General features: G+C 62.9%; 54 protein-coding genes, 2 pseudogenes and 2 riboswitches (2 of these 58 running past the window's edge). Of the genes and pseudogenes, 28 read left to right on the forward strand and 28 right to left on the reverse strand.

Going from position 1 to position 56,490, the window contains the following annotated elements:
* The 9 genes from BO1_RS59115 to BO1_RS14395 all read right to left on the reverse strand — a co-directional run.
* Positions 1–325, reverse strand: the start of a protein-coding gene (locus tag BO1_RS59115; RefSeq protein ID WP_156992256.1) for a hypothetical protein. 434 nt of this gene lie to the left of the window's left edge; the window shows 325 of its 759 coding nt (coding positions 1–325); it begins with the start codon at positions 323–325; the stop codon falls past the left edge of the window.
* Positions 252–626: an N-acetylmuramidase domain-containing protein gene (locus tag BO1_RS61135; protein WP_245643795.1), complete on the reverse strand. Its 375-nt coding sequence runs from the start codon at positions 624–626 to the stop codon at positions 252–254. The genes BO1_RS59115 and BO1_RS61135 overlap by 74 nt, the downstream gene beginning before the upstream one ends.
* On the reverse strand, positions 530–1,675 hold the full coding sequence (locus BO1_RS51115; protein ID WP_245643796.1) for an N-acetylmuramidase domain-containing protein: 1,146 nt from the start codon (positions 1,673–1,675) through the stop codon (positions 530–532). Before BO1_RS51115 ends, BO1_RS61135 begins: the two co-directional genes overlap by 97 nt.
* A gap of 46 nt (positions 1,676–1,721) precedes the next feature.
* Entirely contained in the window at positions 1,722–4,559 is a 2,838-nt protein-coding gene (locus tag BO1_RS51120; protein WP_167338348.1) for a type VI secretion system Vgr family protein, read from the reverse strand.
* A gap of 650 nt (positions 4,560–5,209) precedes the next feature.
* Positions 5,210–6,541, reverse strand: coding sequence for a leucine-rich repeat-containing protein kinase family protein (locus BO1_RS14375; protein ID WP_043284868.1), 1,332 nt, complete (start codon positions 6,539–6,541; stop codon positions 5,210–5,212).
* Between the two features lie 102 nt (positions 6,542–6,643).
* Positions 6,644–7,768, reverse strand: a complete 1,125-nt coding sequence (locus BO1_RS14380) for a dihydrolipoamide acetyltransferase family protein (protein WP_028218140.1) — start codon at positions 7,766–7,768, stop codon at positions 6,644–6,646.
* Positions 7,769–7,772: 4 nt separating this feature from the next.
* Entirely contained in the window at positions 7,773–8,753 is a 981-nt protein-coding gene (locus BO1_RS14385; protein ID WP_028218141.1) for an alpha-ketoacid dehydrogenase subunit beta, read from the reverse strand.
* A complete protein-coding gene (gene pdhA / locus BO1_RS14390) occupies positions 8,746–9,843 on the reverse strand; it encodes a pyruvate dehydrogenase (acetyl-transferring) E1 component subunit alpha (protein ID WP_028218142.1) in 1,098 nt (365 codons plus the stop codon). The genes BO1_RS14385 and pdhA overlap by 8 nt, the downstream gene beginning before the upstream one ends.
* Positions 9,844–9,911: 68 nt before the next feature.
* Complete coding sequence (locus tag BO1_RS14395) at positions 9,912–10,241, reverse strand: hypothetical protein (RefSeq protein ID WP_028218143.1); 330 nt, start codon at positions 10,239–10,241, stop codon at positions 9,912–9,914.
* Positions 10,242–10,448: 207 nt separating this feature from the next.
* Between BO1_RS14395 and BO1_RS14400 the strand changes: the two genes are divergently transcribed.
* The gene (locus BO1_RS14400) at positions 10,449–10,958 is read left to right on the forward strand and encodes a hypothetical protein (RefSeq protein WP_028218144.1); all 510 of its coding nucleotides are present in this window, start codon (positions 10,449–10,451) and stop codon (positions 10,956–10,958) included.
* A gap of 103 nt (positions 10,959–11,061) precedes the next feature.
* On the opposite strand, the gene glnA is transcribed toward BO1_RS14400, so the two are convergent.
* Positions 11,062–12,561 (reverse strand): type I glutamate--ammonia ligase, encoded by a 1,500-nt coding sequence (glnA, locus tag BO1_RS14405; RefSeq protein ID WP_028218145.1) that lies wholly within the window; start codon positions 12,559–12,561, stop codon positions 11,062–11,064.
* An 18-nt stretch (positions 12,562–12,579) separates the two neighbouring features.
* Positions 12,580–12,783: a hypothetical protein gene (locus BO1_RS14410; RefSeq protein WP_028218146.1), complete on the reverse strand. Its 204-nt coding sequence runs from the start codon at positions 12,781–12,783 to the stop codon at positions 12,580–12,582.
* Positions 12,784–13,027: 244 nt separating this feature from the next.
* Between BO1_RS14410 and BO1_RS14415 the strand changes: the two genes are divergently transcribed.
* The 3 genes from BO1_RS14415 (at position 13,028) to BO1_RS14425 (ending at position 15,658) form a co-directional block, all read left to right on the forward strand.
* The gene (locus tag BO1_RS14415; protein WP_028218147.1) at positions 13,028–13,432 is read left to right on the forward strand and encodes a hypothetical protein; all 405 of its coding nucleotides are present in this window, start codon (positions 13,028–13,030) and stop codon (positions 13,430–13,432) included.
* 488 nt (positions 13,433–13,920) lie between these two features.
* On the forward strand, positions 13,921–15,315 hold the full coding sequence (locus BO1_RS14420; RefSeq protein ID WP_028218148.1) for an FAD-binding oxidoreductase: 1,395 nt from the start codon (positions 13,921–13,923) through the stop codon (positions 15,313–15,315).
* A gap of 49 nt (positions 15,316–15,364) precedes the next feature.
* Complete coding sequence (locus BO1_RS14425) at positions 15,365–15,658, forward strand: GYD domain-containing protein (protein ID WP_028218149.1); 294 nt, start codon at positions 15,365–15,367, stop codon at positions 15,656–15,658.
* Positions 15,659–15,666: 8 nt separating this feature from the next.
* On the opposite strand, the gene BO1_RS14430 is transcribed toward BO1_RS14425, so the two are convergent.
* From BO1_RS14430 to BO1_RS14460, 6 genes are all read right to left on the reverse strand, one after another.
* Positions 15,667–16,044 carry a hypothetical protein gene (locus tag BO1_RS14430; RefSeq protein ID WP_028218150.1) on the reverse strand — a complete coding sequence of 126 codons (378 nt, stop codon included), beginning with the start codon at positions 16,042–16,044 and terminating at the stop codon, positions 15,667–15,669.
* A 129-nt stretch (positions 16,045–16,173) separates the two neighbouring features.
* Positions 16,174–16,920, reverse strand: a complete 747-nt coding sequence (locus BO1_RS14435) for a carbonic anhydrase family protein (protein WP_028218151.1) — start codon at positions 16,918–16,920, stop codon at positions 16,174–16,176.
* A gap of 127 nt (positions 16,921–17,047) precedes the next feature.
* Complete coding sequence (locus BO1_RS14440; protein WP_043284870.1) at positions 17,048–17,662, reverse strand: J domain-containing protein; 615 nt, start codon at positions 17,660–17,662, stop codon at positions 17,048–17,050.
* Between the two features lie 90 nt (positions 17,663–17,752).
* Positions 17,753–18,016 (reverse strand): hypothetical protein, encoded by a 264-nt coding sequence (locus BO1_RS14445; RefSeq protein WP_028218153.1) that lies wholly within the window; start codon positions 18,014–18,016, stop codon positions 17,753–17,755.
* Between the two features lie 305 nt (positions 18,017–18,321).
* Positions 18,322–18,939, reverse strand: coding sequence for a glutathione S-transferase family protein (locus tag BO1_RS14455; protein WP_028218154.1), 618 nt, complete (start codon positions 18,937–18,939; stop codon positions 18,322–18,324).
* A 91-nt stretch (positions 18,940–19,030) separates the two neighbouring features.
* Positions 19,031–19,396 carry a YciI family protein gene (locus tag BO1_RS14460; RefSeq protein WP_028218155.1) on the reverse strand — a complete coding sequence of 122 codons (366 nt, stop codon included), beginning with the start codon at positions 19,394–19,396 and terminating at the stop codon, positions 19,031–19,033.
* A gap of 83 nt (positions 19,397–19,479) precedes the next feature.
* On the opposite strand from BO1_RS14460, the gene BO1_RS14465 reads away from it, so the two are divergent.
* Both BO1_RS14465 and BO1_RS14470 read left to right on the forward strand, forming a co-directional pair.
* Positions 19,480–19,926, forward strand: coding sequence for a MarR family winged helix-turn-helix transcriptional regulator (locus BO1_RS14465; protein ID WP_028218156.1), 447 nt, complete (start codon positions 19,480–19,482; stop codon positions 19,924–19,926).
* 187 nt (positions 19,927–20,113) lie between these two features.
* Complete coding sequence (locus BO1_RS14470; protein ID WP_028218157.1) at positions 20,114–20,728, forward strand: LysE family translocator; 615 nt, start codon at positions 20,114–20,116, stop codon at positions 20,726–20,728.
* 27 nt (positions 20,729–20,755) lie between these two features.
* On the opposite strand, the gene BO1_RS57525 is transcribed toward BO1_RS14470, so the two are convergent.
* On the reverse strand, positions 20,756–20,947 hold the full coding sequence (locus BO1_RS57525) for an FmdB family zinc ribbon protein (protein ID WP_407669948.1): 192 nt from the start codon (positions 20,945–20,947) through the stop codon (positions 20,756–20,758).
* A gap of 86 nt (positions 20,948–21,033) precedes the next feature.
* Positions 21,034–21,097, forward strand: a riboswitch (Fluoride riboswitch).
* A gap of 64 nt (positions 21,098–21,161) precedes the next feature.
* Between BO1_RS57525 and crcB the strand changes: the two genes are divergently transcribed.
* Complete coding sequence (gene crcB / locus BO1_RS14480; protein WP_028218159.1) at positions 21,162–21,560, forward strand: fluoride efflux transporter CrcB; 399 nt, start codon at positions 21,162–21,164, stop codon at positions 21,558–21,560.
* 49 nt (positions 21,561–21,609) lie between these two features.
* Here the strand turns inward: crcB and BO1_RS14485 are convergent, their stop codons facing one another.
* Positions 21,610–21,978, reverse strand: a complete 369-nt coding sequence (locus tag BO1_RS14485) for a DUF190 domain-containing protein (protein WP_028218160.1) — start codon at positions 21,976–21,978, stop codon at positions 21,610–21,612.
* A complete protein-coding gene (locus tag BO1_RS51125; RefSeq protein ID WP_043284873.1) occupies positions 21,975–22,349 on the reverse strand; it encodes a DUF190 domain-containing protein in 375 nt (124 codons plus the stop codon). Before BO1_RS51125 ends, BO1_RS14485 begins: the two co-directional genes overlap by 4 nt.
* A gap of 305 nt (positions 22,350–22,654) precedes the next feature.
* Between BO1_RS51125 and BO1_RS14495 the strand changes: the two genes are divergently transcribed.
* The 3 genes and pseudogenes from BO1_RS14495 to BO1_RS59120 form a co-directional block, all read left to right on the forward strand.
* The gene (locus tag BO1_RS14495) at positions 22,655–23,749 is read left to right on the forward strand and encodes an SDR family oxidoreductase (protein ID WP_028218161.1); all 1,095 of its coding nucleotides are present in this window, start codon (positions 22,655–22,657) and stop codon (positions 23,747–23,749) included.
* A 338-nt stretch (positions 23,750–24,087) separates the two neighbouring features.
* Positions 24,088–25,269 (forward strand): GGDEF domain-containing protein, encoded by a 1,182-nt coding sequence (locus BO1_RS14500; protein WP_028218162.1) that lies wholly within the window; start codon positions 24,088–24,090, stop codon positions 25,267–25,269.
* A gap of 260 nt (positions 25,270–25,529) precedes the next feature.
* A pseudogene (locus tag BO1_RS59120) lies at positions 25,530–25,691 on the forward strand (discoidin domain-containing protein); the annotation flags it as partial.
* A 55-nt stretch (positions 25,692–25,746) separates the two neighbouring features.
* On the opposite strand, the pseudogene BO1_RS51130 reads toward BO1_RS59120, so the two are convergent.
* A pseudogene (locus tag BO1_RS51130) lies at positions 25,747–25,896 on the reverse strand (MFS transporter); the annotation flags it as partial.
* Positions 25,897–26,108: 212 nt separating this feature from the next.
* Here BO1_RS51130 and BO1_RS14520 point away from each other — a divergent pair.
* The 4 genes from BO1_RS14520 to BO1_RS14535 all read left to right on the forward strand — a co-directional run bounded on the left by BO1_RS14520 (position 26,109) and on the right by BO1_RS14535 (position 28,981).
* A complete protein-coding gene (locus BO1_RS14520) occupies positions 26,109–26,609 on the forward strand; it encodes a PRC-barrel domain-containing protein (protein WP_028218164.1) in 501 nt (166 codons plus the stop codon).
* Positions 26,610–26,664: 55 nt separating this feature from the next.
* A complete protein-coding gene (locus BO1_RS51135; RefSeq protein WP_043284877.1) occupies positions 26,665–27,060 on the forward strand; it encodes a hypothetical protein in 396 nt (131 codons plus the stop codon).
* Between the two features lie 33 nt (positions 27,061–27,093).
* A complete protein-coding gene (locus BO1_RS14530) occupies positions 27,094–27,462 on the forward strand; it encodes a DUF2784 domain-containing protein (RefSeq protein WP_028218165.1) in 369 nt (122 codons plus the stop codon).
* A 181-nt stretch (positions 27,463–27,643) separates the two neighbouring features.
* Positions 27,644–27,839: riboswitch (cobalamin riboswitch) on the forward strand.
* Between the two features lie 89 nt (positions 27,840–27,928).
* The gene (locus tag BO1_RS14535) at positions 27,929–28,981 is read left to right on the forward strand and encodes a HoxN/HupN/NixA family nickel/cobalt transporter (protein ID WP_028218166.1); all 1,053 of its coding nucleotides are present in this window, start codon (positions 27,929–27,931) and stop codon (positions 28,979–28,981) included.
* 11 nt (positions 28,982–28,992) lie between these two features.
* Here the strand turns inward: BO1_RS14535 and BO1_RS14540 are convergent, their stop codons facing one another.
* Positions 28,993–29,397 (reverse strand): MarR family winged helix-turn-helix transcriptional regulator, encoded by a 405-nt coding sequence (locus BO1_RS14540; protein WP_322788529.1) that lies wholly within the window; start codon positions 29,395–29,397, stop codon positions 28,993–28,995.
* 128 nt (positions 29,398–29,525) lie between these two features.
* On the opposite strand from BO1_RS14540, the gene BO1_RS14545 reads away from it, so the two are divergent.
* Entirely contained in the window at positions 29,526–31,013 is a 1,488-nt protein-coding gene (locus BO1_RS14545; RefSeq protein WP_245643797.1) for an FAD-dependent oxidoreductase, read from the forward strand.
* Between the two features lie 14 nt (positions 31,014–31,027).
* On the opposite strand, the gene BO1_RS14550 is transcribed toward BO1_RS14545, so the two are convergent.
* Positions 31,028–32,329: an aspartate aminotransferase family protein gene (locus BO1_RS14550; protein WP_028218169.1), complete on the reverse strand. Its 1,302-nt coding sequence runs from the start codon at positions 32,327–32,329 to the stop codon at positions 31,028–31,030.
* A gap of 162 nt (positions 32,330–32,491) precedes the next feature.
* Between BO1_RS14550 and BO1_RS14555 the strand changes: the two genes are divergently transcribed.
* Positions 32,492–33,367 carry a LysR family transcriptional regulator gene (locus BO1_RS14555; RefSeq protein ID WP_028218170.1) on the forward strand — a complete coding sequence of 292 codons (876 nt, stop codon included), beginning with the start codon at positions 32,492–32,494 and terminating at the stop codon, positions 33,365–33,367.
* Between the two features lie 27 nt (positions 33,368–33,394).
* Here BO1_RS14555 and pyk read toward each other — a convergent pair whose 3' ends face one another.
* Both pyk and BO1_RS61765 read right to left on the reverse strand, forming a co-directional pair.
* The gene (pyk, locus tag BO1_RS14560; protein ID WP_028218171.1) at positions 33,395–34,813 is read right to left on the reverse strand and encodes a pyruvate kinase; all 1,419 of its coding nucleotides are present in this window, start codon (positions 34,811–34,813) and stop codon (positions 33,395–33,397) included.
* A gap of 608 nt (positions 34,814–35,421) precedes the next feature.
* The gene (locus BO1_RS61765; protein WP_281179185.1) at positions 35,422–35,547 is read right to left on the reverse strand and encodes a hypothetical protein; all 126 of its coding nucleotides are present in this window, start codon (positions 35,545–35,547) and stop codon (positions 35,422–35,424) included.
* Between the two features lie 145 nt (positions 35,548–35,692).
* Here BO1_RS61765 and BO1_RS14570 point away from each other — a divergent pair, with 145 nt between their 5' ends.
* The 5 genes from BO1_RS14570 to BO1_RS14595 all read left to right on the forward strand — a co-directional run bounded on the left by BO1_RS14570 (position 35,693) and on the right by BO1_RS14595 (position 42,871).
* Positions 35,693–37,444 carry an ABC transporter permease gene (locus BO1_RS14570; protein ID WP_028218172.1) on the forward strand — a complete coding sequence of 584 codons (1,752 nt, stop codon included), beginning with the start codon at positions 35,693–35,695 and terminating at the stop codon, positions 37,442–37,444.
* Between the two features lie 11 nt (positions 37,445–37,455).
* Complete coding sequence (locus BO1_RS14575; protein ID WP_043284879.1) at positions 37,456–38,790, forward strand: ABC transporter ATP-binding protein; 1,335 nt, start codon at positions 37,456–37,458, stop codon at positions 38,788–38,790.
* A 187-nt stretch (positions 38,791–38,977) separates the two neighbouring features.
* The gene (locus BO1_RS14580; protein WP_028218174.1) at positions 38,978–39,382 is read left to right on the forward strand and encodes an OsmC family protein; all 405 of its coding nucleotides are present in this window, start codon (positions 38,978–38,980) and stop codon (positions 39,380–39,382) included.
* A gap of 466 nt (positions 39,383–39,848) precedes the next feature.
* On the forward strand, positions 39,849–41,054 hold the full coding sequence (locus tag BO1_RS14590) for a lytic transglycosylase domain-containing protein (protein ID WP_028218175.1): 1,206 nt from the start codon (positions 39,849–39,851) through the stop codon (positions 41,052–41,054).
* A gap of 413 nt (positions 41,055–41,467) precedes the next feature.
* Positions 41,468–42,871 carry a uracil-xanthine permease family protein gene (locus BO1_RS14595; protein ID WP_028218176.1) on the forward strand — a complete coding sequence of 468 codons (1,404 nt, stop codon included), beginning with the start codon at positions 41,468–41,470 and terminating at the stop codon, positions 42,869–42,871.
* A gap of 38 nt (positions 42,872–42,909) precedes the next feature.
* Here the strand turns inward: BO1_RS14595 and BO1_RS14600 are convergent, their stop codons facing one another.
* Positions 42,910–43,317 carry an SRPBCC family protein gene (locus BO1_RS14600; protein ID WP_028218177.1) on the reverse strand — a complete coding sequence of 136 codons (408 nt, stop codon included), beginning with the start codon at positions 43,315–43,317 and terminating at the stop codon, positions 42,910–42,912.
* Positions 43,318–43,575: 258 nt separating this feature from the next.
* Here BO1_RS14600 and BO1_RS51140 point away from each other — a divergent pair, with 258 nt between their 5' ends.
* The 6 genes from BO1_RS51140 (at position 43,576) to BO1_RS14625 (ending at position 52,040) form a co-directional block, all read left to right on the forward strand.
* On the forward strand, positions 43,576–44,976 hold the full coding sequence (locus BO1_RS51140) for an NAD(P)-binding protein (protein WP_043284883.1): 1,401 nt from the start codon (positions 43,576–43,578) through the stop codon (positions 44,974–44,976).
* Between the two features lie 39 nt (positions 44,977–45,015).
* Positions 45,016–47,778 (forward strand): UPF0182 family membrane protein, encoded by a 2,763-nt coding sequence (locus BO1_RS14610; RefSeq protein WP_028218178.1) that lies wholly within the window; start codon positions 45,016–45,018, stop codon positions 47,776–47,778.
* Positions 47,779–48,115: 337 nt separating this feature from the next.
* Positions 48,116–48,352, forward strand: coding sequence for a hypothetical protein (locus tag BO1_RS59125; protein ID WP_156992258.1), 237 nt, complete (start codon positions 48,116–48,118; stop codon positions 48,350–48,352).
* A gap of 8 nt (positions 48,353–48,360) precedes the next feature.
* Positions 48,361–48,744, forward strand: a complete 384-nt coding sequence (locus BO1_RS14615) for a GNAT family N-acetyltransferase (RefSeq protein ID WP_245643798.1) — start codon at positions 48,361–48,363, stop codon at positions 48,742–48,744.
* 37 nt (positions 48,745–48,781) lie between these two features.
* Positions 48,782–49,438: an iron-containing redox enzyme family protein gene (locus BO1_RS14620; protein WP_043284885.1), complete on the forward strand. Its 657-nt coding sequence runs from the start codon at positions 48,782–48,784 to the stop codon at positions 49,436–49,438.
* Positions 49,439–49,538: 100 nt separating this feature from the next.
* On the forward strand, positions 49,539–52,040 hold the full coding sequence (locus tag BO1_RS14625) for an ATP-binding response regulator (RefSeq protein ID WP_028218181.1): 2,502 nt from the start codon (positions 49,539–49,541) through the stop codon (positions 52,038–52,040).
* A 107-nt stretch (positions 52,041–52,147) separates the two neighbouring features.
* On the opposite strand, the gene BO1_RS14630 is transcribed toward BO1_RS14625, so the two are convergent.
* On the reverse strand, positions 52,148–54,304 hold the full coding sequence (locus BO1_RS14630) for a xanthine dehydrogenase family protein molybdopterin-binding subunit (RefSeq protein WP_245643801.1): 2,157 nt from the start codon (positions 54,302–54,304) through the stop codon (positions 52,148–52,150).
* A gap of 109 nt (positions 54,305–54,413) precedes the next feature.
* Positions 54,414–54,878, reverse strand: coding sequence for a (2Fe-2S)-binding protein (locus BO1_RS14635; RefSeq protein WP_028218183.1), 465 nt, complete (start codon positions 54,876–54,878; stop codon positions 54,414–54,416).
* Positions 54,879–55,328: 450 nt separating this feature from the next.
* On the opposite strand from BO1_RS14635, the gene BO1_RS14640 reads away from it, so the two are divergent.
* Positions 55,329–56,490, forward strand: partial view of an APC family permease gene (locus tag BO1_RS14640; protein ID WP_028218184.1) — the 5' portion only. Its footprint extends 440 nt past the window's final position; the window shows 1,162 of its 1,602 coding nt (coding positions 1–1,162); the start codon lies at positions 55,329–55,331; its stop codon lies off the right edge, out of view.

Below are 56,490 nucleotides of genomic sequence, written 5' to 3' on the forward strand. Positions count from 1 at the left end.
GGGACCTGTCTCCCGGAATAAAGGTTAAAAGAGCTGTATCGGTATAACCTCCGATATTTGGTCGAGGTCTTGCTCCTCCATCCTGAGAAAACAGAAAATAGCATGAAAATTTCTCATTTTCGGCGTCATAAAGTCCGGATATCGATTCGCCATCACGGTATCCAATCAAACCGGGATCGTCAAATAGAATAGCCTCTCCTGCAAATCCGGATGCAATTTTTCCAAACATAATTGCCGCAACAAAAATGCGCTTACTTAAACTGATCATAATATTTCGCCAAATTATTTGCATAATCAGGGTTGTGTTCCCTCCAGCCTTTTCCATTATACGCGTCGGCTACGTTCACCCAATTTCGCTCTCTCAGCCCCCGAACTCCTGCGGGCTTCACGTTTTTCATAAATAAAATAAAGATATCTACTTGCCCATCCGTACCAGATATGAACTTGTTAGCGAATTCAAACACTGTCGCACAGCCACAACTGGCGTAGTATTCCCCTAGAATCTGAAATCCGCCCCACGAACATGCCTTTATTGAAATCTCAAAATCAAGTGAAGCAGCACGAATAAGTTTCTCATACTGATGCAAACCGCCGGCACCATAATCATCTTTACCCTTGAAGCACAAATCTGGATAGCCAGGATATGGGTTTGGCGGGGTTTTCTTCTTTTTCCCATTTTTCTTTGATTTATCACTTTTCCCATTTTTTCAACTGCTAAATCAAAAAAATGACGCCGCTCATAGAGAATAGGCGGCAGTCCATTTTGCAAAAATGGACGCCCTTGAGACTCTTGTTGAATAATAGCCTTGATTGCGGCGATTTCAACGTTTAATTCAAGTGCAATCTTTTTGTACTGCTCTTCAGTGAAAATGCTCGGAGATGGGTAGTTTAGCCGGGACCCGAGAACATTAAGCACCGTCGTTAGTGGTGCGCCTGTATCCACGATTTTGTAATGATGTTCAATTAAAATCTTTGTTTTCTTTTTATGAGTCTTCTCATCTTCCGTTACTTCCTTCTTTTTTGTCGGGAAGTCTTTTTTTACGCGACCTTGTTCAGTCACCTTCTGTGACCAACCGATGTACGGGCCAAATTCGTTGACCAGGCGCTCGATGGTCATGACCTCGCCGTCCTTCAAAACGGGTATATCGAGATTCTGCTCAAACGCTTCCTTCGAACTCAGCTTTGTTGTCGCCTCAAGATGGTATTCGGGACTGACAACTGTGAAAGCACTGATGTCTTTCTTGGGAGTGACCGTCGTTTTCAACACATATTCTCCACGCCGATTTTTCACCAAAACGTCGATCGGTTGATTCCGCGCTGCATTCTGGATCGTTAAGGCGTAACCGTCCTTGTCCGTCGTTATCGGGGCGGTTTCGTTGTCGACCATCTGGGTTGGAGAATCAACTGGTGGAATCACTGCGGTGTTGTCGGCCGACGTGGTTTCATTGGGAGTCGCCGATCCCGGTACAGGCGCCGGATCGCCGGACACGTCCTCATCACTTGCCCCGATTTTCCACGCTGGTGCCGCTGATGCCCCTGTGCCTGCCTTTATCTGTACAGATAGACCCTCGATCGGTTTCCGCAAAGTATCTTTGAATACGAAGGTTACCTCCACGTATGGTGACGGCGGGACTTTCGGGACCGCCGGCTTCTTCGAATGATGTGGATGTCCCATCTGTTATCCTTGTCTTGAACGAATTGGATGATCTGATGACCTCGCTTCAGGCCTGCTCTTCATCGTCGCCGAACTCGTGGTGATCGACCGCATCCTCGACAACTTGCCAATCTCCGGCTCCGATTTCACATTTGACGTTGGTGGCCTCAGCGGTACTGACGGTCAGTGTTTGCCCATCCGTTAGCATGCCCTGTTGCTTGAGCGTTCCGTCCGGCAGATAAATTCGATACGGCTGGTTCGCAACGCTTAGCCCGTCACCGAAGTTTTCCGCGACTGTGCTCACATCAAACTGCTGCGTGAAGAGTTCGGCGGGATCCTGCGCTAGCGGCGTGACGGGCATCACTGGCAGGGGCATTTTCATCGATGAGGCTTCTGGTTTGCTCCACTTGGGGGTCTTTTCCAAAATCGGCCCAGGCGAGCCATTGATAATGCCGCTCGCGTTGATCTGGACATACGACCCACCTGCTCCAATCCAGACTTCTTTTGCAGCGCTGATGATGACCTTGCCGTCAACACTGCGTACATGAAGGTCCTTGAAAGCGTCCAGGTCCATCTGGTCGCTTTGCGCCTGGATCACGACCTTGCCTTGGGCCGCGACGAGCTTCACGCCAAGTTGGTAGGCAAACATCGAGATCGCGCCGCGCACTGACGCGAAGAACGATCGGCCAGCGGAGACGCTTGCGTCACGTCCAGCGGTGACGGCGTGATCGTTCTGACTAGCCATGTGCGTGCTGTCGCTCGCCGAGATGGCGATCCCCGCGGCGCTCGCGAGAACGATGTCCGGGCGAGAGAGTTCAGGGAACTTGTTCTCTGCGCCTTGTGCATCGCCCTTGATCGCGTCGTTCTGTGTCTTGATGGTCGCCGTCACATCGCTCTGACTGATCTCAGGCGTTTGCGCCTGGTGTTTGGTCGCGAGCTGTGACAGGTCCTCATGCTGCTGGCGCGCCTGCGTGAGCCGCGCCACGGTCTCACGCATCTCCTTGACCATGCCGCTCGCGGCGGCCTGCACGAAGGTCGAAATGTACATGCCAAGCGAGCGCAGCACGCCTGGCTTGATGCTTTTAAGCTCGAATCCCTCACCTCTTGCTTCCTGCCGGCCGGCGTTGCCCTCGATGTGTGTGATATAGCCCAGGCTCAGGCTCGACTTCGCATGGTCGCTCGCGAGCTGCACCTGCTGCTGACCTTGGGTGTCGTCGAACGCGAGATGGTTGGTCGCTGTGCCGCGTCCGAGGCTGCGCGTGACGATGCCCGTGAGCGCGCGATTCTCGGGCAGCTTCCACGCCGGCATGTTGTTCGCATCCGGCACGAAGCCCGTCACGACGGGCCTGTCCGGGTCGCCATTGACGTAGCCCACGAACACCTGCTGTCCGCAGCGGCCGTGCATGACCGTGCCCATCTGGTTGCCCTGCCAGGGCTGCGCGACACGCACCCAGATCGATGTGCCGCCGTCGTAATTGCCTTGACGGTCCCAGGCGTACTGAATCAGCACACGGTTGTATTCATCGATCGCGATCTCTGCATCGTTCGGCCCGACGATGATCGCGTACTCCGTGTCTTCCAGACGCGGGCGCTCCGTCACCTGTGGCATGCGGTACGGCTCATCCTTCGGGTGCAGTTCGAATGTGGCCTCGAACGAGTATTCGAGAAACATATCGGAAGCGCCCTGTGCGCCCTTGATATCCAGCTCGCACCCGAGCACCAGATATTCGCCATTCACCTCCGCGTGCGGATGATCGGTGAGCTTGAACGTCTTGCCGGTCTCGATGCCGCGCAACGCACCGCGGCCCTGTGCGCGTATGCGCTGGCCTCGCCTTGACTCGAGCTTGACGCGCGCCAGATGCTGCGCATCCTGTCGCCAGGTGTCCCCGTCCCGACCGGCGCCGCTGCGCGTATCGGGCTGGGCGTATTCAGCGGGCTCGTAGGACTGGAGACGTCCGTGGTATTCCGCCTGCGGATCGTCCTCCTCGCGCGCTTCATACGACTCACGATACGACAGGGTGTTTGGGGCTAGCCTGGGCGATACATAACTGTGGTCATTGACGGTGACCTTCCCGAGCGCAACCGACGTGCGCCAGGACAGTTGTGTGATTCGCTTCCGGTCGAAGTGCCCGCCCTCTGGGTGATACGGCAACGTGTCGTAGGGCGCGCTCTGCTTCTGGCACGCGCGGATATGATCGGCGATGACGAGGACATGCTTCTCGTCGTGGTGTTCAAACCAGACCACGTAGCCGAACTCTTCGCACAGGCGCATGCAGAAGTCCCAATCCGATTCCCACGCCTGACGGATGAAGTCACGCTGGCTTGCCCTGTGGTCGCCAGGATGATCACGGTTCAGACGAAACTCGATATCCTGGCTATACGGCGAGAGGACTTTCCAGAGTATTTTGGTAATCTCCGTATCCCAGCCGGTAAAGATGCGCGAGTTGCAGCACTGCGTCGCGCGCCACCACCAGGGACGAATCACGAACTCATAAAGGAGAGTGCCGTCCTCCGCATTCTTGATACAGGCAGACTCCACCATCCCGCTGACTTCGCGCTCCCCCGTCCTGTCGCGCTTGTTATCCCAATTGCGTTCGTTTTTTGTATAGGCGCTCTGGAAGATGAGCGTCGCGCGACTTCCCCTGATCGATGTCAGATCGACCTCTTCTTCTGCGTTCCCGAAATATTTCGTTTCGCGAACCGAGTGGACTGCCTCGACACGATATTCGAAAAGCTTGCCGATGCCCTCGGTGCCTTGAATGCGCCGGGGTAGCAGTACATCCTGAACGAAATCTTGTCTCTGTTTGTGCCACTCCAGGGTGATGGCGCGGTCTGGAAACTCTGGGCCGCAGATGCGCACCGGGCTGAATTCATTCCTCAGGGTACAGACGTAAGAAGGCCACATGTTCAGCACGCCTCCTGCAGCGTGGCGCCGCATGCGGAGTTCTCGCCAGGTCGTTCGATTTTCCGTCGTGTTACTGTGGCCTTCATGTGCGTTACCTGCACGAACAAGGGTGATACGATGAAGAGCGGGGGTGTTGCATGTGGTGTCACGCGAGGCGACTCCACTCCCTGTTAATGATTTTTCGTGTGTCAATCAGAAAAATCTGAAAACAGATTTGCAATCCTTATCAATCAATCGACCAAACACTTCCCGCGCGGCGCCTGATATCGATCAGTCATTGACAGATCGAGTCATGGGGAATGAGGGTGAGCGGGCACAAGACAAACCGCACACCCGTACGGGTGTGCGGGACACAGCTACCAGACCACGACGCCTGGGCCATTTATCGCTACCGCGTTAAATGGCATCTTGATTCTAGGACTACAGGTGCAGTGCGTGATTTGACAAGTGTCAACCGCCCACAATACGGGCTGCAAGATTCTCCATTGCTGTCAGGCACGTCTGAAAATTCGCGCCGCAGGATTTTTGACTGACTGCCATCAGATGCCTGCAAGCGGAACGCCCCGGACACCCTCAACGGACCTCGTGAATAGAACGCGCCAAGTGCCTGCACAAGCGGCGTAATGCAAGCCCAGTCCGCCAGACTCCGCTCAGTCGCCCAACGCATCCAGCCGCTCGACGATCTCATCGAACAATGGCCGCATCTCGACATGCTCGCCGAGACAGTCCGCAATCAGCGCGTCGAACTCAACGGAGCGGTCACCCACTTGCCCGGCCAGGCGTTGCACGAGCTCTTCGAGCAGGCAACCGAACGCGCGCACTTCGATCCGCTCGAGCGCCTGCGCCTGTGCACCATCGGCTGCATCATGAAACGACGCCGCGCCAAAATCGCCGAGCAACACGTGCCCCGCACCGTCATGCAGGATGTTGTGCGCATACAGATCGCCGTGCATGATCCCGCGCCGGTGCAGATGCCGCGCCGCCGACGCCATCCCTCGCGCGATCCGCAAGGCAATCGGCCGATCGAACCGCACGTCGTCCGCATACACGTCGCGCGTGCACGAGTCGAGGCTCGGCGGCCCCGCGAGATTGCGGAACGCCGGATCGATCAACGCCATCACGAGGCCATGCTCGTCGAGCGGATGCCCGGTGATCTTGCCGAGCACAGGAATGAGATTCGGGTGCGCGCCGGCTTGCAGACAGGCGGCCATTTCGAGGTCCGGCAAACCATCGCTCGTCACGGCCCCCTTGAACAGCTTGACGGCAACGGCCTCGGCCGGATGCCCGTCGCGCAGCAGACGCGTCGCGCGGTGAATCACGCCCGATGCGCCCTCGCCCAACGCTTGCCCGAGCGCGAGCGTATGCCAGTCGATATCGGGCACCGGCGCATTCGCCAATGCCGCCCGCTCGCGCGCGGCGTTCAGCGGATTGCCGGCGCAGGCGAGCCACGCAAGCCGCGGCAGGCGCAGCAGCCACTCGGGCAACGCGTCGAGATGGTTCGCGGAAATGCGCAGCAGTTCCAGGCGGTTCAATGCCGCCATGGTCTCGGGCAGCGCGCGCAGCCGGTTGCCCGCCAGCATCAGCTTCTGCAGATTCGGCCGCTCGCCGATCTCCGCCGGCAGCGTTTCGATGGCGTTGTCGGTCAGGATCAGCCAGCGCAATGGCAACGGCAGCGCGCGCGCCGGAACGTGCTGGATCCGGTTCGCCTTGAAGCCCACCATGCTCAGCGATTCGCAGTCGCCGAGCACGGCCGGCAACTCGGTGAACGAGTTATTCGAGGCGAACAGAATGCGCAGCTTGCGCAACTTCGGCAAATCGTCCGGCAGCGCGGTGAGCGCATTGCCGGAGAGGTCGAGCACTTCGAGCGTGTCGGCGAGGTCGAAGATCTCGCGCGGAAATTCGCTCAACCCGCAAGCGAGCTTGAGCTGTCGTGCGCCGGCGAGTTGCCCGTCGCGCAGTTGTTCGAGGGTAGAGGTCTTCACGCGTGGATCGATGAGGCTATGGCAAAAAAATTCGGCAAGCGCCGGTGCGCAACGCGGCGCCGGCGATGGCCATTCTAGCGGCAGACGCCTCGCGTGCCATCGCTATTGCGGCAACTCGAGGTCCTTGATGACGGCGCGCAGAAAACGCGCGGCCTCCCCGCCCGTGACCACCCGATGATCGAATGTGAGGCTCAGCGGCAAGATCCGGTGCACGGCGGGCGCGCCCTCGTGCGCCACGACCTGATCGTGGATGCGTCCCGCGCCAAGGATCGCAACCGTGGGCGGCACCACCACGGGCGCCGCATATTTACCGGCGATCATGCCGAAGTTCGACAACGTGATCGTATTGCCGCGCATTTCCTCGGGCGGAATCTTGCGCGCGCGAATATCGGCGCGCATGCGGTCGAGCCCGGCGCGCAGGCCGGCCGAATCGCGATGCGCAACATCGCGCAGCACCGGCACGAACAAGCCGTCCGGTAGATCGACGGCAATGCCAAGATCGATTTTCGCGACCACGTGGCGGCGCTCCATCTTCGCGTCGAACCATGCGTTCAGCCCCGGCTCCACATGGCACCCGGCCACCAGCGCGCGGACCAGACGGATCGTCACGTCGGTATGGGGCGGCCACGCGTAAATGTCGGCATCGTCGATGACGGTTGCGGCCGCCACTTCGTTCTGGGCGCGCGCCATGTTGTGCGCCATCGCACGGCGCACGCCGCGCAGCACTTCGGGCGGACCGAGCTCGGCGAGCAGCTTGGCCGCGCGCTGCACGTCGGCCGCCGTGATGACGCCCTCGGGTCCCGAAGGCGTCACCATCGCGAGATCGATGTCGAGCTTGCGCGCAAGCGCCCGCACCGCGGGCATCGCCTTGATGGCGCCATGCCCTGCCCCCGTGCCGCCGCCGAGCGCAGCCGGCGCCTCCTGCACCAGTTGCCGGCCCACTTCCATGTGGCCGACCACCGTGCCGGCATCGGCGTCCTCGGCGCCCGCGCTATCGCCTTCGAACGCAACCAGCGGCGCTCCCAGATGCACGATGTCGCCGGGCTTGCCGAACAGCTTCGCAACGCGGCCCGATTGCGGCGATGGAATCTCGACGATCGCCTTGGCCGTCTCGACCGAAACGAGCGGCTGGTCCGCGCGAATCTCGTCCCCGCTCTTGACGTGCCATTCGACGATTTCCGCTTCCTGGAGGCCCTCGCCCAGATCGGGCAGCTTGAAGATCTTCATGGTTTCACTGCGCCTCCAGCGCTTGCCTGACCGCCGCGACGATGCGCGTGGTGCCCGGCATGTAGTGACTTTCGAGTCTGTAGAGCGGAACCACCACGTCATAACCCGTCACGCGCTGCACCGGCGCGAGCAGCGAATACAGGCCGCGCTCCGCGATACCGGCGGCAATCTCCGCGCCCACGCCGCCTGTGCGTGAGCCTTCGTGCACGATCACGCAGCGCCCCGTTTTGGCCACCGAGGCAAGAATTGTCTCCATGTCGAGCGGCTTGAGCGTGGCCACGTCGATCACTTCCGCGCTCACGCCCTCCTGCGCGAGCAGATCGGCGGCCGCAAGCGCTTCCTGAAGCGCGCCGCCCCAGCTCACGAGCGTCACGTCCGTGCCGTCGCGCAGCACATAACAGCAGTCGAGCGGCAGCGCCTCGCCGTTGTCCTCCACGGACTGCCTGAAGAGACGGTAGAGGCGCGTGGGCTCGAAGAACATCACCGGGTCCGGGTCGCGGATGGCCGCCAGCAGCAGCCCATAGGCACGCGCGGGCGACGACGGCGTCACGACGCGCAAGCCCGGAATGTGCGCAAACAAGGCTTCGGGGCTTTCGGAGTGGTGCTCGGGCGCGTGGATGCCCGCGCCGCATGGCGACCGGATCACGAGCGGACAGCTGAGCCTGCCGCGCGTCCTGTGCCGCAAACGCGACGCATGGTTCAGCACGTGATCGATGGCCGGATAAATGAAGCCGCTGAACTGAATCTCGGCAACCGGCTTCAGCCCCATGGCAGCCATGCCGACCGCCGTGCCGCCGATCGCCGTTTCCGCGAGCGGTGTATCGATCACGCGCTGCGCGCCAAAGCGCGCCTGCAAGCCCGCCGTGGTGCGAAACACGCCGCCGTTCACGCCGATGTCCTCGCCGAGCAGCACGACCTCGGGGTCGTGCTCGAGCGCCCAGGCGAGCGCGAGATTGATCGCCTCGACCATGTTCAAGTCAGCCATGGCCGTTCTCCGCAACGGACGCAGCCTGAGCGAAGCGCTGGGCCATCGCCAGTTGCTCGCGCATCGCGAGCGGCAAGACCTCGAAGAGATGATCGAACATCGACGCCACGTCCGGCGGCGCGACCGCGAGATACGCCTCGACCGCCTGCTCGACCTGGGCATGACACGCCTTGCCGAGCTGCTCGTCCTGCGCCTTGTCCAGCACCTTCATGCGCATCAGGTACGACCGCAAGCGGCGCAGCGGCTCGAATTCCCACTGCTGGCTGAGCACCTCGGCGTCGCGATAGCGGGTGGCGTCGTCGGCCGTCGTGTGGTCACCCAGCCGATAGCTGAGCGCTTCGATCAGCGTGGGACCGTCGCCGCGCCGCGCCTTCGCGAGCGCCGCCGCCACCACGTGATGCACGGCAATCACGTCGTTGCCGTCGACCTGCACGCCGTCGATGCCCGCCGCGACCGCCTTTTGTGCGAGCGTACGCGCCGCGCTCTGCTGGCTGCGCGGCAGCGAAATCGCCCACTGGTTGTTGTTGATGACGAGCACGAGCGGCGCCTGCCACGCGCCCGCAAAGTTCATCGCCTCGTAGAAGTCGCCCTTGGAGGTGGCGCCATCGCCGAAAATCGCCACCGCGACGCGCGGCTCCTTGCGCAGCTGGAACGCATAGGCGGCGCCGGCCGCATGGCAAACCTGCGTGCCGATCGGCACGCAGTTCGGAAAGTCCAGACGCGGCACGCTGAAGTCGCTGCCACGCTCGTCGCCGCCCCAGTAGAGCAGGCTTTCGGTCATCGTGACGCCGCGCAGCAATTGGGCCGCGTGGTCGCGATAGGAAGGAAACAGCACGTCTTCGGGCCGCATCGCGCTGGCCACGCCCACGCCGATCGCCTCCTGGCCCACCGACGAAGCAAAGGTGCCAAGCTGGCCCGTACGTTGCAGGGCCACCGCCTTGGTGTCGAACGCCCTCGTCAACAGCATGGCGCGATAGAGCGGCAGGAGCGCCAGGGGATCGCTCGCGAAGGACGGCAGCGGATGAACGGGCTCGCCGTCGGGGCCGAGATACTGCGTGTAGCCGATTTGAAAACTGGCAGCCGTGGTCATGACGGCCTCCTTGGTGTTTTCAAATATCGTAGGTCTTCTCGCGGGGGTGTGCTTGCGCGATGCGATCGCTATGCAGCGCTAAAAACCACGGCGCCCTGGTTGGCGACTTGCGTGAACGCCCGCACGAAGCGGTAAGTTTGCCCGCCGATGGTGAGCTCGTTAAAGCCGGACTGGGTGACGCCCAGCACGGCGCTCGCCATCGCGTTTCGAATCGCGCCGTGGCGAGTCCAGCCCTCCTCGGGCTCGCTCGCGTCGCCGAGGAAGATGTCGCTGCTCTCCGCGTGGCTGCGAACCAGAATCAGGCTCTGCCCCCGGTCCAGCAGCAGCTCGAGATATTCAGCGAGGGTAGCCAGCGCCTCGGCATCGGCATTGTGAGACTCACGAGAGTTTGAGGTCATGGGGCACCTGTGCTGATTGGCACGACGCTTTCTATCCTACACGTCCGTGATGCAGTTGCGCGCGGAGTTGTACCGTAGCGATGCCGCCTGGCCAGGTAAATTCAACCGCTGCGCCCCGCGCAAGGTACGACGCGCCACTTCGCTGCAGCAGGCGTAACATGAAATATTGCCGCGTGGCGCACACTCGCTCGAGCGTAGGGAGCCAACATGAGACGTCTTTATTTCCTGGCACCTGATATCCCCACGGCCAGGGCCGTCGTGGACGACCTGCTGCTGGCACGCATCACCTGGCGGCATCTGCACGTGCTCGCGAACCACACAGTCCAGCTCGATGAATTGCCCGGCGCCTCGTTGCTGCAAAGCAGCGACGTCGTGCACGCGCTCGAACGCGGCGTGGCGTTGGGCGGCGCGGCCGGCGCCATTATGGGCCTCGCGGCGCTGGTCTTTCCGCCCGCGGAGCTCGTGATCGGCGGCGGCGCGGTCGTGGCCTTGACGTTGGCGGGCGCGGGCTTCGGCGCGTGGACGGCCGCCATGATCGGCGTGGACGAGCCGAACGCGCGGCTCGAACGCTTTCGCGAGGCCATCCGCAACGGGCAATTCCTGATCATGGCCGACGTGCCCGCCTCGCGCGAGGAAGAAATCGCGCAAACGGTCGCGAAGCATGTTCCAAGGGCGGATCCGGAAGGCGCCGAGCCCACGACGCCGATTTTCCCGTAAGCGCGCTTGTACGCGTGGACGGTGGGCTGCACCGGGGTGTGTTCGTATCGACGCGGCGGCCGTACGCGCCGCCGCCGCTAAACCTCCCCGTTCTGGCGCAGCATCAAACGTCGAAGTACAGATAGAACTCCCATGGATGCGGCCGGATTCTGACCGCGTCGATCTCGCGCTTGCGCTTGTACTCGAGCCAGGTATCGATCACGTCTTCGGTGAAGACGTCGCCTCTGCGCAGGAACTCGTTGTCGGCCTCGAGCGCCTTGAGCGCTTCGTCGAGAGAACCCGGCACCTGGCGCACGTTCTTTGCTTTCTCGGGCGGCAGATCGTAAATGTTGACGTCGAGTGGATCGCCGGGGTCCGTCTTGTTTTCGATGCCGTCGAGCCCCGCCATCAGCATCGCCGCGAATGCGAGGTAAGCATTGGCCGAGGGATCGGGACAGCGGAACTCGACCCGCCGCGCATTGGGCGAATCGGAGTACGCAGGAATGCGCGCGGCCGCCGAGCGGTTGCGTTGTGACATCGCCAGATTCACGGGCGCCTCGTAGCCGGGCACGAGGCGCTTATAGGAATTCGTGGTGGGTGCGCACAAGGCCATCAGCGCCGGCGCATGCTTGAGCAGGCCGCCGATGTACCAGCGGCACAGCGCCGAGGTGAGCGCCCAGCCGTGGGCGTCGTAGAACAGATTTTCGCTATCGTTCCAGAGGCTCTGGTGGCAGTGCATGCCGCTCGCGTTGTCGGCAAAGAGCGGCTTGGGCATGAAGGTCGCCACCTTGCCGTGCTGGCGCGCCACGTTCTTGCAAATGTACTTGTAGATCATCACGTTGTCGGCCATGCGCGTGAGCGTGGAAAAGCGCATGTCGATTTCGTTCTGCCCCGCCGTCGCCACCTCGTGGTGATGCACTTCCACCTGCACGCCGGCCTGCAGCAGCAAGAGCACGATCTCCGAGCGAATGTCCTGCAGCGTGTCATGCGGCGGCACCGGGAAGTAGCCCTCCTTGTAGCGCGATTTGTAGCCGAGATTGCCGCCGCCGAATGCGCCTTCGTCGCTGCCGGTATTCCAGTCCCCTTCCGCGGAGTCGACATAGTAGTAGCCGCTGTGCGCGTCCTGGCCAAAACGGATCGAATCGAAGATGAAGAACTCGAGCTCGGGCCCGAAGTAGCACGTCCTGGCAATGCCGGTCTGCCGCAGATACGCTTCGGCCTTCTTCGCGATGTAGCGCGGATCGCGCGAATACGGCCCATGCAGCACGGGATCGACCACGTCGCAGATCAGCGAGAGCGTGGGCGTGTCGCTAACGGGGTCGACGAAAGCGGTTGTGGGATCGGGCTTCAGCAACATATCGGATTCCTGAATTTCCTGGAAGCCGCGAATCGACGACCCGTCGAAGCCTATGCCGTCGGCAAAGAGACCTTCGTGCACCTCGGGCAACGTGATGGAGAAGTGCTGCCAGAGACCGGGCAGATCGGTGAATTTGAGGTCGACGATCTCGATCTTGTGCTTGCGCAACAGATCGATGACCTGTTGAGGGTTTTCGGGCCGCGTCACGCGATAACTGCCGGCGTCGATGGCCACCTCGGGTGCCGAGGGTCCTGTGGGACTGGACATGGGGTTCTCCCGGCGCGACTACTGGTCATGCGCGAGCGCTTCGAGGCGGGCATCGCCCGCGTCTTTCGCCGCACGCTGATTGGTGTAGGTCTCGTCGGATACGAAGATGCGCCGCACGTCTCGCGCGGCAAAGTCGACCAGCGAGATGACCCAGACCCAGCCGCCCGTCCGCTCGGCCGTATGCACGAATGCGCTCACGTCGCCCTTGTTGCTTGCGTTCATGTGACCTCCGTTAAAGAATTGCATGGGGAGCATGGCGCGTGCCGGCCTGGCCGGCCATGACGGCTCCCCTGTGCGAGTCAACGTTTCCGGACATGCGCGCGAGGTAAGGCGTCGTCCCGGTCCGGCCCCGCGCGCCATTTCATTTTAGGCAATGGGATTGGACATACCACGGGTCCATTTTGGTGCAGCCGGGCGCAAGGTAGAATCTCGCCAGAACCTCATGCCGCCCATCGGGGAGTGCGTTATGACAAGCGAATGGCAGAGCCGCCGCATCAAGCTGTTTGTCCAGCGTTTCTGGCAGCCGACCAGCGCATGCATGACCTGCATGCCAGGGAGCTGGGCCAATATCCTGAGCGTCGTCCACTGGGCCATCGCATTCAGGACGGGGGTCATCACCGGCGCGCTGGCCGTGCTGCTCACCTTCACGCCGGCGGCGAAGTTGTACGAGAATCGATACGGCAATGCTCTCGTGATCGGCTGCCTGACTGCGTTAGGCGACGCCTTGTCTCACACGAGCCACTATCACAATCACGTTCTCGAACACCTCCTCACGGGCGCCATGTCGGGATTGTTCGCGCTCGCGGCGTCCTTCCTGCTCGAGGACCGCGCGCGCCGGATTCGCGTGGTATGGGTGCGTTTTTTTGGATGATTCAGCCCCGATCCATGGCCAGGGCCTGTTCACGCGAATAACAGGCCCTGAACTCCTCGTTAGTCAGTTACATGCATGTCCGCAAAATTACCGAAGCATGCGAACAAATTTTAGATTCCCTGCATTCGGCTTGCTAAAATATCGAGGAGACGACGCCGGCCCAGCATCCGCAACACGCGCCGCGCCCGCTTCAGCCGGACATTCTTCATAACAATTATGGATTGCTAATCAATCAGGGTTGTCCGGCAACCTGATACAGCCCCGCCCCCTTTCGAAACATGCGTCGGCCGGGTTGCGCAGCAACGCCCGCCCCGGCTGGCAGGCTGCCTTCACGAAAGCCTGATTCTTCCCGCTTTCCCTGCGAGATTTGCGTCTCGTGTCCCGCATCGATTGCCCGGCGCATGACTCCGGACAGGTCTGTTGCGCTGCCCCGCGCCACTGGACCACGCCATGCGGTATTCGCGAACGGCCTGAATGAGAGGTGTGCGATGTCCAGCCTGTCGAGCGATTCCATCGAAACATTGAGAGGCGCGCTGCGCGGTCAAGTGCTGCTGCCGGCGGACGCGGGCTACGACGAAGCCCGCCAGATCTGGAACGCCATGATCGACCGCCGTCCCGCGGTGATCGTACGTTGCCAGGGCTGTGCCGACGTGCGCCATGCCGTGACGTTCGCCCGCGACGCGGGTCTGAAGATCGCCGTGCGCGGCGGCGGCCACAATATTGCCGGCAGCGCGATCTGCGACGGCGGGCTCGTAATCGACTTGTCGCAGATGAAATCGGTGCGGGTCGAGCCGACCACGCAGCGCGCCTATGTCGAACCCGGCGCGAAGCTGGGCGACTTCGATCACGAAGCGCAGGCGCTCGGTCTCGCCACGCCGCTGGGCATCAATTCGACCACGGGCGTTGCCGGGCTCACGCTCGGCGGCGGATTCGGCTGGCTCAGCCGGCGCTTTGGCATGACCGTCGATAATCTGCTGGCGGCCGACGTCGTGAGCGCCGACGGCACCTTGTTGCGCGCCAGCGCCAATGAGCACGACGATCTCTTCTGGGCCATCCGAGGCGGCGGCGGCAACTTCGGCGTGGTGACGATGTTCGAGTTCGCGGTCCACCCGCTCGGCCCCGAAGTCTACGGCGGGCTGGTCGTGCTGCCCCTCTCGGCTGCAAAAGACGCCTTGGTGAGATACCGCGAGGCCGCGGCCAGCATGCCCGACGAACTGACCGTGTGGAGCGTGCTGCGTCTCGCGCCGCCGCTGCCCTTCCTGCCCGCCAGCGTGCACGGCACGCCCGTCATCGTCTTCGCGATCTGCTACAACGGGCCGCTGGAAAACGGGCCGGCCGCCGTCGAACCGGTGCGTAACTTTGGCCCAACCTGCGGCGAGCATCTCGGTCCGATGCCCTATGCGGCATGGCAAAAGGCCTTCGATCCGCTGCTCACGCCGGGCGAGCGCAATTACTGGAAGTCGCACAATCTCGCCGAGATACCGGACGGCCTGATCGACGCCCTGACTGCAGCAATCGGCACCTTGCCTTCACCACAGTGCGAAATCTTCTTCGGCATGATCGGCGGCGCAACCATGCGTGTGGCGCCGGACGCCACGGCCTATCCGAATCGCGACGCCCTGTACGTGATGAACGTGCATGGCCGCTGGACCGAGCCCGCCGACGACGAGCGCTGCATTGGCTGGGCGCGCGACTTCTTCGAGGCATCGGCGCCTTATGCGCTGGGCAGTGTGTATGTGAACTTCCTGACCGAAGAAGAGCACGCGCGCGTGGCCGCCGCTTATGGTCCGAACATGGAACGCCTCATTGCGGTCAAGACCCGCTATGACCCGCACAATCTCTTCAACTGCAACCAGAACATCCGGCCGGCCGCCGGTGCGTAGCGGCCATGGAGCATGAGCCGCTTGGGTAACTTTGGTAAGGAGAATCGCTATGGCGACATACGTGGTGCTCGCAGAATTCACGGATCAAGGTATTCGCACGGTCAAAAACAGCGCGCAGCGCGCCGGCCAAGCCGCGGAACTAGCCAAGGCCTATGGCTGCGAGATGAAGCAGATTTACTGGACGCTGGGTCAATATGACATTGTCACGATTATCGAAGCCGCCGATGAAGCGGCATTCATGGCATTCGGCCTCGCACTCGGCTCCGCAGGCAATATCCGCACACACACTCTGCGCGCCTTCAACAAGGACGAATTCAGCGCGATGCTTGGCAAGCTCCCTTGACACGCGCTTCAGGTCGAGCGACGCGTGGACGGCGCGCGGCTTTCTTTTGGCCGCCGCCCACGCTTGCCCTTTCGCCAGCTCAGGAGGTTGGCCACGACAGCCGCAATGAACGCGACGAGCGTGGAAGTGGACGAGGTGATGAGTATTCTTTCCTCGGGTTTCAGCGATGGCATTGCGGGGCGCAATTTGGCGACGGGTGCGAGTGGTTTTGACGGTGCGCCGCCCGCCACGGTTTGCGTCGCGCTTTTCAACTGCACGGCGGGGATTTGCACAAGCGGACTCGCCACCTTGTAACGCACGAAAAGCGCGGCGGTGACGCAAAAGAAACCCACGAAGAGCCCGAGGAATAGCCGGCAAAACAACTCCAGCCTGGTGAAGTTTTCCATGTCCGCCTCCCCGTTGCCTTGCGCGCTTGCCGCACGTCTATATTGCGCCGGAAACGCGCAAACCGTGCAAGGCGGACATGCGATGCCTTGAACGACGCGAGGCCGAACGAGGCTCCGATACCGGCATCGTCAACCGAAGAACTCCACGGCGCCGGTTCCGAGGTTGTACATCGCGCCAACGATCTTGATCGTCCCCTGGGTCTCCAGTTCGGCGAGCACAGGACTGTTCTGACGAATATTGGCGAGGGTCATCTCGACATTCTTGCGCGCCACGGCGTTGACGAATGTGTAGTTCGACGCGGAGCGATCGCCTTCATAGGTCGTTGCCTGCACGGCAGGCTTGATCCGCTCCAGCAATCCGGTGAGATTGCCGAGTTCGACGTTGGCAATGGCGCCCTTGATGGCGCCGCAGGCCGTATGCCCCATCACGACGATGACCTTTGCACCGGCGAGCTTGCACGCGAACTCCATGCTGCCCAGAATGTCGTTGTTCTCGACATTGCCGGCCACACGGCAATTGAAGATATCGCCAATGCCGAGATCCATGATGACTTCCGCAGGCGCTCGCGAGTCGATGCAACTGAGCAAAACCGCCGCGGGATACTGACCACTCGCACTCGCCCTTTGCTCTCGCAAGTAATTGCGCGCCGTGCGTTCGCCGTGCTGGAAGCGCGCGTTGCCCTGCTTCATCACGTCGATGATCTGTTCGGGCGTCATCTTCTCGCGTTGCGCCTTGGTCAGCGCATCGGCGCGCGCGGGTGGCGTGGCGAGCGGCCCCGTAGCCAGGCCAACTACCGCGGCCGTACCTGCCAGCTTGAGAAACTGCCTGCGCCCCGAACCCCGGTATTGATTCGGATACCCCAATATATTGCACATGGCCTGGTCCCCCCGCATTCGAGTGTCGACGTTCAATATAGGCCATCGCAACGGGGGTTCAAGACTGCGCGCGCTGGCTGTGCCTGGGGCTCCAGATCCCCGCATTCGCGCGGCCATTCATGCGGGCTCAAGGGTGCAAGCCGAACATCCCGTGCCAGAGTGTGCTGAAGAAGTTCGCCTGAGCGCGCTCGGTGCTCGCATGAGGCTCCTCACTGCGCGCGCGCTCCGGGGCGGCTTGCGGATTTTCCTCTTGCGCCTCCACGGCATCGTCCGGCGTGGCACCCGCCCCATGCTCGTTCGATGCGGTCTTCGCCTGGCGCGACAGATGCAGTTCGAGCGCACCATCGGCGATGCGCGCGGCGAGTTGCGCTTCACAATCGCGCCCGAGCAGCACGCCGAACACGACGTCGCGATTGTGCCCCTGCTCGGCAAAGCGCATCGCGACGGACACGTGCCGCGCATACTCGGCCTCGCGCGCCGCCTGCGCACGCGCGGCTTCCTCGTGCTCGCGGGAAAGACGCCCCATTTCCTCGGCATACACCGCGTCGTAGACGCGGCGCTGCACGGGGTCGGAAAGGATCGCGTACGCCTCCTTGATCGCCTGAAACTGCGCGTGCGCCGACGCTTCGCGCCCCACATTGCGGTCAGGGTGCGCTTTCATTGCGGAGCGCCGGTAAGCGCGCTTGAGTTCCTCGTCGTTCGCGTCGTCGCGTACGCCCAGCAAGTCGTACAACGTCGCCATGGCTCGCCCGGATAGAAGTGGATTCGAGCCGATCGTAGCATGGCAGGCACGCGCCCACAGCGCGCGCCGGCGATTGTGAACGTTGCAATCTCAGTCGTCGAATTTCCCCGCCAGCAGCGCCTCATCGAAATCGGTGATCCACGGGGCAAAGTGGTCGGTGTCGTAGACTTCGGTCTTGCCATTGGTAAGCCGTGTCACGGAAATCTGCCGGATGGCCCCTTTTCCCCCATCGGCCGGCCCCTCGTCCTTGTCCGTGATCCTGAACTCGCCGAGCGCGAAGCCCCGGCTTGTCAGTACCGCCTTGACGTCTGCCTGTTCGTCCCAGGAAAACTCGGCAAAGTCGTGGGCCGTCATGTTCATCTCCTCGGCGCGGCGAGCGCAAATATCCTTGCACGGTGACATGTTGAAACGGATCAAACGACACGGATCCCGACCGCTCTGCCGACACATTGCCATTGTTCGGCCAAAGTTGCCATCGCGCGAGACACCGCCCGACTGTTTTCAAATATATAACTCCATGCTGACGAATAACATTCACGTGCGCAGCGGCGCGGGCCTCCACGACTGGGACGAGGCGCACCTCGCCGACGTGAAGGCAGCGCGCTGCAAGCTGATCGCGGGTGGTTGAGCGGCGAAACGCATGCCGCACGCAGCCGATATCACGCCGCCTTGCGCGCGTCGGCGATACGCTGCGGCGCTTCCGGGCGTGCGTAGAGACGTTCGAGATAGGCCTGCAAACGCGGGAATGTATCGATCAGCCGCACTTCGTTGGCCCAGTCCATCAGATAGGCCGTCACGCAGTCGGCCACCGTGAGCCTGTCGCCGACAATGAACTCGCGCCCTTCGAGATGCTTGTCGAGTATCGCTGCCATCGTTAGAAAATCGGCGCGCGCGAGTTCGATATCGCCGGGCAGGCGCTTGTCCGGCGGGTAGAGGAAGCTGTGCCGCGTGATGCGCCAAAGCGGTTGTTCGAGCTCCGTCACCGCGAACAGGGTCCAGCGATACACCTGCGCCCGCTCTTCGAGATCGGTGGGCAGCAGCCCTTTCTCCGGATATTTGTCCGCGAGGTACAGCACGATTGCCGCCGATTCGGGGATGACCTGGTCGCCGTCGACCAGCACGGGAACCTTGCCCGCCGGGTTCAGCCGCAGGAATTCCGGCCTTTTGTGCTCGCCCTCGAGCAGGTTGACCGATATGAACTCGAAATCGGCGTCGACTTCCTTCAGCCCCCAGAGCGCGCGTTGCGAACGGGTTCCAGAAAATCCGTAAAGCTTCATCACGATCCTCCAAACTGTCGAAAAACATCTCCGCTGCGGGCAGCGGCAAGTTCCCGGCGCGCGGCGCCCGCTATCCGGCAGGCCGCTCCACTCAGCCGCCCGGGATCGGCAGAACGGGCATCACTTCGATCGAATCGCCAGGGAAGATCGTGAAATGCGGATGGCGTTCGAACAATTTGGCCGCCTCTTCATGTGAAGCGGCGCGCACGACCGTAAAGCCCGTGAGCGCATTGGCCGTATCCTCGATGCCCTCCTCGCCGATGCTCTTGGTCTTGCCGAGCGGCCCGCCGAGATCGACGATATCGGCCTTGTGGTCTTCCACCCATGCCTTCCACGCGGCGATGCCCTCCCGCGCGCGCTCGGCCCGCGTTTCTTCGGGAAGCGCCCACCACGCCTGCGAGCGCGGGTTGTCCTTGCTACCGAGGAAAACGGCGAGAAACAGTTTCTGATCGCTCATGCAACCTCCGCCTGATGAGGGGAGCAACGGGATGCTGCTCGCCCGGCCTTGACAATATAGGTTGATATCAACATAATTGCAACATGTCATCCGCAAAGAAACTGCCCTTCGATACCACGCTCATGGTGCGTGACTGCTGCCTGTGTCTGCATATGCAGCGGGCGGCGCGCAACCTTGCGCGGATTTTCGACGAAGCCTTGCGTCCGCTCGATCTCACGAACGGCCAGTTCTCGCTGCTGATGTCGCTCAATCGGCCGCAGCCGCCGGCGATGAAAGACGTGTCGGCGCTGCTGGCGATGGACCGCACCACCCTGACGGCCGCGCTCAAGCCGCTCGAGCGCCGGGGCCTCGTGCGCATCGAGCTGGATCCGGAGGACAAGCGCAGCCGCCTGCTGAGCCTGACGCCCGATGGCCACCGGCTGCTCGCCCAGGCATTTCCTGTGTGGGAACAGACGCATGCCGAAATCGAGGAGCCATTCGCCCCCGGCGAAGTCGACCGGCTGCGCCAGCAGTTGCGCGCGCTTTCGTAGCTTCGCGCGGTGCAGCGGTTACACACGCCGCAATTGCGGGACAACCCGATTCGTTGCGCGCACAACTTTGTCTTATCGCCGGGGCATGCGATAGCGCTGCGCCGAAGCACGTCCAGAACTCGCGGGTATGATAGAAGCCGCAACGTCCCGTCAACTCACGTCCCGCCCAGCGCACCACGGAAACGACATGCCCCAGTCCGCCAATATTTTGCTTGCGCTCGCAGGCGTCCTCTTCCTGAGCGTCGCAAGCCCCGGCCCCAACTTTTTGATCGTCACGTCCACTGCGGTAGCGTCGAGATACGCGGGCGTCATGACCGGCCTGGGCCTTGCGGCGGCGTCCGGCACCTGGGCGCTGATCGCGATCGCGGGGCTCAGCCTGATCGTCACGCATGTCGCATGGGTCAATGCCGCAATCCGGCTGGCCGGCGCCCTCTATCTGATCTGGCTGGGCATCAAAATGATCCGCACCGCGCGGCAACCGTTGCCCGTTGCGGACATCACCGAGACTTCGGGCTGGGCCGCCGCGAAGAAAGGCTATCTCGTCAGCATGACGAATCCGAAAGCCATCGCCTTCTATGGGAGCATTTTCGCGGTGATGGTGCCCGCGCACGCGAGCGCCTGGCTCGACATCGCCGTGATCGGTCTCTCGATCGGCATCTCGGGCGCGTGGTACTGCGCGATGGCGCTGCTCGCGTCTCACCCCACCGTTCGTCAGACGCTCTATCGACGCAAGGCGGCGCTCGAAACCGCCGCCGGTTTGCTATTGATCGCGCTCGGGGGCCGCATGCTGGCCGCCCGCTGACCGGAAATCGCCGCCAGGGCGGCGAGGTCAGCTTTTTCTCGAAGTCTTGGGCACGAATGTTGTAGGCACATGCTGAACCTGCTCGCTTCCGCAGTGCGGGCAGCGTGGATGCGCCCCTTGATGCTCGGCTAGATGCTCGACACTCTCGAACGTTTCTCCGCACTTTTCGCAGCGGTACTGATAGGTCGGCATGGCAGTCCTCCGGTTTTGGCTCTGCATGTGGATACCAGTATGGCTCTTGAATAGCGGAACTCAATACACGCGCGGAAGAAATTCGCGCGGCATGGCGCCCTCGCCTGATACACTGCGTGCCTGGAGATGGCATTCTCCTTTAACCGCTCATACCGAGCTGATGATGCCTGTGACCAACCCGAGCGCATGCGCAGCGAAGCTGCCCGTCTCGCTACGGGTATGCACACACAGGGGCGTCAACATGGTTCAGCCGGTACTTGCCGTCATTGCCGTTGCCATTGGCGGCGCACTGGGTTCACTGTTGCGCTGGTTCCTCGGCCTGCGCCTGAACGGTGTCTTTCCCGAACTTCCCCTTGGAACGTTTGCAGCCAATGTGATCGCCGGCTACGTGATTGGCGTGGCCGTGGCCTTTTTCGCGCGGCTCCCCGAAATCCCCGGCGAATGGCGCTTGTTCGTGATCACGGGCCTCATGGGCGGGCTGTCGACGTTCTCCACGTTCTCCGCCGAAGTCGTCGCCCACATTCAGGAGGGGCGCGCCGGCTGGGCCGCCGCGGAGATCGCAATTCACGTGTGCGCGTCGCTGCTCATGACGGTGCTCGGCATTGCGACCGTGAGCGCCGCCATGCCCGTTTCTTCATGAAACGCCGGCAAAGGTCGGCAAGCCGCAGTGCGCGCCTCGCCTTATCGGCTCACTGCGGCTTGTGCCTGAATAGCGAAAAATGCTTGTGCTCGCTGGGCGGGGTGTCGCCGCCCAGCACGCCGAATTCAATCGGCGAACGCGTATAGAACACGTGCACCTGCGCGGCCTTGACGACATCGAGCATGCGCTGTGCCTCGTCTTCCGTGGCGGCGAGGATGATCTGCACGGGCTGATCGGCAAGCTTGAGCATATGGGCCGCGTGATGCGCGCCCGCATGACCCGTGCCTTGCGCACAGTTGATCACGGTGGCGCCGTGGATACCCAGTTGCTTCGCTTCGTGCAGGAGCCATTCGCAAACCGTGCGATGGCCGTGGTGGCGGTTCTGCTCGGTATAGAACGTGAGCTGGTAACCGTTCATATTGCCCTCCGCCGTTCATGCGATTGATCCGCTTCACCCGCATCGTGCGCCTGATCCGCGCCAAGCGCGTCGTATTCGATCGGTGCGCGCGTATAAAAGAGCCGAATGCCGCCCTCGTGAAGTTTGGCGAGCAACGGTTCGATCGCGTCGTCGCCGCCGACGACCGAGACGGCCACCGATTGCTCGGCAAGCTCGAAAAAGCGCGCCGCGTGGTATTTGCCGTTCACGTCCACGCCTTCGGCGATGTCGACCACCGTCGCGCCCTGGATGCCGGCATGCCTCGCCTCGTCGAGAATCCACTCGACGACCGGCATGTGTCGCACGCGATGACGCTGGTTCGCCACGTAGACGGTGAGTTGACTGCCTTGCATGATCGCCTCCGGCGCTGGTCGGGCAGACCACGCCATGTCCTCATCCGACTCTACGCTGCGCACGGCGGGCTTACAAGCCGCCGCCGCGCGCCTCGTCATTCCCGCTGGCGCCTCGAGGCGCCATCGTCCATGCCTGCGTGGAATAAGCGTGATTCCGGGTCCGCTACTACCGGGCAAGCACCGCCAAAACTACATTTCTGGTGACCGGCATCCAGTCGGCAAGGATTGCTCAGGCAAACGCCGATATTTTCGAATCGCGTAGACAGGCCTGAGCCGCAATGAATTCACGGATATGGAGAACAGCAATGAGCACGGGAAACAAGGTTCTGGTGGCGGGAGCCAGCGGACTCATCGGCGTGGCCGCAATTGAATCCTTTCTCTCTTCGGGTTGGGACGTCGTGGGCATTTCCAGGCGCAAGCCGGAACTGCCGAGCGGCCGCGACTTCGAGTTCATCCCGGTCGATCTGCGCAACGAAAGCGCCGCCCGCGAAGCACTCGCGGCACTTGACGGCATTACGCACGTGGCGTATGCGGCCATCTACGAGAATGCGGGCGACCTGGTGAGCGGCTGGTCGAACGCCGAGCAGATCGAAATCAACAATGCGATGCTGCGCAACGTGATCGAGCCGCTCGTTGCGGGCAAGTCCACGCTCAAGCACGTGTCCATTTTGCAGGGGACGAAAGCGTATGGCGTCCACCTCCACCCCATCGCCATCCCCGCACGCGAGAGCGACCCGCGTGATGACCACGCAAACTTCTTCTTCGATCAGCAAGACTACGTGAGCGCCACGGCTGCGCAGCACGGCTTCACCTATACCGTGCTGCGCCCCCAACTCGTCACCGGCAAGACGCCCGGCGCGCTCAACGTGCTCCCGGCCATTGGCGTCTATGCCGCTATCCGCCGCGAGAAAGGCGAGCCGTTCAGCTTCCCCGGCGGCCCGTCGTTCGTCTGGGAAATGGCCGATGCCGATCTCGTCGCGCAGGTCATGGTGTGGGCGGCGCAAGCGCCACAAGCGGCCAACGAGATCTTCAACGTCACCAACGGCGATGTCTTCGAATGGCGCAGCGTGTGGCCCGCCATGGCCAGGACGCTGGGTGTGCAAACGGGTAGCGACGAACCAGTCAGCGTGACGCAGTACATTCGCGAGAACGCCGACGTATGGGCGAAAATCGTCGCCAGGTACGGTCTTGCAAGCGGCGATCTGCGCGCATTCGTCGGACAGGGCGATCAACATGCCGACTTTGCGTTTGCCTACGGCGCACCGGCGGGACCGGTGGCATTCGTTAGCACTGTCAAGCTTCGCAAGGCCGGATTCAACGCCGCAGTCGATACCCGCGATGCGTTCTGCGAAGCGCTGCAGTCGTTCATCGACCGCAAGCTCCTGCCACCTTCGCTATAATTCCGGCTGCGGCGGCAGACAAATCAGACGAATCGGATTACTCTTCCGACCCGCATACCCGCGCACGATTATCGATGCCGCCTGGCGTCATCCGTGCCCTTTATCGCGCCGACCTTCGTGCGAATTCCCGGCCGCCATGAACCGGGAATCGCCAACGTCGGCGCCCGCACAGCCCTCGCCACGCCGCCTGTAGCGGCAATATCTACCGCCCGCGGTCAAACAGGCGAGATGCCCGCATGTTTTACCTCTAATCTCCAGATTGATGTTCAGACAGATCGTTAGACTTGGTTCGCAATGCTGAAGCGGAGTGTTTCCGCCGGCAACGTTGGGGGCGAACCGTGATCGAGGTGCGAAGGGCCATTACTGCGGAGCGGCGGCGCTCGCTCGCCATCTATGCATGCATCGTGGCCGCCCTCTTCGCCTCAGCCGTCGTGTCCGCCTGGCAGGCAAGCGCGGTGGTCGCCGACGCGCGCCTGCAAAATCGCGCGTCCCTGCTCGTGAACACCAGCAATGCCCTCCTCAGCGGCATGAAGGACGCCGAGAGCGGCCAGCGCGGCTACCTGCTGACCGCGGATGAACAATATCTCGCGCCCTACGTACGCGGCAAAGCCGAGGCGCTCGACGCGCTTGCCCGGCTGGCTAATTTGCTTCATACCCCAGAACAGGCCGCCGGCCTGCGCGACGTCCGCGGCGACATGAGCGAAAAGCTCGACGAGCTTGCCCAGACCGTGCAACTCGAGCGGCTCGGGCAACACGAGCGCGCGCTGAGCGTGGTCAAGACCAATGCCGGGAAGGCGGCGATGGACCGGCTTCGCCAGCGCATTGGCGCGATCGTCGCCGATTGCGACGCCAGAAGGGCGGCGGCCCTGCGCGACGAAACTGTCCGCCTCGAGCTCACGGGCTATGCGTTCGCCGGCTTGCTGCTGGGTGTGCTGGCGCTGCTGGCCTTCGCCACGGTCATGCAGAGGAAGGCGTTCGACGGCGTCGTGCGAGGCGCGGAGCGCATGACGCGTGCAGCGTTGCGCGACGCCCTCACCGGGCTGCCGAACCGGCGCGAACTGGAACTGCATCTACGCGCGCTGGAAGGTGGTGAGGCGACGGCCCCTGGCCCCGTCACCGCCCTCTTCATGGACCTCGACGGCTTCAAGCTCATCAACGACACCTTGGGCCATGCCACCGGCGACGCGCTGTTGCGCCGCGTTTCGGAGCGGCTGCGCCAGGTGCGGCGTTCCGGCGATCTGCTCGCGAGAGTGGGCGGCGACGAATTCGTGCTGATCGCACCGGGTCTCGCGAACCGCGCGGATGTCGATCAGCTTTGCAACCGCTTGATTGCGGCGGTGGACCCGCTTGCACGCGAGTTCGGGTTCGTTGGACTGAGCATCGGCATCGCCACCCGTGAGGCGGCCAGCGAAACGCTTGCCGGTCTCGTCGAAAGAGCGGACAGGGCCATGTACGATGCGAAGCGCTCGGGTGGCGGTTACCGTTTCAGCCCGAGAGGCCATGAGATTGTCATGACATAAGCGCTTGCCCTACGGCCATCGGTTGCCCGGCAAGCGCTCCCACCAGCAGAAAGCCTGCGAACCCTCGCAGGCTTTTTCCAGGCTCACTGCGCAAGGCCGGCGAACGCGGCAGAGAGAACCGCGCCAGGCGGCGTTGCGTTGTGCGGCGCCGCCCGTCAAGAAAATCATCCGGACGCCATGCGCATCCATCAGTTCCATTTGATATGGATAACTGATTGTGAAGATGAAGAACCTCGTTGCCGACATGATGGCCGGCATTGCTCAACTGGACGACGCTCTACTCCACCAGCAACGGCGTCGCGTATGGTCACGTCACGCTGCCGAACCTGAACGGCCACGGCCGCTACGTGCGGATGTACGGCACCAAGCGCGCGACGCAGTGGGGCTACTCGCTCGACGAAATGCAGGTGTGGGGATCGTAAGCGGCCGTTCCCGCCGGGCCATTCGCGCCCGGCAAATTCGAGCGCAAGGCCCGCATCACGGCTCGTCCGGTACCGCAGAAAGTGGCGCGGCCACGTGTTCCAGCGGCTTGCGCTCGGCATCCACGCCCCAGATTGCCGCGATCATCGCGGCACCCAGCATCAGCGCGGAGCCCACGAGGTAGCCCGTGAGCACCTCGCCGCGCTGGGTCTCCGGTGGTTGGCAGTTCAGCCGTGCTGGCGATGCATCGCTAGCATAGGGCATGCCCGTTGTGCTGGTTTGCCGGGAAGGCGCGATACGGCCACCCACGTGTCTGCGGAGATCGACTACGCTTGAATGGAAAGCACCCCGCCGACGTTGCCCTGTCACGCCAGCCCGGGCGTTTCATGACCATTCGCCGTCTAATTGAGGAGCACATCATGCCCACGAATCCCGGTTCTCCGCATCTCGGCGCACATATCGTCGGCAAAGGCAGCGCGACCGCGGCCGGTCCCGGACCCTACATCATGGGCGCGAGCACGCTCGAGGGCGATAGCGTCTTCAGTTCGGATGACGAAGAAGTCGGCAAGATCAAGGAGATCATGCTGGAAGTCGAGACCGGGCGTATCGTCTACGCCGTCATGTCGTGCGGCGGCTTTCTCGGCATCGGCGACAAGCTGCTGGCGCTGCCCTGGCCCGCGCTCACGCTCGACACCACCCACAAATGCTTCGTGCTGAATGTGAAGGCCGAAAAAATCAGGCACGCGCCGGGCTTCGACAAGAACCACTGGCCCGCCATGGCCGATATCGGCTGGGCCACCACGCTGCACGAGTACTACGGTACGCGCGCCCATTGGGAGGAGGATGCGCCCGAGCCGTCCGGCAAGGACGAACCGCCCAGGCCGACTGAGCCACCTGGGGCCGGCGGCGTCGATCTATGACGCGCACGAGGCGTGTGGCGCGCTGGCGGCAACCCCGCACGCCCATGGAGCGACCATGAAGACATTCGATTTCGCGCAACGGCTCGAGGAGATCCAGATTGCACTGGCCCATCTCTTCGATTCGCCGAAGACGTCCACTGTGAGCATCCTTGAAGAAGGCGACGCGATCATCGTGCACCTGAGCTGGGTCGTGGATTCGCATCGCGACTCGACACTCGATGCGCGCTGCGCCGCCACGATCCACGCGACACGCGCGCAATTCGAACGCTACGCGGGTCTCGGCACCGCGCAACGGCGCACCATCCAGGAGCGCATCCGCCAGCGCGTGCGCGCGCGCTTCGAAGCATGCCGGGATCCCGCCCAACCCGGCGGCGCCTGCACGTTCGACGTGGTGCTCGACGAAGCGATATTCGATGCCGAGAGCGACACCTACTTCCCGAGCATCGAGTGAGCGCGTGACGGCAAGCGATCGGGAAAGCGCGCCGTGAACTGGCTGGCGAATACCGTTCTCATGCTGCATGCGCTGCTGGTGCTCTTCATTGTCGGCGGCCTGCTTGCGATCTGGGTGGGCGCATGGTTCAAGCGCGGCTGGGTGCGCAATCGCGTGCTGCGTATCGTGCATCTCGTGGCCATAGGCGTGGTTGCGCTGCTTGCCGTCCTCGACATACCGTGCCCGCTCACGGTGCTCGAAGACTGGCTGCGCACCGGCAGCGTCGGTCCGCAAGGCTTTATCCAGCGCTGGGTCAGCTATTGGCTCTATTACGACTTGCCGGGCTGGGTGTTCGCAACCGCCTATGTGATGTTTCTGCTCGTCGTGGCGATCACGTGGTTTCGCATTCCTCCGCGCGTGTGATCGATACGCCACAGACAGGGCGCCGCGCCCTTGCGAGCTTGCCCGGCACGCCTGGGTCAAAGCGCCCCAAAAGCTTTCCAATTGCCTTCGTTTTACCTCGATGAAGCTGACGCCCGCGCTCATCGCGTCGCATTTTTGCGGTGCCGTCAGTTTGCCGGTTGACGTACCAGAGTGCGGCCTATTACGCTCTCGCGCTGATGGTTCCCGGCGACGGGATCAAAAGGGAACGCAGTGGAGGCTTTCGCGCCTCGAGTCTGCGGCTGCCCCCGCAACTGTGAGCGGCGAGTCCATGCCTGAAGGGCCACTGGGAAACCGGGAAGGCCGGCAATGGATGTCGACCCGCGAGCCAGGAGACCTGCCATCAAACGGCGTCGACGCATTCGCATCGGGCGGGGTGCCCCGGTGAAGGTTCAGGTTCTGCTGTCTGAGCCGGTTTGCTGAGACGAGCGCCATTGGAGGCAGAACCATGTTCAGAGCTTTAAAACACGTTTTCAACGACAGTTCCGCCGATGTCAGGGGCAAGGTCATCGGCATCTACGTCTTTCTCATCGCAGTCAACCTGGGTGCCTGGATCTGGGCACTCATCGCTTTCCATCATCGCCCGGTATTGCTCGGCACGGCCTTGCTGGCCTACGGCTTTGGTCTGCGCCACGCGGTGGATGCAGACCATATCGCCGCGATCGACAATGTCACGCGCAAGTTGATGCAGGAGAACAAGCACCCCGTCGCGGTAGGATTCTTCTTTTCCATCGGCCATTCCCTGGTATTGCTGATCGGCACCGCCGTCATCGCCATCACGGTGATGAGCCTGCAGAGCAGCTTCGACTCGTTCAACAATATCGCGGGCATCATCGGTACGCTCGTCTCCGGCGGCTTCTTGCTGTTGATGGCGATTTTGAATCTTGTGGTCGCCCGGGACGTGTATAAGACCTACCGGCATGTGCGTCGCGGCGGCGACTACGATGACGACAGCCTCAACATCCTGCTTAACAACCGGGGCTTGATCGCCCGCATGTTGAGACCCCTCTTCCGGCTCGTCAGTCAGAGCTGGCATATGCTGCCGGTGGGGTTTCTGTTCGGACTGGGGTTCGACACGGTGACCGAGGTGAGCCTGCTCACCGTCGCCGCGACGGAGGCCAGCAAGGGACTGCCGATCTGGTCGATCCTCGCGTTTCCGGCGCTGTTCTCCGCGGGCATGTCGCTGATCGATACGACCGATGGCATCCTCATGCTCGGCGCCTATGGCTGGGCCTTCGTGAAACCGATTCGCAAACTCTATTACAACCTCACCATCACCACCGTCTCCGCCGCCGTGGCGATCCTGATCGGCGGAATTGAAACGCTGGGGCTGATCGCGGGGGAACTGAACCTGCAAGGCTGGTTCTGGGACCGCATGAACGATCTGAATAACAATTTCGGTCTGCTCGGCTACGGCATCATCGGGATTTTCGCGGCGGCCTGGCTCATTTCCTTCATCGTCTACCGCGTCAAGAAGCTGGACGAGATGGAGATCGGCTAGCTGCCCCGGGATTACGCCCCAGATCCAGATGCGTGAGTCTCGATGTCCTCGGCGAATTTTCGTAAAAGGCGCACGAATTCGTCGATTTCCTGAGGCTCCCAATGGACGAACAACCTTCGCCCAAGGCGATCACGTGCGGCATCGACCGCGTCGGTCATCGCCTTGCCCTTTGCTGTAGCGATGACTTGCCGGACGCGGCCATCTTCGGCGCCCGCTCGACGCTCGACGAAACCAAGGCTCTCCAGTTTCGCCACCTGACGGCTGACCGTCGTGTGGTCACGGCCGACCCTTCCCGCGAGATCGACCATACCAAGCGGGCCGAGCCGCTCGACTGCGACCAGCAGCGGAAACAACGCGCGGTCGAGAGCAATTCCCGCCTCACGAATCATATTTTCGTCGACATCAGGGCGGTTCATCACGCTGACAATCCTGATCAACGACCCATGCAATTCCCGAATAGACGCCGATATGCGTGCATCTTGCACATTTTTTCGTGCTGGCATAACATCCCTCCTGTTGCGTGCATTTTACACATATCGGAGGCATGATGCTCGAGGATACGACTGTCGACGTGGTGATTTCCGGGGCGGGCGCCACAGGCGTGACACTGGCCATCGAGCTGGCGCGACGCGGAGTGTCGTTCTGCCTCCTCGACAAGCTGGAGGTGCCGTTCGGCGGGTCACGCGGCAAAGGTATTCAGCCGCGGACACTGGAAATCTTCGAGGATCTCGGCATCGTGGATCGCATGATGCTGGCGGGCGGCCCCTATCCGCCGCAGCGCGAATATCGTGACGACGGCAGCTACGCCGAATCGGCCGCCGAAGCGAACGAAGCCCCAACGCCGTCAGAACCCTATCGTTCGCCGCTGCTCGTCCCGCAGTTTCTGACCGAGTCAGTCATGCGCGAGCGTCTTGCTGAACTCGGCGGTCGGGTGGAGTTCGGATGCGAGCTGGCAGGGCTGAAACAGGACGAAGACGGCGTACTGGCCCGTGTTGCCACTCAGCGCGGCGAACGGACCATTCAGGCACGCTTTCTGGTTGGCGCAGACGGGGGGCGCAGCTTTGTGCGCAACGCACTCCAGATCGGCTTTCCAGGCAAGACACTTGCTGTGCGCGCCGTGGTTGCCGATGTCTTCCTCACGGGTCTTGACCGCAATGCCTGGCATCGCTTCAACGAGGGCTCCATGGAACGGCAACTCGCGTTATGTCCGCTGGTTGGAACGGAAATGTTCCAGATACAGGCTCCAGTGCCACTGGAAGGCGACGTTGACCTTTCTGCAACGGGGCTCGCCGCAATGATACGCGCGCGTACGGGCCGCAACGATATACACATCGAATCCGTATCCTGGGCCTCTGCCTACAACATGAATGCGCGTCTCGCCGATCGCTACCGTGATGGCCGCGTGTTTCTCGTGGGTGACGCCGCGCACACGCATCCCCCCACAGGCGGCCAGGGGCTCAACACCAGCGTTCAGGATGCGTACAACCTCGGATGGAAACTCGCAGCGGTGATCGATGGCGCTCCCGTTGCGCTTCTTGACAGCTACGAGGAAGAGCGTCGGCCGGTGGCGGCCAGCATGCTCGGTCTCACCACCAGGCTTCTCGACGCCATGAAGCGTGGGGATAATCGGCGAGGTCGCGAAGTGCAACAGCTCGACATCGGCTACCCGGAGTCTTCGCTCGCGATGGAATGTCCTGAACGCTCTTCAGGCCTGCGTGCTGGCGAGCGCGCCCCTGATGCGCCAATTCGTTTGATAAGCGGGCATTCGACGCGTGTCTTCAACCTGTTGAAGGGCACTCACTGGACGCTCTTCGGCTACGACGTCAGCCGCGATCGGGTCGCACCACGCGCGGGCCTGCACATCCATACGTTTGGCGCCCGTGGCGATGTCATCGATGATGGAGGCCATTTCCGCGACGCCTACGCGGTAGGGACTGGCGATTGGATACTCGTCCGTCCCGATGGCTACATTGGCGCCATCGTCGCGAACGAGCACGTAAAGTCCCTGGAGACTTACTTCCAGCCTGGCTAAGCCCTGACTGGCGCTTACAGCGAGCGCTCGATCGCCTGGCCCAGCAGCGAGAGACCCAGGTCGATCTCCTCTTCGCTCACGGTCAACGGCGGCGCAATCCGGAACACACCGCCCATGCCGGGCAACTGCACGATGTTCATGCTGAGCCCCAGGTTCATGCACTCGCGCGTGATCCTGGCGCCCAGCCCATCGGCGGGTTCCTTGGTGCGGCGGTCCTTGACGACCTCCATGCCGAGCAGCAGCCCGCGGCCGCGCACGTCGCCGATGCACTCGAAACGCTCCATCAGATCCAGCAGGCCGCGCCGCAGCCGCTCGCCCATCGCGTTCGCGCGCGCCACCAGCCCCTCGCGCTCGACCACGTCGAGCACCCGCAGGCCGACGGCGGCCGGCAGCGGATCGGACACGTGCGTCGTGTAGAACAGATAGCCCAGCTCGTGCGCGCGCTCTTCGATCTCCTCGGAAGTCACCACGGCCGCGAGCGGCAGCCCCGCGCCCAGCGTCTTGGAGAGCGTGAGAATGTCGGGCGTCACGCCGTCACGCTCGCAGGCGAACATCGTGCCGGTGCGCCCCACACCGGTTTGCGCCTCGTCCAGAATCAGCAGCATGCCGCGCGCTTCGCATTTGCGCTTGAGCTCAGCCATATAGCCTTCGGGCAACTCGATGATGCCGCCCGAACTCAGGATCGGCTCGGCGATGAAGGCCGCGAGACTGCCGCTGGACTGGCGATCGATGAGATCGAAGGCGTAGTCCAGCTCCGCAAGGTGATCGTAATGGCCGTTGCGCTCGAAGCGCGGCCGGTACGCGAATGGCGCCGGTATCGCAAACGAACCGACCGCGGCGGGGCCCACGCCCTTGCGGCCCGCGCTATAGGTCGCGGACGCCGCGCCGCCCGTCATGCCGTGCCACGACTGGGCGAAGCCGACGATTTCATACTTGCCCGTGACGAGTTTCGCCATGCGGATGGCGGCCTCGTTGGACTCCGCGCCGGTGCTCAGCAAAAGCGCGCGGTCGAGCCCGGCGGGTGTCACTTCGGCGAGGCGTGTCGCGAGGTCGACCACGGGCCGCGAGAGCATGCCGCTGAAGAGGTGATCGAGCTTGCCCGCGTACTCGTTGATGACCGAGACGATTTCAGGGTGGCTGTGCCCCAGCACCGCGCTCATCTGCCCCGAGGTGAAATCGAGGATCGCGCGGCCATCCGCGTCGTAGACAAAGCTGCCCTGGGCGCGCTCGATGATCATCGGCTCGAACGTGCCGCCGTAACGGATGAGGTGCTGCCTGGCGTTGCGCCAAAACGTTGTGTCGTCGTTGCGGGACACGATGCTTCTCCTCGTGGTTGGCGGGCACATGCGGAGCACATGCGGGCGCGTGGCGGGAATGACTTGCAGTGTAGGCGCGCCTCTGGTTTTATAGAATCGAATAGTTTTAATGCGAGCTAGCAGCATGGCTAATATCGGCGCCGGCTATTGGGGGCGAATATCGTGAGTCAGTCGCTCGAAATCGATCTGCTACGTTCGTTTGCGGTCATTGCCGAAGTACGCTCGCTCAGCCGCGCGGCCAGCCGGATCGGCCGCACGCAGTCCGCGCTGAGCCAGCAGATGAAGCGCCTTGAAGAAATAGTCGACCAGCCGCTATTCCAGCGCACCGGCCGTGGCGTGGTGCTGACGAATCCCGGCGAGCGCCTGTTGATTCACGCCCAGCGCATGCTGCGGCTGCATGACGAGGCGATGGCCGACTTGTGCGGCAAGGGATTGACGGGGACGATCCGCTTCGGCTGCCCGGACGACTATGCCGCCGTGTTTCTGCCCGCGCTGCTGCGCGAGTTTTCACGCCAGCACCCGCAGGCGCTCGTGGAGGTCGTTTGCGGGCCCACGCCGCGCCTCATCGAGCAGCTCGAAAACCGCGCCGTGGATCTCGCGATGATTTCGTTGCCGGAGATGCGTGAGGGGATGAGGGACAGCGCGGACGGCGAGATCATTCGCCACGAGCAGCTCGTGTGGATCGGCTATCCGGGGCTGGATCCGGCGCACTTCGATCCGTTGCCGCTCGCGCTCTCCGATCCGGACACGCTCGACCACCTTGCGGCGTGCGAAGCGCTGCAACGTGTCGGCCGCGCTTACCGGCTGGCCTATGCGAGCAGCAGCCTCGCCGGCCTGACCGCGCTGGTGCGCTCGGGACAGGCCTTCGCGGTGATGACGCAGACGGCAGTGCCGGCGGACCTCGCGATCCTGCACGGCGATCCCGGCCTGCCGCCCCTGCCCGCTGTGGGGATTACCTTGAAGTTCGAACGCAAGCGCCCCTCGCATCTCACCGCCGCGTTTGCCGAGCACATCCGGCTCACGCTGCCGCTGCTATGAGGGGCGCCGCGAACTGGCGCGAGACGCTCAGCCCGTGATCTTCGCGATCTGCAGCAGGTTCGTCGTGCCCGATTCGCCGAACGGCAAGCCGGCCGCAATCGCCACGAGGTCGCCTTCACGGCCGAAGCCTTCGCTCACCGCCGCGCGGCATGCGAGGCCGATCATCTCGTCGACGTTGGACGCCTCCACGCGCGGCACCGCGTGAACGCCCCAGGTCAACGCGAGGCGGCGTGCAACCGTCTCCGAAGGCGTCAACGCGACGATACGCGACGAGGCACGCTCGCGGGCCGCCCGCAAGCTCGTGAAGCCCGAGCTCGTATAGGTGACGGTCACGGCCGGCTCGATCAATTGCACGGCCTTCCTGAGCGCGCAGCAGATTGAATCGGCGACCGTCGCATCGGCGCGCGTGTGCGAGGCGTCGATCTGCTCGCGGTAAGCCGGGTCGCGCTCCACGCGCTCGATGATGCGGTTCATCGTGGTGACCGCCTCGAGCGGGAACTTGCCGCTCGCCGATTCGGCCGAGAGCATCACCGCGTCGGCGCCTTCGTAGATCGCGCCGGCGACGTCCGAGGTTTCCGCACGCGTGGGCACCGGCGAATTCGTCATCGATTCGAGCATCTGCGTCGCAACGACGACCACCCGGCCGACGCGGCGGCATTCGCGAATGATGCGGCGCTGCAACTCCGGAATCTGCTCGGCCGGCAGCTCCACGCCGAGGTCGCCGCGTGCCACCATCACGCCGTCGCAGCGCTGGACGATGCCTTCGAGGTGATCGATCGCCAGCGGCTTCTCGAGCTTCGCCATGATCCATGCGCGGTCGCCGATCAGCGCGCGCGCTTCCTCGATATCCTCCACGCATTGCACGAACGAGAGCGCCACCCAGTCGACGCCCAGCTCGAGACCGAACGCGAGATCCGCGCGGTCCTTCTTCGTGAGCGGCGAGATCGGCAGATGGGAGCCCGGCACGTTCACGCCCTTGCGGTCGGAAATGCGCCCGCCCGCCAGCACGACGGTCTCGGCGAAGCTATCGCCCGACTCTTCCACGCGCAGACGGATCTTGCCGTCGTCGAGCAGCAGTTCCGAACCCGGCTTGATGGCCTGAAAGATCTCGGGATGCGGGAGCGGCGCGCGCACCTGGCTGCCCGGCGTCGTATCGAGGTCGAGACGGAAGCGAGCGCCGACGGCGAGTTCCGCGGCGCCGTTCTCGAACGTGCCCAGGCGCAGCTTCGGCCCCTGGAGATCGAGCAGGATGCCGACCGGGCGGCCGTATTCCTGCTCCAGGCGGCGAATTTCCGCATGACGCTGGCTATGATCGTCGTGCGTGCCGTGGCTGAAATTCAGCCGGAAGACGTCGACACCGGCCTCAAAAAGCGCGCGGATGACCTTCGGGTCCGAGCTGGCCGGCCCGAGCGTGGCTATGATCTTGGCATTACGATTTCGCTTCATTTCCTCTCCGCGGACTACGTTGCGCCGCGCCCCACCGATGCGGGGCACGCGAAACTCATGAACGTTCGTCAGTGTGGGGCTGCACACATGAGACTCTGGGATCTGCTCCGGCGCGCTGGCGCGCCGGGCTGCGGGGCGTGAGGTTCGAATGCGGGGAGGGTAAAAAATGCCGCTCGGCCCGGATAGCGCTGGAAAACCCCTGGAACGGGGCGAAAATCGCGCAATGGCTTGTCGATCAATGCTTGCAGGCGGTTATCCCTCGCACGCAATACTGATTTCCCGCGAAGGGCATTCCAGGCGTCCCGGCGTTCTTCTATGATGACGCCCCAAGCCAATCGCCGATCAAAACATCTGCATAACTAACTGGATATATCGATTGGCGGCGGCGCACGCGCGAACCTGCAGGCGCCCCCTTCCGGCCACGGCGCTCCACACGAATAGCACTACCGTTCGCCAGATGCGGCCAGAAGCATTGCGAGGGCCGGGTTGAGCCGACCGCTTCGCCACCCGAGCGCTCGAACCACCGTTCCACTGGTGAGACGCAGCGACTTACCGGGACCCACTACTGGAAAGATGCGCGTGAAGGGCGGACACGGGACCCGCCTTGTCTACCCCCCGCCGGACGCTCGCTCGCGCTCGTCGTGCTGCGCGGGCGCATCGTGGTGAACGGCAGCGAGCAGGCAGGAGACGGCGAACTGGTGCTGTTCGAGCGCACGGGCACACGCTGCTTTCATAGGCTCTGCAAAATTCCCGTCACGAATGTGGGCCAATATCAGAAAATTCGGCACTGCTCGGACACGGTCGCGAGCTGAATAATTGTCATAAGTATTACAGAACGATTTCACTCTCCACGAACACTCGTCGTCCAGGAGACCAGCGATGGAGTTCAGTTTCAATCTGAACCGCACGGCGAACATTTCCGCTCAGCGGTTACTCCCGAATGCATGGGACTTTGTGGCCTTTCCTCTGATCATCGGGCTGATTGCGATGGCGTCGATCGGCTTTCATCAGACGCTTGCGCCCATGTCGACGCTGAAGACCCAGGTGATCTCGCTCGACCCCGCGATGTTGCCGGAGTATGCGATGCGCACCACGCTGCGCATGCTCGCGGCAATGATCGCCTCGCTCGTCTTCACATTGACTTACGGCACGCTTGCAGCGAAGAGCCGCCGCGCCGAAAAGGTGCTGGTGCCGATCCTCGACATCCTGCAGTCGGTGCCCGTGCTCGGCTATATCTCGTTTACGGTCACGTTCTTTCTGTCGCTCTTCCCAGGGCGCGTGCTCGGCGCAGAACTGGCCGCGATCTTTGCGATCTGGACGAGCCAGGCCTGGAACATGACCTTCAGCTTCTACCAGTCGCTGCGCACGGTGCCGCGCGATCTCGACGAGGTCTCACGCGGTTTTCACCTGACCGGCTGGCAGCGTTTCTGGAAGCTGGACGTGCCGTTCTCGATGCCGGGCCTCATCTGGAACATGATGATGTCGATGTCGGGCGGATGGTTTTTCGTCGTCGCCTCCGAAGCCATTACCGTAGGCAACAATACGATTACGCTGCCGGGCATTGGCGCGTATCTGGCTCAGGCGATCAGCGACAAGAATCTGCACGCCGTCGGCTGGGTGATCCTCGCCATGACGGTCGTGATTCTTGCATACGACCAGTTGCTGTTCCGGCCGCTCGTCGCGTGGGCCGACAAATTCCGCATGGAGACCACGAGCTCGGGTAACGCGCCCGAGTCCTGGCTGCTCGACACGATGCGGCGCACCCGTTTGATCCACCGCCTGCTCATGCCCGCGGGCGTGCTGCTCGCGACAGCAGCGCGGATTCCGGTTCACCTGCCCCTGCCAGATACCAAAGGTGCCGGCCGTTCCGAGCGGCAGTCGTCGACGCGCGTCGGCGACATCATCTGGGGCATCCTCGTACTGCTGCTGACCGTCTATGTCGTCTGGCGGGTGGTCGCCTACGTACGCACCGGTGTCACGCTCGACGAGGTCGGCCACGTCTTCGTGCTCGGGCTGATCACGCTGTTGCGCGTGGTGCTGCTGATCGCGATTTCCTCCGTGATCTGGGTGCCGCTCGGCGTGCTGATCGGCCTGCGTCCCGCGCTCGCCGAGAAGATTCAGCCGCTCGCGCAATTCCTCGCGGCGTTCCCGGCGAACCTGCTGTTTCCGGTGTTTGTGATCGTGATCGTCAAGTACCACCTGAACCCGGACATCTGGCTCTCGCCGCTGATCGTGCTCGGCACGCAGTGGTACATCCTTTTCAACGTGATCGCCGGCGCCACCGCCTATCCGAACGACTACAAGGAAGCGGCGAAGAACTTCCACATTCGCGGCTGGCAATGGTGGCGCAAGGTGATGCTGCCCGGCATCTTCCCCTACTACGTGACGGGCGCGATCACAGCTTCCGGTGGCGCATGGAACGCGAGCATCGTCTCCGAATTCGTGCAATGGGGCGACACCAAGGTCGTCGCCCACGGTCTGGGCGCCTATATCGCGCAGACCACGGCCGCCGGCGACTTCCCGAAAATCATTCTGGGCATCGCGGTCATGTCCCTGTTCGTCACGCTGTTCAACCGCACGTTGTGGCGTCCCCTTTATGCCTATGCCGAATCCAGGCTTCGACTTGATTGAGAGGGCATCCCATGCAATACGCTAGAACCATTACCGCCGACGTGCTCGAGGCTTCGCCGCGCCTCGGCGAGCAGATCCTCGACGTGCAGCACGTCAGCCGGGGCTTCGACAAGAACCAGAGCGAGCTGCTGGTCCTCGACGACGTGAACCTCTCGCTGCGCGAGGGCGAAATCGTCGGGCTGCTCGGCCGTTCGGGCTCGGGCAAGTCCACGCTCCTGCGCATCATCGCCGGCCTCATCCGGCCGACCAGCGGCGACGTGACCTACATGGGCAAAGGCCTGCACGGACCGGCCGAAGGCGTGGCGATGGTGTTCCAGACTTTCGCGCTGTTCCCGTGGCTCACCGTGCTGGAAAACGTCGAAGCCGGCCTCGAGGCGATCGGCGTGGGCCCCCAGCCGCGGCGCGAACGTGCACTGGCGGCCATCGACCTGATCGGCCTCGATGGCTTCGAGAACGCCTATCCGCGCGAGCTCTCGGGCGGCATGCGCCAGCGCGTGGGCTTTGCACGCGCGCTCGTGGTCGACCCCACGCTGATGCTGATGGACGAGCCGTTCTCCGCGCTCGACGTGCTCACGGCGGAGACGCTGCGCACCGACCTGCTCGACCTGTGGACGCAGCGCCGCCTGCCGATCAAGTCGATACTGATCGTCACGCACAACATCGAAGAGGCGGTGTTCATGTGCGACCGCATTCTCGTGCTCTCCTCGAATCCGGGCCGCGTCGTCGCGGAGATCAAGGTGCCGTTCGCGCATCCGCGCAACCGGCTCGATCAAACGTTCCGCAAGCTCGTGGACGACATCTACGCAAAGATGACCGCGCGCCAGACCGGCGAGGTCACGAAGAAGGCGCTCGAACTCGGCTCCCGGCTGCCACAGGTGTCCACCAATCTGCTGGCCGGTCTGATCGAGACGCTGGCCGCGGAACCGTACAACGGCCACGCGGACATGCCCGAGATCGCACGGACGTTGCAGCTCGAGATCGACGACCTGTTCCCGATCGCGGAAACGCTCCAGCACCTCGGTTTTGCCGACGTCAGCGAAGGTGACGTTTCCCTCACTCAGGCTGGCCGCAAGTTTGCGGAGTTCGGCACTCAGGAACGCAAGATGATGTTCGCCGAGTATCTGCTGCGCAACGTGCCGCTCGCGGCGCGCATCAAGAAGGTGCTGGACGAGCGCCCAGGCCACCGCGCACCGCGTGTGCGCTTCGAGCAGGAACTCGAAGATTTCCTGACCGACGGTGCGGCAGAGGAAACGCTCGACGCCGTGATCGACTGGGGCCGATACGGCGAAGTTTTTTCGTACAGCGACAAGACCGAGAATTTCAGTCTGGCCGACGTAGAGACCTGATCGATCGCCGGGGGCGCACAGCAGGCTCTGAATCGACCCAGCCTGACGAACAGGCGCGCGTCGATGGCACAATCCTTCTGTCCGGCACATTGCTCGTGCCCGGCTCCCCCGACTCAACCAGCGCCTCTCGCCGCCCGCTTGCGGACGCTTGCCGGCCCGAGAAACGCCTCGCACCGAGGAATCCGTCATGCCGCTCGCCACCGCCACCGCTCGCCTTGCCGCCGATGCGCCCAACTACGTCGTCGCCCTCGAGGCCGGCCGCCACGCGCTGACCGGCGACGAAGGCCCGCACGAAGGCGGCGAGGATCGCGGCCCGGCGCCGTTCGCGTTGGTGCTCTCCGGGCTTGCCGCCTGCACCGCCGCCACGCTGCGCATGTACATGCAGCGCAAAACCTGGCCGAACGCGACGATCGGCGTGGAAGTCAGCCTGCACGCCGAGCAGGACGGCACGCAGTACATCCGCCGCGGCGTGACCGTCGCTGGCGTGGACGAGGCGCAACGCGCACGGCTTGCCGAGATCTGCGAGAAGACGCCCGTCACGCTCTTCATCAAGCGCGGCACGCGCATCGACACGACGCTGAGCGCCGCGTGAGGCAAGTCAAACCATTCGGTATCCTGATTAAATAGACGTACAAACGACGGGTATCCGCGAGTTGAATGCCGGAGCATACGATTTGCGATTCAGAATGCATATAAATCGCTCCGGCATTAACGCCTGTCACGGTCATTAATCCGCGTATTTTTTGCCGAAATAGAATTTTCACCATCATTTCAGCAACAAATACCGATAAGCGCTTGCCGCGCGCATCGTCATTTAACAATCTCTATTAACCAGAACGGTTCAGCGATTCAATTCTCCGATAAAATCCGTACCCGAGAATCGGATGAAAGAGTCATCCGCACAAGAATTTGAATGAAAAGGGGCGTGATGGACGCGCAAGACCGGGTAGCGGGCCTCTCGGGGGAGAGGCTTCTTGCAGGCATGAGAAAGCGGCTTTTCGACCAGCCGCACGCGCCGGTTATCGCGAGCCTCGCGACACGCGCCGGCCATTAAAATCATGCAGTACCGAAAATCAGCCTCGTTGCGCCATTATCTGCCCATATGGCTGCCCGCCTCGCTGGTGCAGGCCGCCATGCTGTGCGCAGTGCCCTCCACTGCCCGTGCCGATTGCATCGACGATGCGGCATCGTTTCAGCACGTCAATGTGAGCCTGATGCGTGCCATTGCCCAGGTGGAATCGGGCACGCAAACTCACGCCGTCAACACCAATAGCGACGGCACGGTCGATATCGGCCTCATGCAGATCAACAGCTCCTGGCTGCCGCGCCTCGCGCGCGAAGGCATCTCGGAGCAGAGCCTGTTCGATCCGTGCACGAATGCGTACGTCGGCGCATGGATACTCGCGGAGAATATCCGCCAGTACGGCCCCACGTGGAGCGCGATTGGCGCCTACAACGCCTCCTCGCCCGACAAGCGTCTCGCGTACGCCCGCAAGGTCTACGCCACCGCGCAATCCATCACCCGCTCGCCGGACTCGCCCATGCCCATCCTTCCGCCATCCTATGTGCCGCCCGAGGGCTATAACCCGTTCGCGACGCTGCAGGTCAATCAGGTCAAGATGAACACGCCGCACGGTGCGCAAGCCACACCGGCATCGGCACCGGGAACGCCGGCCATCTCGTCGGCCGCGCCGGGCGCCTATAACTTCGGCTGGATCATGAGCGGCGCGGACGCGGCGAAACCCGTGCAGGTATTCGACGACGGCACCAGGGTCTATGTCCAGTTCAGCGACATGAAGCACGTGCCGGCCATCTTCGCGGAAACGCCGCGCGGGCGCGTCGTGCTGCGCTGGGAGGCGCAGCCGCCGTATGCCGTCATTGCATCGCCGGAGCGCAAGCTGGTCTTCCAGATTGGCTCGGCCGAGGCAATCGCGCAGAAGACGAGCGCGGGCGCAGCCACGGGAACCACGACCGCGCAATCCCCGGCGGCGGACCAGAGCGCCGCGCCGAAGACCGCCGCCACGCGCGGGGCGTCCAGCGTATCGACGGACGCGCTCTGGTATGTCACGGCGTCGTCGCCGGGCAAAGCGCCTGCGGCGAGCTTGCCGGCGCCGCAGGCCAACGTGGGCACCGCACAGACCGCGCCGGCAGGCGCGCAGCAGACCGCACAAACAACACAAGCGGCCAGCACCAGCCCGACTCCGGCGCCCAAGCCGCAAGCGAGCGCCCCAGGTACCAGCGCCCTCTGGTACGTCACGAAGTGACCTTCCCGCGCGGCACGCCGTGCTGAATGTCGAGGGGCTCGAGCAAGCATTGCTTCGTTGAACTGAGGATTGATTCTCGATCTCGGGATTTTTCTCACGTCCCTGACCACGCCTGGCTGGGCGCCGGTCAACAGGCCGATGAAGTCGTCGAGGGTGTGATCGGAGTGGCCGATCGTGAAGAACGGAAGCGTCATGTGTCGCCTTCGGCTCAAAGCAGTGGAACAACCCGGCCCCGCGATTCCTTGCCGCCGCAATCATATGAATCGACTTATTCGATGCATCGCGCTGCACGAATAGTGTGCTCCGTTCAGTATGCCCCGCGTTGCTTTTCGAGGCGCAAGCACGGTCTTGCCGTTAAAATCTCGCACTTTCGTGCCTTTTCCCTCTTCACCTTCCCTGACCGCCGTTCCCCGATGCAGCCTGCCGCCTCCAGCCAACCCGCCGCCCAACCCGCTTCGCGCGGCGCCGCCGACGACGCCGAACTCGCCCACGACCTCGTCTACGGCCCCGACGACCGGCCCGCCCCCACCCTCGCCTTCGTCGCCGCCCTGCAGCACCTGCTGGCCATCATCGTGCCCATCGTCACACCGGGCCTCCTGATCTGCCAGGCACTGGGCGTCTCTAGCCGCGACACCACGCTGATCGTCTCGATGTCGCTCGTGATCTCCGGCATCGCCACCTTCCTCCAGTGCAAGCGCTTCGGGCCGCTGGGAGCGGGCCTGCTGATCGTGCAGGGCACGAGCTTCAACTTCGTCGGCCCGCTCATCGCGGGCGGCAGCCTGATGGTCAAGCAGGGCACGCCCGTCACCACGGTGATGTCGGCGATCTTCGGCGTCGTGATCGCCGGGTCGTTCGTCGAAATGGGCGTCTCGCGCATCCTGCCCTTCATCAAGCGGCTCATCACGCCGCTCGTCACCGGCATCGTGGTCCTGCTGATCGGCCTCACCCTCATCAAGGTCGGCCTCATCAGCATGGGCGGCGGCTACGGCGCGATCGCCAAGGGCACCTTCGCGAACCCCGAGAACCTCACGCTCTCCTGCGTCGTGCTCGCCACCATCATCGTGCTGAACCGCGTGCCCATCGTCTGGGTGCGCAGCACGGCGCTCGTGATCGCGCTCGCGATCGGCTATGTCGTGGCCGGCGCCATGGGCCGCCTCGACTTCACCGGCGCGCGCGAAGCCGCCCTCTTTCAGATTCCGACCCCGTTGCACTTCGGCCTCGGCTTCTCGTGGTCGCTGTTCGTGCCGATGCTGATCATCTACCTCGTCACCTCGCTCGAAGCCATTGGCGACGTCACGGCCACCAGCAAGATCTCGAAAGAGCCCGTCGAAGGCCCCGTGTGGATGCGGCGCATCAAGGGCGGCGTGCTCGTGAACGGCGCCAACTCGCTGCTGGCCGGCGTGTTCAACACCTTCCCGAGCTCGGTCTTCGCCCAGAACAACGGCGTGATCCAGATCACCGGCATCGCGAGCCGCCACGTAGGCATCTGGATCGCGGGCATGCTCGTGGTGCTCGGCCTGTTTCCACCGGTCGCCGGCGCGCTGCAAGCCGTGCCCGAGCCCGTGCTGGGCGGCGCGGCCATGGTGATGTTCGGCGCGGTGGCCGCTTCGGGCATCAACATCCTCGCCGGCATCCGGCTGGACCGCCGCGCGCTGCTGATCATCTCGGTCTCGCTGGCGCTGGGCCTCGGCGTCTCGCAGGTGCCCGAGATCCTGGCGAGCCTGCCGCACGCGCTCAAGAACGTGCTGGAGTCGGGCGTGGCCACGGGCGGCATCTGCGCGCTCGTGATGAACTGGTTCCTGCCGGAAAAATCGTAACGGCTTCACGCCTGGCCGCCGGCTGGCGCGGCGATGCCTCAGGCGGACGCCAGCACGCCCTGAAGCCGCCCGATGACACCCGGCCAGCCACGGCCCATGCCCTCGTATGCGCTCTTGCCCATCGGCGCATCCAGGTCGAATCCCTTGTGCTCCAGCGTCAGGCGCGTGCCTTCGCCCTCCGGCACGAGGCGCCACGTGATCGTGGTGTTCAGCGCGCCCGCCGCGAACGTGCAGGCGAACAAGCGCTCGGGCTCGACGGCAACGACCTCGCAGGGCTGCTGTCCCCACGGCCCCATGTCCAGCGTGAACCGGTGCCCCACGCTCGCGCGCACGTCGCCGGCGGCCCACCACTTCGCGTGAATGACCGGATCGGTCAGTGCGGCCCAGACGCGCGCGCTCGCGTGAGGCAGGTGGCGGGTCAACTCGATGTTGCCGGGTTCCGTCATGTCTTCTCCTGTTGTGTACGGATCGGTCGATCCGTGTCGGGAAATAGCTCCGAAACACTAACACTCATTGCTGTCCTGGGTTGCCGCAGCGGGTCAACTGATCTCACTTCCCGCCCCTGTCATTTGACGGCGACACTCGCTCGTTTTACTCCTATCCTCATAGCAAGCCTTAACGAATCACACGCCGTTGCAGCCTTGTGCAATTCCCCCGCACAACCACGCGACCCTGTCCATGTGCAATGACGGCGGCAGCGAATAATGTCAGATGAAACGCTGGAAACGGACTATCTCGTGGTCGGTGCTGGAGCCGCCGGGATGGCATTTGCCGACGCGTTACTGACGCATTCCGACGCAACCCTGACCATTGTCGATCGCCGCCACGCGCCTGGCGGACACTGGATCGACGCTTATCCCTATGTCCGTCTCCACCAGCCGTCCGCATTCTATGGCGTGAGCTCCATGCCGCTTGGGCAGGACGTCCTCGATACGGCAGGCACGAATGCGGGCTACTACGAACTCGCCGGCGCCGACGAGATTCGCGCTTACTTCGCTCACGTCATGCACCACTGCTTTCTGCCGAGCGGACGTGTCCACTACTTCCCCTGCAGCGAGTACCTCGGCAATGACCGTTTCGTCTCGCAGGTCGGGCAAAGGTCATGGCAAGTGCGTGTGCGGCGCAAGGTTGTGGACACCACGTATCTCGAAGGCACGGTGCCCGCAACGAGCGCGCCTCCTTTCGAAGTCGCAGACGGCGCTCGTTGCATTCCCGCAGGGGCTATAGCGCGCATCACGGAGCGGCCGGAGCGTTTCGTCGTCATCGGTGCGGGCAAGACCGCCCTCGACACCTGCGTGTGGCTGCTCGAACAGAACGTGCCCGCGTCGTCCATCCGCTGGATCAAGCCCCGGGAGGCCTGGTGGATGAACCGCCAGTTCCAGCAACCGCTCGCGCAGCTGCCGGTCTCTTATCGCGGCATGGCGATTCAGCTCGAGGCAATGGCCCAGGCTGCTTCCATCGACGATCTCTTCGCCCGGCTCGAAGCGGAAAAATTCTTCCTTCGCGTCGATCCCGGCGTCGCGCCCAGCATGTTTCGCGGCGCGGTAATCAGCGAGGCCGAATTGGCGTTGTTGCGCGAGATCCGCGATGTCGTGCGTCTCGGCCACGTACGCAGAATCGAGCGCGATGAGATCGTGCTCGACGAGGGCCGCGTGCCCACAAGCGAGGCGGCGGTGCATATCCATTGCGCGTCGAGAGGGCTGATGCGCCGCCCCCTGCGCCCGATCTTCGAGGCGGGCCGCGTAACCATCCAGCCTTTCCTGTGGGGGTTCGCATGCTACCAGTACGCCATGCTTGGCGTGATCGAGGCCCTGCTGGAGAACGACGAAGAGAAGAACCGGCTCTGTCCGCCGATCGCGTATTGGGATGCCAACGTGGACTATCTGAGCGCTTTCCTCTCGACGCTCGCGAGCGAGCGCGCACGCATGGCCTGGCCGGCGCTTGCGGGCTGGGCAAAGGAGACGCGGCTCAACCCGTTCGGCGCCATCTCACAGTATCGCGATGCGCCGGATGTCATTGACGCGCGGGAGCGCATCAAGCAACACGCCGCGGCGGCGGTCGGCAATCTGGCGCAGCTCCTCATGGCGAACGCGGCCCCGACGTAGATCGCTTCTTCGATGCCGGCGGCCAGCACAGGAGGAACTATGCGCTCGGGAGCGAAGCCCGGCGGGCGCCTGAGACGGTATGCAATCACGGCGATCGCCATCGTCGCCGGTCTGATCGTCGTCGGACGCATCACCGGCATCCTCGTCGACTGGCTGTGGTTCGCTTCGATCGGCTATAGCGGCGTTTTCTGGACGGTCTTTTCCGCGAAAGCACTGCTGTTTGCCGTCGTGTTCGCCGTCTCCGCATGCGCCCTGGGGCTGTCGGGGTTTCTGGCGCATCGTTACGCGAGGGGCGTCGCCATCTTGCGGGCCGTGGCAGCCCGTCCGTCCGGTGCAACCGAATTCACCGGCGATCTGGTCGAACTGGCCGAACTGGTCGCGCCGCGCATTCGCTGGCGCTTCAGCATTGCCTGCGCCGCGGTCGTCCTGGGGCTCATGATTGCCGCCAGCGAAATCTCGAGCTGGGACGTCGCCCTTCGCTTCATTTATCAAGTGCCAGTCGGCGAGCGCGATCCCGTTTTCGAGCGGGACATCGGCTTTTATCTCTTCTCGCTCTCCGCGTATCTCGCGCTCAAAAGCTGGCTGCTGTGGCTGATCTTCTGGAGTGCGATCGTTGCGGGTGCTGTCTACGGGCTGCGCGGCGACATCGCGCTGGAGCGGCCGCCCCGGACGCTCTCGTCCGCCGCCATCACGCATGCTTCGGCACTGCTCGGCTTGTTCTTCGCGGTGAAGGCCTGGTCGTGGTGGCTCGAGCGCTTTCTGCTGCTCTATGGCGACAACGGCGTAGTGGTCGGCGCGAGCTATACCGATGTGCACGTCGAGTTGCCGGTTCTGTGGATGCTGGTGGGCCTGGCGGCGGCCTCAGCCGTCGCCCTCTGGATCAACATGCGCCGGCGCAGCTATCTGCAGCCCGCCGTGCTCGTGCTGCTCGTATTCGGCAGCGCGTTTGTGTTCGCGGTGCTCTATCCCGCGCTGTTTCAGCGCTTCTATGTCAAGCCGAGCGAGCTGAGACTGGAAACGCCCTATATCGCCCACACGATCGCGCTCACGCGAGAGGCTTATGGCCTCGCGAAGATCGAGGTTAAACCGTTTGAAGCCGAGCAGGGATTGACGCTCGACTCGCTGCAGGCCAATCGGGCGACCATCGACAACATCCGGCTATGGGACGTGCAACCGCTGCTCGATACCTACGCGCAATTGCAAGAGATCAGGACTTACTACAAATTTCTCTCGGTGGACATCGACCGCTATCAGCTCGACTCCGGCTATCGGCAGGTGATGCTGTCGGCGCGCGAACTGGATCCCGCGATGCTGCCGCCCAACGCCCAAACCTGGGTGAACCTGCACCTGATCTTCACACACGGCATTGGCGTCGTGATGTCGCCCGTCACCGAGAAGTCCACCGAAGGCTTACCCTCTTTCTATCTGCGCGATATTCCGCCCGTCTCCAACGGCGGCCCGGTCATTCGCGAGCCGCGTCTCTATTTCAGTGAAGGCGGGCAGGATTACGTCATCGTGAATGGCAATGTCGCTGAATTCGACTTTCCCAAAGGCGCCGACAATGCCTACACGACATATAGCGGGCGCGACGGCATCGCGATCGGCGGTGCGGCGCGACGCATGCTCTTCGCCTGGCAACTCGACGATCCCAACATCCTCCTGAGCGGCTATATCACAGACCAGAGCCGCATCCTGCTTCACCGCAATATTCAGGACCGCGTACGGATGATCGCGCCGTTCCTGAGCCTGGACCACGATCCCTATGTTGTCGCAAGCAACGGGCGTCTGTTCTGGATACAAGACGCCTACACGGTCAGCCAGTGGTTTCCTTACTCGCGGCCCGGTTTCGGCAACGGCGCCAATTACATCCGCAACGCGGTCAAGATCGTGGTCGACGCCTACAACGGCACGGTCGACTTCTACGTCAGCGATCCCGCCGATCCGCTCCTGCGCACCTACGCGCGCGCCTTCCCGGGTGTGTTCAAGCCGTTGGACGCGATGCCGCCCGCGCTGCGGCAGCATATCCGCTACCCCGAAGATCTGTTCCTGATCCAGGCGCAGCTCTATCGCGCCTGGCACATGGATGTGCCGGAGGTCTTCTACAACCGCGAGGATCTGTGGCAGTTTCCCCGCGAGCTGGTCGGCATGGATGGCGAGGGCGCCGCCACCACGATGCCACCGTACTACACGATCATGCGGCTACCCGGCGATGCACGCGCCGAATTCATCCTCATGCTGCCGATGGTGCCGAGCCAGCGCGAGAACATGATTGCCTGGCTAGCGGCGCGTTGCGATTCCCCAGGGTACGGCAAGCTCGTCGTCTATACGTTCCCCAAGGACAAACTGGTTTATGGGCCGTTTCAGATCGAAGCGCGCATTCAGCAGAACACCGAGATTTCGCAGCAGATCTCGCTGTGGAATCAGATGGGCTCACGCGTCATTCGCGGCCATCTCGTGGTGGTGCCGATCGAGAACTCGATCCTTTACGTGTCTCCGCTCTATTTGCGCGCGGCGTCCGGTCAGTTGCCGGAGTTGAAGCGCGTGATTGCCGCTTACGGCGACCGCGTGGTGATGGAGGACACCCTGGGTGAAGCGCTGGCGGCGCTCTTCAAGGAGACCGCGCAGGCGGCATCGCCACCGCAAGGCACCGTGGACGCCCGCGCGCGCGAGGCGCTTGCCCACTATGACCGCGCCATCGAGCGCTTGAAGGCGGGAGACTGGAGCGGCTTCGGCGCGGAACTGGATGCCCTGCGGCCGTTGCTCGAAGCACTCGGCGCCGGCCAGTCCGCTGGGCGGAAGTGACCTTGCGGACATGTTAATCTCTGGTACAACCATCCGGTTTGGAAGCGTTTGTCGATACATAAACTATGCAAACAGCATCAGTACCATCAAAAATTGGTGCTATTTGCAGATATGCGCGCTATTGTTCTAGATGTGGTAATGCCGGCTGCATTGGCGAATGCGGTCCATGCCCTGGCCATCGCGGATCTGGCATCCTCGAGCCGGGAATGATGGCGCGTCAGCTCAGACGGGCGGCGCGACCACGTTACGATTCGTCAGCAATGGCGCGACCATGCGGTGCTTCGAACTCCGGACAACCGGGGCGTTATTGGCGCTCGCTTAATAACAAGGGGAAACCATGCTACTGGAAACGTTTCAGGTACGAAATCCTTTGCCGGCCATGCCGCCGCCACTCGCGGCACAAGAACTCGTTTTGCGGCACCTCAGCAGTTCATCCGAAATCCGCGCAGTGCAACGTCTGCGGCAAGAAATTGATCTTGCGGTCCATGCGAGACTGAATCCGCATTTCTACACTGACGAAAAAAAAGAGACGACATCGGAATTTCCGTCGCGTTCGAACTGGACAGCCAGCTGATCGGTACAATGCGTTTCGTGCCGATGACGCATGAGCTGACGCTAACGGAAACGCTGCAGAAAGGCGTGGAAATCAATCCTTCGCTGCTGGAAGACAGCTGGGAAGTGGGACGCCTCGTAGTTGACCCTGCGTTCAGACATGGCCAGGACCTGCTAAAGAAATGCCTGGTACTGGCGCTGTGCTTCGTCTGCGAAAACTCCAACGTCAAGCATTTCCATGCATCCTGCTCGCATGTGCTGAGCCGGCTCTACCGCCGGTTCGGGTTTTCAGCACTCGCCACGGATGTGCCGTTGGCCGGAGCCGACAAGACCTATACACTGATCCACGGTGCGGTTCCCGACGTATCGCGAGCCCTGATGGGCAGCGATGCCGCCAGACCTTCGATTGTTTGATAACGCCGCTGACAAATCATAATCAAGGAAGAACGCGATGCAAAACGAATTCATTCACTCCCTGCGGGAAACGGTCAATCAGCACTGGGCACAGATCAAGCGCGGCCAGTTCTGGCATCACGTGATGAACAGGCCAGTATCCAGGGAGTTCTATCGCGATTTGATGATCGAGATCCATCATTACACGAAGCACAATTCGATGAACCAGGCCGCCACGGCATTCGTAAGCGCGCCGGAGGGGCTGCTGAAATTTGCGTATCAGCACGCAGCAGAAGAGCTCGGACATGAGCGCATGGCCACCCACGACCTCGAAAGCATTGGCCTGCTTGACAGGGAAGCGCTAGGACGCGCGCCACTTCCGGCGACAGAGGCGTTGATCGGCTATTTGTATTTCGTGGCGCTGAAGTACGGTCCCGTTGCACGTCTTGGCTATAGCTTCTGGGCGGAAAGCGTGTACGAGCATATCGGGGATGCGCTCGGCAAGATTCGCAGCGACCTTTCGCTTACCGACAGGAATATGTCGTTCTTTGTTGCCCACTCAACGATCGACAAGAAGCACATCGTGCAGGTGGAAGAGTGTATCGATCGATATGCAAAGACGCCTGCCGACCAGGCGCTGGTTCGATCGACGGCTGAGACGACGCTGTTCCTGACCGGACAGATGCTGGAACAGGTCGCGCAGCGACACGCATAGCATCACGGGGGAGCGACTTCCGGACGGGGCGCCTCCCCCGATTCACATTGATCCCAGGCCCACGAGACAGCTTCCCGGCCATCGATCCGGGTGCGCGCCCATGAAATATCTACGCAAGCTCTTTGCCTGTTACGAAGATTACTGCCGCTCCAGGAAAGGAATTCTCAGATATGCGGGCTTCGTGGGCGCCGTTGGATACCCGCTCTTCTATCTGATCTATACGCGCGTTCTTCCGCAACCGTACGAGAGTCTGACCGTCAGGCTGATTGCATCGGCTGCGTGTGCGGCGATGGCGCTGCCCGAGTACTGGCCCGCCCGGCTGAGGAAATACCACATCGCATGGTCGTACGCGGCGGTGCTCTACTGCTTGCCGTTCTTCCATGTGTACATGTCACTGAAGAATCACGGCGATCTTGTCTTCATCGCCGATAGCTTCATGGCGGTGTTCTTTCTCGTACTGCTAACGGACTGGCGCAACACGGTCGCCATGCTGTGTCTCGGGACGGGCCTCGGCGTGGCACTCTACGTCGCGACCACGCCTGATCCGCATTTGCCGGTGGATTATGTCGCGCGCTTGCCCACGTTCATTCTCGTGGTAGTCGGCGGAAGTCTGTTCAAGTTTTCGGAACGACAACTGCAGGATGCCAAGCTGCGTGTCGCGACCGCCCTGGCAGGGTCGATTGCCCACGAAATGCGTACGCCGCTGAGCCGTATCCAGTACAGCCTCGATATGGCAAGCCGGGCGCTACCCGAGCCCACGACGGCCCCCAGCATGCAGCCCATGGCGCGCAAGCAGATTAACGACCTGTACGCTTATCTGTCACAGGGCCAACTCGCCGTTGAGCGTGGCCTGCAGGTCATTGCGATGACGCTCGATGAGGTGAACGCCAAAGCCATCGATACCAACCGGTTTGCGCTCATTCGCGCATCGGATGCCGTTCAAAAAGCGCTGGCCGAATACGCGTACGAAACGGAAGAAGAGCGCGAGATCGTGTCGCTCTCGGTCATCGACGATTTCACCTTCCGCGGCGAAGAGACGCTTTTTATCTTCGTCCTGTTCAACCTCTTCAAGAACGCCCTCTATTACCACCGGCTTTATCCCGAGATGAAGCTCGTCGTGACCGTGGATCAGCACCAGGTCTTCGTGACCGATACCGGCCCTGGCATACCGGAATCCGTGTTGCCGCGCCTGTTCGAATCGTTCCAGACATCGGGCAAGGTCGGTGGCACGGGCCTGGGTCTCGCTTATTGCAAACGGGTCATGTTCGCGTTCAATGGCGATATTGTCTGCGACTCGGTCGAAGGGAAAGGCACCCGGTTTACCCTGCGGTTTCCGCGCGCGGCACAGGCCGTCAAGGACGAGCCGGGCCGAGCCCTTGCGCGAGGCTCGCTCGCGGTGCTTGCGGGCAAGCGGATTCTGATCGTCGACGACGACGCCATGCAGCGCGATACGATGCGCATGCAGCTGACCGGTCTCGGCATGGAGATCGACGAGGCCAACAACGGCCAAAGCGCGATTGACCGTATGCGGCAGGCGCGCTACGACCTCGTGGTGATGGACTTGCGCATGCCCGTGCTCGACGGCTATGCCGCCACGGCGCTGCTGCGCAGCGGGGCGGTTCCCGGGCACCAGTCGGTGCCGGTCCTCGCCTGCACCAGCGAGCCACCACACCTCGTGCGCATGAAGATCGAGAGAGCGGGCATGTCGGGCATGATCTCCAAGCCGTGCAAACACGCCGAGCTTGTGCGGGCGTTGCAATCGTGCCTCGACCGGCCGGCTGCCGATGGCGCCGTGCTGGCAGGCAAGACGGCCATCCTCGCCGACGACGACGAATACGGCCGGCGCATCGCACGCGGCTGGCTGGAAAAATACGGCATGCGGGTCATCGAGGCGAACCATGGGCAGGCCGTGCTCGACATGATTGCCGACGGGCAGCGATGCGATGTCATATTGCTCGATCTGAACATGCCCGGGCTCGGCGGCTTCGAAACGACCCAGGCGATCCGTGCTTGTTCAGGGGATCTCGGCACGATACCGGTCATTGCATTGACCGGGTACTCGGATGCCGTCACCGTGGAATCGGCGTTGAACGCAGGAATGAACGATGTGATGACCAAGCCGGTCCGCGGCTCGATTCTGTTCGAGAAGCTGATCCAGCACCTGGGTTCTGGCGTGACGGACCTGCAGTCGCCGGTATCGACCTCGGCTGCTGCGGACAAGGCCGGGGCCGGGGACCACGGCCCCGTCATTCGCGCCGAAACCTTCCTCGATCCAGAACGCCTTCAGGAATTGAAAAGCGATGGTTTGCTCATGGAGTTGCTGGGCGACTACCTTCTGACGCTCGACGCCCTGCTCGACCGGATTGACGCAAGCGTTGTCTCGAACAACCTGGGCGACGCGCACGAAGCGCTGCATTCGCTGCTCGGCGTTAGCGCCAATATCGGGGGCGCGGCGCTACACCGGCTGGTCAGGCGCTTCTACGTGCCGGTGGCCGACGAACGCCGCTGGCCAGCGGAAGAAAACTGGCTGGGCGAGCTCAGGGACGTCATGGTGCAGACCGTTCAGATGCTGGAGCGGGAATGCCCGGCTTTAAGGTCTTGACCGAATCCCCGAATCCCCGAATCCCCGAATCCCAATACGCGCGCGCGCAGTCTCTCGTGAATAGCCGCTGACCGCGCGCGAGCCCGGCGCGGCAGTTTCGGCGTGCATCAGGCCGGGCGCAGCGTATCGCCGAGCGGCAGCGCGCGAATGGTGGCGCCGGTAGCGGCCGCAAGCGCATTCGCGACCGCGGGCGCGGCCGGCGGCACACCCGGTTCGCCGATGCCGGTGGGCGCCTCTTTCGACGGCACGATATGCACTTCGACCACCGGCATGCCATTCATGCGCAGCACGGGGTAGTCGTTGAAATTGCCCTGCGTGACGTGCCCCTTGTCGAACGTGATGCCGGCCCGCAGGAACGTGAGACCGAAGCCAATCCCGCCTTCCACCTGCGCGGCGACGATATCCGGATTGACCACCGTCCCGCAATCGACCGCGCAGACGATGCGGTCGACCGTGAACGAGCCGTCCTGCTGCACCGTCACTTCGGCCACCTGCGCGACATAGGTCCCGAACGCGAACTGCAGCGCGATGCCCCGGCCGCGCCGCGTGCCTTGCGGCCCGGCCGCGAGCGGCGTGGACCAGCCCGCCTTTTGCGCCGCGAGGTCGAGCACGCCGCGATACCGCGGCTTGGCCGCCAGCAGCGCATGACGAAATGCATAGGGATCCTTACCGGCCGCACGCGCCGCTTCGTCCATCATGGTTTCGCCGACGAAGGCGGCATGGGTGTGGCCAACCGAGCGCAGCCACTGCGTCTGGACTGGCAGCTTCGGCGCATGCTGCGTGACCTTGAAGTTCGGGATGTCATAGGGAATGTCGGCCGCGCCCTCGACGAGCACGGGATCGACCGAATCCGGCTTCGGCAACTGCATGAAGCTCTGCCCGACCACATCGTGATGCCACGACACGAGGTTGCCGGCCTTGTCGACGGCGACCCGGACCTTGTGGACCGTGAGCGGCCGGTAGTAGCCCGCGCGCATGTCGTCTTCGCGCATCCACACGAGCTTGATGGGCGCGTCGATGCCCTGCGCGTGCGCCGCGCGCACGATGCGGCACGTCTCGCGCACATAGTCCGAGTGCGGATTCGCGCGGCGGCCGAAGCTGCCGCCCGCATAAAGCTGATGGATGGTGACCTGCTCGCGCTTCAGACCGAGTTCCTGCGCGGCCATCGCCTGGTCGCCCGTGTGCCACTGCTCGCCGTTCCAGATCTCGCAGCGGCCGCCCTGCAGACGCACGAGGCAATTGAGCGGCTCCATGGTCGCGTGCGAAAGATAGGGCTGCTCATAAACTGCTTCAAGATACTTGCCGCCATCGGGCGCCGCGCCAAGCACCGTGCCGCGGCTTTCCGCGACTACGCCAGGCTGGTCGGCGAGCGCGCGAAACTGCTTGTAGATGTCATCGGAGCTCAGCGCGAAGGCATGGCTGTCGTCCCAAGCGATCTTCAGCGCGTCGCGCCCCTGGCGGGCCACCCAGGTGTTGTGCGCGAGCACGGCCACACCGCCCTGCACTTCGCCATCGCCGGGCACCTCGACCACCGCGACCACGCCCTTGATCGCCTTCGCCTGGCTCGCGTCCACGTGCTGGACCTTGCCGCCCAGCCGCGGGGGATGCGCAATGACGGCCACCAGCATGCCCGGTACTTTGATGTCCTGCGTATAGATCGCCGAGCCGTTCACCTTCTCCGGGACATCGACGCGGCGGGTCGTGGGACTGCCGATCAGCTTGAATTCGCCGGGCTGCTTGAGCACCACGCTCGCCGGCACGCTCTCGCGCGCGGCGGAGGCAACGAACTGCCCGTAATCCGCTCGGCGTCCCGATGCGGCGTGCACGATCGTGCCGTTTTCGACATGGAGCGTGGCGGCGTCCACCTTCCACGCCTTCGCGGCGGCGGCCACCAGCATCATGCGCGCGGCCGCCGCGGCCTCGCGCATCTGCTTCCAGGCGCCCGCCATCGCCGTGCTGCCGCCGGTGGCCTGCAGCGTCCAGCCAAACGAAGCGAACATGGGGTTCGCGTACTTCTTGACGTCGGCCGGCGCAGGCACGACCGTCACTTTGTCGAGCGGCACGTCGAGCTCGTCGGCGGCCAGTGTCGCCAGGCCCGTGAAGGTGCCCTGGCCCATCTCCAGATACTCGGAGACCACCGTGACCATGCCGTGCGCATCCACGCGGATGAACGCATTGGGCTCGAACGGCAGTTTCGCGGGATCGAGCGACGCCGCCACCGCGAGCCCGCCGCGGAACCCGACGGCAAGCGTCAGCGCCGACATGCCCGCAAGGAACTGGCGCCGCGTGAGCGTCGCGCGCGCGCCATCGCCGAGGATTTGTGCGGTTGATTGAGCGGCCCCGCCTTGTGCCGCGCCTTTGCCACGGATAGCGTCACGCATGCTTGAGCGCCTCCGATGCGTAATGGATCGCCGCGCGAATCCGCTGATAGGTCGCACAGCGGCAGATGTTGCCGCTCATCGCGTCGTTGATGTCGGCGTCGGTGGGACTGGGCTTTGTCGCGAGCAGCGCCACCGCCGACATCACCTGCCCCGACTGGCAGTAGCCGCATTGCGGCGCCTGCGCCTCGATCCACGCGGCCTGCACGGCGGCCCCCACCTTCTGCTCGTGGATGGCCTCGATCGTCGTCACGCTGCGCCCTTGCAGCGAACCGACCGGGGTCACGCACGCGCGCGTGGGCTCGCCATCGAGATGCACCGTGCATGCGCCGCACAGCGCCATGCCGCAACCGAACTTCGTGCCCGTGAGCCCAAGCTCGTCGCGCAGATACCAGAGCAAGGGCATCTCGGGATCACCATCGAATTGATGGCGCTGACCATTCACCACAATCTGTACCATGTCGTTCGGCCTTTTCTGTGCTGTGAGGGTGGCGACGTCCGGCTCGGGCGGACGAGCATTAATTGAACGAGTCTATGCAAGGCGAGTACAACAGGCCATACCGAAAAATCCGCTTCTTTTGCCTGATCGTCCTGAACACGCGTGCGAAATAAATGAATATGCATATGTTCTGCACGACTCCATGCGCGTGAAGCGCATGCCAATCTCCCTATATATTCCCGCTGTTATGTTCATCATGCAATTTTCGCATGGCGCTATGTGTAATCAGCATTGGACGCACCAGGGCAAGTCGCACGAGTATCCGCCTTCGGCATTTGTAGCCACCTGGCCGCACGCGGCCTTTCAATGCGCATACATGCATTGAAGGCGTGGCGAAAATGCGTGTGACGAGAACAAGGATCGGACGCAAGTCGCAGCGATACCTTGCGAGTCTGGAGATAAGGAGACGATGTGAGTAGTTCAGTTAAACGACATATCGGCCCGTTCGCGCTGATGTTCACCGGCCTCGGGTCGATCATCGGTTCGGGCTGGCTGTTCGGCGCGTGGAAGGCTGCCAAGATCGCCGGTCCCGCCGCCATCTGCGCATGGATCATCGGCGCCGTGGTCATTCTCGCCATTGCGCTCACCTATGCCGAACTCGGCGCGATGTTCCCCGAATCGGGTGGCATGGTCCGCTATGCGCGCTACTCGCACGGCGCACTCGTTGGTTTCATCAGCGCCTGGGCGAACTGGATCGCCATCGTCTCGGTGATCCCCATCGAAGCCGAAGCCTCGATCCAGTACATGAGCACCTGGCCCTACCCCTGGGCGCACGCGCTGTTCGTGAATGGCGAGCTCACTTCATCGGGATTGTTCCTCTCCGCGCTGCTCGTGATCATCTACTTCATGCTCAACTACTGGGGTGTGAAGCTGTTCGCGCGCGCCAATAGTGTCATCACGATCTTCAAGTTCATCATCCCCGGTCTCACGATTGCCGGTCTGATGGCTGCCGGTTTCCATCACGAGAACTTCGGCCAGTCGACCGACTTCGCACCCTATGGCTGGTCGGCGGTCTTCACGGCCGTGGCCACCAGCGGCATCGTGTTCGCGTTCAACGGCTTCCAGAGCCCGATCAACCTCGCCGGCGAAGCGCGTAATCCGTCGAAGAGCGTGCCGTTCGCGGTGATCGGCTCGATCCTCTGCGCGCTCGTGATCTACGTGCTGCTGCAAATCGCGTACATTGGCGCGGTCAGTCCCGCGGATGTCATGAACGGCTGGAACAGCTTCAACTTCAAGTCGCCGTTCGCTGAACTCGCGATCGCGCTGAACCTGAACTGGCTGGCGATCCTGCTCTACGTGGACGCGTTCGTGAGCCCGAGCGGCACCGGCACGACCTACATGGCCACGACCTCGCGCATGATCTACGCGATGGAGCGCAACAACACGATGCCGAAGATGTTCGGCAACGTGCACCCGTTCTACGGCGTGCCGCGCAACGCGATGTGGTTCAACCTGCTCGTCTCGTTCATCTTCATGTTCTTCTTCCGCGGCTGGAGCTCGCTCGCGGCCGTGATCTCGGTGGCAACCGTGATCTCGTATCTCACCGGCCCGATCAGCCTCATGGCGCTCAAGC

It is taken from the genome of Paraburkholderia oxyphila NBRC 105797 (assembly GCF_000685075.1).
Lineage (GTDB): Bacteria > Pseudomonadota > Gammaproteobacteria > Burkholderiales > Burkholderiaceae > Paraburkholderia > Paraburkholderia oxyphila.

Coding starts and splice junctions, on each gene's coding strand:
- BO1_RS51115 (WP_245643796.1), bottom strand. CDS start 1,675: ATGGGACATCCACATCATTCGAAGAAGCCGGCGGTCCCGAAAGTCCCG.
- BO1_RS51120 (WP_167338348.1), bottom strand. CDS start 4,559: ATGTGGCCTTCTTACGTCTGTACCCTGAGGAATGAATTCAGCCCGGTG.
- BO1_RS14380 (WP_028218140.1), bottom strand. CDS start 7,768: ATGAAGATCTTCAAGCTGCCCGATCTGGGCGAGGGCCTCCAGGAAGCG.
- BO1_RS14385 (WP_028218141.1), bottom strand. CDS start 8,753: ATGGCTGACTTGAACATGGTCGAGGCGATCAATCTCGCGCTCGCCTGG.
- pdhA (WP_028218142.1), bottom strand. CDS start 9,843: ATGACCACGGCTGCCAGTTTTCAAATCGGCTACACGCAGTATCTCGGC.
- BO1_RS14395 (WP_028218143.1), bottom strand. CDS start 10,241: ATGACCTCAAACTCTCGTGAGTCTCACAATGCCGATGCCGAGGCGCTG.
- BO1_RS14400 (WP_028218144.1), top strand. CDS start 10,449: ATGAGACGTCTTTATTTCCTGGCACCTGATATCCCCACGGCCAGGGCC.
- glnA (WP_028218145.1), bottom strand. CDS start 12,561: ATGTCCAGTCCCACAGGACCCTCGGCACCCGAGGTGGCCATCGACGCC.
- BO1_RS14410 (WP_028218146.1), bottom strand. CDS start 12,783: ATGAACGCAAGCAACAAGGGCGACGTGAGCGCATTCGTGCATACGGCC.
- BO1_RS14415 (WP_028218147.1), top strand. CDS start 13,028: ATGACAAGCGAATGGCAGAGCCGCCGCATCAAGCTGTTTGTCCAGCGT.
- BO1_RS14420 (WP_028218148.1), top strand. CDS start 13,921: ATGTCCAGCCTGTCGAGCGATTCCATCGAAACATTGAGAGGCGCGCTG.
- BO1_RS14425 (WP_028218149.1), top strand. CDS start 15,365: ATGGCGACATACGTGGTGCTCGCAGAATTCACGGATCAAGGTATTCGC.
- BO1_RS14430 (WP_028218150.1), bottom strand. CDS start 16,044: ATGGAAAACTTCACCAGGCTGGAGTTGTTTTGCCGGCTATTCCTCGGG.
- BO1_RS14435 (WP_028218151.1), bottom strand. CDS start 16,920: ATGTGCAATATATTGGGGTATCCGAATCAATACCGGGGTTCGGGGCGC.
- BO1_RS14440 (WP_043284870.1), bottom strand. CDS start 17,662: ATGGCGACGTTGTACGACTTGCTGGGCGTACGCGACGACGCGAACGAC.
- BO1_RS14445 (WP_028218153.1), bottom strand. CDS start 18,016: ATGACGGCCCACGACTTTGCCGAGTTTTCCTGGGACGAACAGGCAGAC.
- BO1_RS14455 (WP_028218154.1), bottom strand. CDS start 18,939: ATGAAGCTTTACGGATTTTCTGGAACCCGTTCGCAACGCGCGCTCTGG.
- BO1_RS14460 (WP_028218155.1), bottom strand. CDS start 19,396: ATGAGCGATCAGAAACTGTTTCTCGCCGTTTTCCTCGGTAGCAAGGAC.
- BO1_RS14465 (WP_028218156.1), top strand. CDS start 19,480: ATGTCATCCGCAAAGAAACTGCCCTTCGATACCACGCTCATGGTGCGT.
- BO1_RS14470 (WP_028218157.1), top strand. CDS start 20,114: ATGCCCCAGTCCGCCAATATTTTGCTTGCGCTCGCAGGCGTCCTCTTC.
- BO1_RS57525 (WP_407669948.1), bottom strand. CDS start 20,947: ATGCAGAGCCAAAACCGGAGGACTGCCATGCCGACCTATCAGTACCGC.
- crcB (WP_028218159.1), top strand. CDS start 21,162: ATGGTTCAGCCGGTACTTGCCGTCATTGCCGTTGCCATTGGCGGCGCA.
- BO1_RS14485 (WP_028218160.1), bottom strand. CDS start 21,978: ATGAACGGTTACCAGCTCACGTTCTATACCGAGCAGAACCGCCACCAC.
- BO1_RS51125 (WP_043284873.1), bottom strand. CDS start 22,349: ATGCAAGGCAGTCAACTCACCGTCTACGTGGCGAACCAGCGTCATCGC.
- BO1_RS14495 (WP_028218161.1), top strand. CDS start 22,655: ATGAGCACGGGAAACAAGGTTCTGGTGGCGGGAGCCAGCGGACTCATC.
- BO1_RS14520 (WP_028218164.1), top strand. CDS start 26,109: ATGCCCACGAATCCCGGTTCTCCGCATCTCGGCGCACATATCGTCGGC.
- BO1_RS51135 (WP_043284877.1), top strand. CDS start 26,665: ATGAAGACATTCGATTTCGCGCAACGGCTCGAGGAGATCCAGATTGCA.
- BO1_RS14535 (WP_028218166.1), top strand. CDS start 27,929: ATGTTCAGAGCTTTAAAACACGTTTTCAACGACAGTTCCGCCGATGTC.
- BO1_RS14540 (WP_322788529.1), bottom strand. CDS start 29,397: ATGAACCGCCCTGATGTCGACGAAAATATGATTCGTGAGGCGGGAATT.
- BO1_RS14545 (WP_245643797.1), top strand. CDS start 29,526: ATGATGCTCGAGGATACGACTGTCGACGTGGTGATTTCCGGGGCGGGC.
- pyk (WP_028218171.1), bottom strand. CDS start 34,813: ATGAAGCGAAATCGTAATGCCAAGATCATAGCCACGCTCGGGCCGGCC.
- BO1_RS61765 (WP_281179185.1), bottom strand. CDS start 35,547: ATGAAAGCAGCGTGTGCCCGTGCGCTCGAACAGCACCAGTTCGCCGTC.
- BO1_RS14570 (WP_028218172.1), top strand. CDS start 35,693: ATGGAGTTCAGTTTCAATCTGAACCGCACGGCGAACATTTCCGCTCAG.
- BO1_RS14575 (WP_043284879.1), top strand. CDS start 37,456: ATGCAATACGCTAGAACCATTACCGCCGACGTGCTCGAGGCTTCGCCG.
- BO1_RS14580 (WP_028218174.1), top strand. CDS start 38,978: ATGCCGCTCGCCACCGCCACCGCTCGCCTTGCCGCCGATGCGCCCAAC.
- BO1_RS14590 (WP_028218175.1), top strand. CDS start 39,849: ATGCAGTACCGAAAATCAGCCTCGTTGCGCCATTATCTGCCCATATGG.
- BO1_RS14595 (WP_028218176.1), top strand. CDS start 41,468: ATGCAGCCTGCCGCCTCCAGCCAACCCGCCGCCCAACCCGCTTCGCGC.
- BO1_RS14600 (WP_028218177.1), bottom strand. CDS start 43,317: ATGACGGAACCCGGCAACATCGAGTTGACCCGCCACCTGCCTCACGCG.
- BO1_RS51140 (WP_043284883.1), top strand. CDS start 43,576: ATGTCAGATGAAACGCTGGAAACGGACTATCTCGTGGTCGGTGCTGGA.
- BO1_RS14610 (WP_028218178.1), top strand. CDS start 45,016: ATGCGCTCGGGAGCGAAGCCCGGCGGGCGCCTGAGACGGTATGCAATC.
- BO1_RS59125 (WP_156992258.1), top strand. CDS start 48,116: ATGCTACTGGAAACGTTTCAGGTACGAAATCCTTTGCCGGCCATGCCG.
- BO1_RS14615 (WP_245643798.1), top strand. CDS start 48,361: ATGCGTTTCGTGCCGATGACGCATGAGCTGACGCTAACGGAAACGCTG.
- BO1_RS14620 (WP_043284885.1), top strand. CDS start 48,782: ATGCAAAACGAATTCATTCACTCCCTGCGGGAAACGGTCAATCAGCAC.
- BO1_RS14625 (WP_028218181.1), top strand. CDS start 49,539: ATGAAATATCTACGCAAGCTCTTTGCCTGTTACGAAGATTACTGCCGC.
- BO1_RS14630 (WP_245643801.1), bottom strand. CDS start 54,304: ATGTCGGCGCTGACGCTTGCCGTCGGGTTCCGCGGCGGGCTCGCGGTG.
- BO1_RS14635 (WP_028218183.1), bottom strand. CDS start 54,878: ATGGTACAGATTGTGGTGAATGGTCAGCGCCATCAATTCGATGGTGAT.